We start from the raw sequence: 51,418 nt of genomic DNA on the forward strand, positions 1-51,418 counted from the left end.
CTGGCCTCATACGGGCAATCACCGCGCCTTCTTTGACGCTGTCGCCCGGCTCCACCGCCACGCGCATCAATCTCCCGGCAACCGGCGCGGTGACAACGAAGGGCTCATGGAGACGCGTTCGCGCTTCCTCGTCTATCGTCGTCTGCATTGGACCTCGGCTCGCCTCGCCAACTTCCACCAAGGTCGCGCGTGGCCAGAAAGCGTAAGCCACTGCCGCCACCAGCACGAGACCCCCGCCTCCCATGATCCAGAATCGTGAACGTCGTTTTGCCATGAAAACCTCGCTAATCTCGACTCTTGAGCGCGGCAACCATGTCGAGGTGATCGACATCGCGCTTCACGACCCAGCCCGATAGGAAAGCGGCGATAAGAACTGCGATTATGGCGGAACCATAGCTTGCCGGATCGAACATGACCGGGATGCGGTAGAGATCGGTGCTGAAGCCCGCCGCAACGGCGTGCGAAAGATAATAGCCAAGCCCCGATCCGATCGGCAGAGCCAGAAATGTGATGACCGCAAGTTCACCGAGGAGCACGAACGCGGCCTCGCCGCGTGTGAAACCCATGACGCGCAGGCTTGCCAATTCCTGTTCTCTTTCGGCAAAAGCGATGCGCGCGCTGTTGTAAACAATCCCGAAGGTGATGATGGCTGCGATGGCTGCCATGATGTAGCGCATCGCGCCCGCACCGGTATCGAGTAGTTTTCGCAACGATGCACGCGTATCGTCGGTCAGGCTGACACCGGCGATGGCGGGCGAATTCTTGAGCTCGCGATAGATATGATCGTTGTAGATGCTGTCCGTCCGCAGATAGCTTCCGGAGACGCGGTTCGGTTCTCCCAAGACACGGTTCAACGCATCAAGCTGGAGATAGGCCGGCGCTCCAATGAACGCTTCCGTCACACCGATCACAGGAAGTCGCAAAATGGGTCGCCGTCCCTCTCGCACCTCGACCGTGAGCGTCTCCCCCGGTTCGATGTGCAGAGTCTCGGCGAGCGCTTCTGAAAGAATCAAACCGTCTCGGCGCAGGAAAATGGTGTTCGTACCATCATCGATCGCGCGATTGAGCCTCGGTTCGGCAACACGGCCGCTTATGGCGCCTCGGTGAGCATGGAGGCCGTTGCGCAGTACGACATCCACGTCCCGAAACGGCTCCACCTCCACAACTCCCTTGATGCTTTGAAGTTCATGGACCGCTTTGCGTGACAACGGCTCGGCGAAGGTAACCGTCACATCGCTGCGGTCGACCAGGCTGAAATTGACACGCACTGTGCGGTCGAACCCGCTCATGAGCGTTAGCATCGCGACTGAAAGCGCCATGCCGGCGGCTATACTCAGCACCGCCGTCACCGACTTGCCGGGCTGTCGGATAAGCCGTCGGGCGATCATCCGGCTCGGCTGATCGAGCCATCTTCCGAGAGCCCTTACGACCCCCGCGGAGCGGCTATAATCTGCGGGCACCGGTGGACGCATCGCCGTTGCCGGAGCCAGTACGAATACACCTCGCAACACGAAGATGCCGCCGGCCGAGGCAGCCGCCACGCTGACCAGGATGCCGACAAGAAACGCAGCCGGGTCGACCCGGAACAGCAGAAATGGAAACTTGTAGTAGGTCTGGTAGAAGCCGGCCACATTGACGCCGGCAAGGATGCCAAGCAAACACCCCGCCACAGCGCCACCCACGGCGATGACGAGAATGAATTTCAGATAATGGGCGCTGACGGCTGCACTGCCATATCCGAAGGCTTTAAGCAGACCAATCTGTGAACGTTCAGATTGGATCATCCGCGACACGACAATATTGAGCAGAAATGCCGCGACTCCGAGGAAAATTGGAGGCACGCCACGGCTCGAGGCGCGCAGCGAGGTGATTTCTTCGGACAAGAACCTGTTGGATACCTGATCTTCAAGACCGTAGGCCCCGGTTCCGCCGTAACCGCGGAGAATACGGTCCGCTTGGCCGAGAACAGCCGGCAACTTAGCCCCGCGTCCAAGCGCCAGGATCGCTTCATTGAAGGCTCCGTCGAGATCGTAAAGCGCTTCAAGGGCCGGCTTGTTCATCCACAGGACAGCGAAGCGCGCGTCGTCGGGCGCCAGTTCGCCGGGTGGTGTCGTATAGACGAACTCGGGCGACTGGGCGAGACCGGCAATGGTGTAAATGCGGCGCGCGCCATTTATCGTGGCGGTCAGATCATCGCCGGGCGAGAGACCGCGTGCATCGGCAAACGCCTTTAAAAGAAGAACTTCGTTGTCGCGATCGGAATCGATGCGCCGGCCCTCGGCGAGCCGGTAGCCGTTCAGAATCGGATCGCCAGAACGCGGTAGCGATACCACCTGCGCACGAATGGGCACTTCCTGGGCGGGCAGATCGATGAGCGCCGCACCATTAACCCGACCGACGACAGCGCTGACGCCTGGAATGGCCTTGAGATCATCGAGAACACGATCCGGAGCGCGTTTGACCGGAGCAAAGACGTCGGCCAACCGGTGCCGTTCGTAATAGGTGTCTTTCGTCTCTTGCAGCGAATTGACGAGTCCATCCATCATCACCAGAAGCATCACCCCCAGCGCTATGACGGCGGCAATCGCCGTTGCCTGACCTTTTACCCTCCACAGGTCGCGCAGGAGTTTGCGGTCCAGCGGGCTCAGCATGAACTTCGGCTCCGCTTCACCATTCGATCTCCTCGGCCGAAACCTTGTGTTCGTTGATACGGACATCCCGGATCTGCCCATCGGCAAAATCGATGACACGGTCGGCCATCGCCGCCGTCGCCGCCGCGTGAGTCACGATCAGGATCGTTGCTCCGGTCTCTTCGTTGACGTCCTGGAGGACGCGCAAGACCGCCTGTCCCGTTTGGCTGTCCAACGCCCCCGTGGGTTCGTCACAAAAAACGACTGTGGGACGCTTGGCGATCGCCCGCGCGATCGCCACGCGTTGCTGCTCTCCGCCCGAAAGCTGTGCTGGAAAATGATCGGTCCGTTCCTCGAGGCCGACGAGTGCGAGGGCCTCGCCTGACGACATGGGGTCATCGGCGATTTCGGTGACCAGTTCGACATTCTCACGTGCAGTGAGGCTGGGCATCAAATTGTAGAACTGAAAAACAAACCCGACGTCGTGCCGACGATAATGTGTGAGTTCGACATCGCTCATAGCCGTCAAATCCCTGTCGAAGAAATGAACGGTTCCCTCACTCGGTCGATCCAGTCCGCCAAGAATGTTGAGGAGGGTCGATTTCCCGCTACCGGACGGGCCTAGCAATACGACGAGTTCGGATTCGGGGATGTCGAGATCGACACCACGCAGCGCGTGGACGGCCGTGTGGCCGGCCCCGAAAACTCTGGAGACGGAGTTCACGACGAAGGCTTCGTTCTTCCGTGCAGTAGGTCTCCGCGACATTGACGACCACCTCAATGCCGCCACATGGGTCTGAGCGCCCGTCGCGGCGGATTGCCTGTAAGACGATTGTATGGAATATTCGAGTTATGCCGAATTTGTCAAATATGAATATCACCGAGGTTCAACGGCGTTTCATCGAAGAAATCGCCGAGCTATTCGTGCCCTGGGGTGTTCCGCAAACTGCCGCTCGGCTTTACGGGTACCTGCTCCTTTGCCCGGAAGCGGCCAGCCTCGACTCCATCGCCGTAGACCTCGAGATCAGCAAAAGCAGCGCCAGCGTCGCCGCGCGCCTGCTCGAACGCTATACACTAGTCCGCCGACGCTCCGTTCGCGGCAGCAAGCGCATCCTCTATGAGGTTTCCGATCAGTACGACGAGATTCTGGCAGGCCAGAACCGCATGCTGCTGTCGCTGTCGGATCTGCTGCGCGGCGCGGAAGAAATCGTGCCCGCTGCTGCCACCCGTCAACGCCTGGAAGACATGGCGGACTTCTACGATACTGCGCGTCGCGCGATGGACGAAGCACGCCGGAAATGGAGCAAAAGCAAGAAGATACGTTGAGCGAAGGGCGTGTGTCGAGCGCAACAGGCGTCGATCGCGAACGTTTGAACGTCTCCCTACGCTGAAGACACGCCATCGCAAAACAGGCTCAGCATTGTTTCGAACTCGGCCTCCAGATTGGTCGCGTTGCCGCGCAACCAGCGCATAAGGGCACCGAGATACATATGCGCAAGAAACTCCGCCAGATGCTCTGCCGCAAGATCGTCGCGAAGCTCGCCCCGATCCTGCGCATGTCTGATTACACGTACAAAGATCCAGCCCACACCGTCCAGTGTGTGCATACCCTTTCCTGGCACTGTGCCTCCCAGTTCAAGAAGCCTGTAACGTAGATATGCGGGCAGATACTCCCTATTTGCTTCACACCACGCTTTGGAGATGGCCAACAGAGCTTTCATCCGTTCGATGAATATCTGATGCCTTTCGATTTCATCGAAGAGGTTTTCAGAATCGCGGGCGATTTCCTGATGAACCCAGGACGCCACGAGGGCCTCCTTGATCGGAAAATGATTGTAGAGCGTTCCCTTGGCGACGTCTGCGGTTTCGGCGATCTGCTCCATCGTGACGTTGTCGTAACCATGGCTTGAGAACAATTCCATAGCCGTCTCGGTGAGGTTTTGCCGCATTTTTTGCCGCTTTCGCTCGCGGCGGTTCGTAAGGTTGATGGTCGTCATCTCGGCTTTTATTGAACGTCGTATATTTTTATGCATAGTACTATTTATATCGTCGTTCAATATGAATGGATCGACGGTGAAGCACAAGGCAATCATGCCGTCGCGTCCGATCATTGGCCGGGAGATCCGCATTGGAAAAGATCGTCACCCGCACAGCCGAGCGAAATGGCACCATCATCGACGAACTCGCCGAACGCAGCTGGCTCGTCACGAAGCTTGATACGCTTGTGCAATGGGCACGGACCGGATCGCTGATGTGGAATCAGTTCGGGCTCGCCTGCTGCGGCGTTGAAATGATGCAGTTCGCCATGCCGCGCTACGATGCGGAACGCTTCGGGTTCGCCCCTCGCGCTTCACCGCGGCAGGCCGACGTTATGATCGTCGCCGGCACTGTGACCAACAAGATGGCACCTGCATTGCGCAAGATTTACGATCAAATGCCCGAACCTCGCTACGTCATCTCGATGGGCTCCTGTGCGAATGGCGGCGGCTATTATCATTACAGCTACTCGGTGGTCAGAGGCGCAGACCGCTTGTTGCCGGTGGACGTCTACGTTCCAGGTTGTCCACCAACCGCCGAAGCGCTGCTTTATGGCGTCTTGCTGCTTCAAAAGAAAATTCGAAGGACGGGAACCATCGAAAGGTAATCTCGACAGATGCGGGATCATCCCGCCGAGAGGCTATCGTTCCCTCGCTCGATACAGATGCGCAAAAAATCGGCTGCTTAAGGCAATCGGCTTGAGCGCGGAGCTTCAATGGAAGGGCGTCACATCTGCTTTTGGCAGCGGCGGCGCATTCGGCTTAGCTACAATACTGATGGTGCTCTGGCGGCAGTTCTGATGGCGGGCGGCGTTTCTCTCATGTCGGCGTGACCGGATCGGTTCAACCCGAGCCCCTTTCATGCTCGGACGCGAAACTTTTTCAACGGCGAGACGGACACTGGTCGAACCGCGGACGAACAGTCTCTTCGCAGGTTAACGCATTGGCACTTGGCACTTCGGAAAATCGCCATATACCGGCTTCTCAACTGATAATGGAGTCGCGTTTGGAAACTCGACCGGCGGTGTAGGGAAGCAGGGCGACGATCAGAAACACGCGCAGCACATGATGCGCGGCAACCATCGCCGGGTCGATCATCAGTGCCAGCGCCACCACGCCCAGTTCCGGAGCGCCACCAGGAAGATAAGCCAGAAAAAGCGGGGCAACCTCGCCACCTGCAAGCGGCGCAATCAGATAGGCGCCGGCGAGCGAACCAGCAGCGAACACAATGCCCACCAGAGCGGCGAGCCAGCCATCGCGGGCAATCTGGCGGAACGTGTAGTTGGCGAACCGGGCACCGACACCCGAGCCGATAACGATTTGCGCGATTATCGAAAGCGTGATCGGCACATGAACCGTGACCAAGCCCGTCGCATGCAAGATGGCTGAACTCAACAGCGGCAGCAGCAGCATAACCGACGGAAAGCGAACAAGCTTGGCAACGAACCAACTTGCAACAGCGACAAGCGCGAGCGCTCCGTGCCCGGACAGATCCAACGCCTCCGGTGCTTCGAATGCGGCCCGGTTGGCGTCCGCCAGATCGATACCTGAGATCCATTGGATCAAGAGCGGCGCCGAGATCAAAAGAACCACCAGCCGTGCCGTGTGGCAAAGCACAACCCGGTTCACTTCGGTTTTGTGCTGCTCGGCCAGCATCGTCACCACCGAGAGTCCCCCTGGCATGGCTGCAAACAATGCCGTCTGTCGGTTCATATCGCTCCAGCGCCGAAACGTCGCATAGGCAAAAAGACAAAAGGCAATCGAAAGGAGCGTCATGACGATCAGGCTTACCGCCCAGGTTCCCGATCGGGCTATCACGTCCGGTGTGAAGCCCGTCCCGAGCATCGTTCCAATTGCCACCATCGCATAGCTGCGCCACGCCGGTGGAAGCGACGGACGAAAACGGGAAAACTGCGTGACCAGCGCGGAGGCAGAAAGACTGCCAAGCACCCACGGTAAGGGCAGGTTCAGGAGGAAGAACGCCAGGCCACCCGTAGCGCCGATTCCAATCGTCGTTGCCCCGCGTGTCAGGGGCGCATCCAACAAACTCACGTTCCGGCCCGATCGTCCCTGCGCTGGCGCAACGTCTTGAACAGCGGCGCGCCGACCAAAACCAGAAGCATAAAAACAAAGAGGGCCAGCGCAATCGGCCTTTCGAGCAGGTAGTTGAGCGGTTGGCCATTGGAGATCTGCAATGTGCGCACCAACTCGCCCTCCATCATGCGACCGAGCAAGAGACCGATGACGGTCGCGGCAACCGGATAGTCGTTGCGACGCATCAGCCAGCCGAGCCCGGCGAAACCCGCAACCGTCAGTGGTCCGGCGATGGTGCCGGTGATCCCGTATCCACCCCATGCACACATCGCCAGAACGCTGGGTACGAGATAAGCAAGCGGCACACGCACCACCAGGCCAAGCACGCGCAGCATCAACAACCCGATCACCGCTAGCAGGACGACCTGCCCCAGATTGCCTAGGATGATGGAGTAAACCACATCGGTCTGATTGCGGATGAACGATGGGCCGCCGATGATGTTGTGAAAGGAGAAGGCTGCAAGCAGCACCGCCGTCGCTGCGCCGCCTGGAATGCCGAGCGCCAGAAGGGCGGTCATCGAGCCGCCTTCCGAACTGCTGTTGGCGGATTCGGCCGCAATCACACCCTCGGGCGCGCCCTTGCCGAAAGTTTCGGATGTTTCCGAAGTTCGCTTGGCCTCCCCGTAAGAGACCAGATTGGCAACTGAGGAACCGACGCCCGGAATTGCACCGATCACCGCACCGATTAGACTACCGCGAACGAGCACGCTCGGATAACGAAAGGTCTGACTGACGCCCTTGAGAATCCTGCCGAGTGAGATGTCTCGTTGCGCTTCATCCTGCACGAGGTAAGTGTTACCCCGCAGACGCAGGAGTTCCGAGGCTGCAAAAATGCCGATCATCGCCGGCACCACCGGAATGCCGTCGAGCAGGTGTGGATTGCCGACAGTGGTGCGCATGACGCCTGTCGTCGACATGCCGATTTGGCTGAGCATAAGCCCGAAGAACCCGGCCAAAAGCCCTTTTGCCAAGCTGCTGTCATTGAGCGTGGCGATCAGAGTGAGCCCCCAAAGGACGACGACGACCATCTCCATCGGACCGATTTTCAGAACCAGTGCGGCCAGTGGGTCGATCAAGAGAAGCAGAAGGATGTACCCCACGAACGCGCCGACAACGGATGCGGCAAGTCCCAGACCGAGTGCCTCATTGTGCTTGCCCTGACGAGCCATCGGATAACCGTCGAAGGCAGTGGCGATAGAGGAGGACGAGCCTGGGATATTCATCAGGATCGCCGTGACGCCACCGCCATAGGCGCCGCCGGTGAAAATCGCGGTCAGGAACAGCATCGCCTGCAGAAAATCCATACCGAAGGTGACCGGCAGGAAGACGGCCATGGCCATAGAGATCTGCAGGCCGGGTATCGAGCCGAATACCAGGCCGATCAGCAGGCCGGGAATAACCCACAACCACGGTTCGAAGCTGGTGAAGAGCAGGCTGAATGCTTGTGACAGGGCGAAATGATCGATCATTTCAGAGCACCAGCGTCAGCATAGGATAGGGGAAAAGAGAACCGAAACCCTTGACCAGAAGAACAGTGAAGAGCGCGGCGAAAAGCGGCGGCTGCCATAGGCCCCGGCCGCCGCTCATCACGACTCCGGCCCAGACAAAGACGAAGGTCGCGACATCGAAGCCGATATGCGTCAGAGCAAAGCAGAAAGCGCTGAAGCCGGCGAGCAAAAGAAGGTCGCTCCCTGCTCCGCTTTTGACATCTTCGGAAGCTGATCCACGCAATGCACCGGCAATGACGACAAGCAAAAGAACGCCAAGGACGGCAGCCACCGGTGCGACGACCACAAGATTGTCGAGCGAGGTGGACGCGGACACGGCGCTCCAGAGTATGAAGCCCGATATGGCGAGCACGATGCCGAGCAGCGCAGCGTGGGTGGCCGGGAATCTTGTCGTCATGTCCGTCCCTCGCATCTTCGGGTAGGGAGGAAGCGGAAGGCGGCGCTCCCGCTTCAAGGCTTACTCTTCGGTATCGAAGCGCTTCAAAACATCGAAGTTGGACTTGATAATCTTGGTGGTGCGCTCCGGCCCAAGCCACTCCGTACCAATCTTCTGCTCTTTGAGATTGGCGACGAATTCTTCGTCTTCAAGCACAGCCTGATAGGCTGCAACCATTTTCTGGAAAGCCTCGGGATGTTCCTGCTTGAAGGTCGCATGAGCCGCAAGCCCGCGCATTGAACCGGCCAGAACAGGGACCGTTTCGAGTCCATTCTTTTCGAGGGCTGCGTTGAGTGTGGGCGCGTCCCAATCCGCACTGGGCTCGTCGGCCGCGAGAGCGAGCGGGCGCACATATTCCGCGATGGAGAGTGTGCCATCCGCTGCGAGCACCGTCATGTCCACCTGACCGCCGGCAACGGCCGTTCGCGCCGCGCCTCCCGATTGGTAGGTCACGATGTTGACGGCGCTTTTATCGACGCCGAATGCTTCGAGGGCCAGCTCGAGATTGATTGCACCGGTCGAGCCCGGGACGACGGAAACCTTCAGTTTGCCCGGTTCGGCCTTGGCTGCGTCCATGAACTCGGCGAGCGTCTGGTAGGGCGTATCGACATTGACCGCAAACAGGTCGTGATCGTTCCACTGGCCGTTGATAAAGGCAAAATCGTCGAGCGAATAGTCCGCGTCGAAACGGAGGATCGCGTTCGAGATGTAGGGATGGATCGAGGTGGCGAGGAAGTAGCTGCCGTCCGCCGGCATTTGCGTGAAGTAGGTGTGACCGACATGGCCGCCGCCGCCTTCCTGGTTGATTACCGAGATCGGCGTGTCGAGTTCTTCCTGCAGGCGTTGCGCCAGAGCACGGGCCGTGCGGTCAGCGGAACCGCCGGGCCCAAGCGCCACGACGAACGTGATTTTGCGCGGCGGCCAGTTCTCTTGGGCAATGGCCGCGACAGGCTGCAACATAGCGGCAAGGGAAATGCCGAGCGCAGCAGCCGCAAGTGCGAGTTTCTTCATGGTCAGGATTCCTCCCCTGAAATAGCGGTTGCGTCAAATTGTAGTTCAATTTTTGAACCCAGACTGTTAACGCCCCTTGGCTTTTCATGTCAAGAGGATTGATGTCCTTGACATCAGACTGATTTTAAATGACTTTATCGGAAGGCCTAAACGGCTCTCTTCAGACTCATCACCGGCGGAGGCATTAATTGTCAACAATTGAGGACAAATCGCGAGGCATGGTCTCCGAACGCCTCGCCGACGAACTGCGTGAGGATATCCTTAAGGGTCGCCGGCCTTCAGGGGCGCGGCTGGGCGAGGTGGCGCTGGCCGAACGCTTCGCCGTGAGCCGGGGGCCGGTACGGGCGGCGCTCAACCTCCTGAGCGAAACCGGCATCGTAACGATCGTCCCCAACAGTGGAGCGCGTGTACGGGTGATGGGGCGCGCTGATGCGCGGGCGCTTTATCAGGTGCGGGCCGCCCTTGAGGCCGAGGCCGCAGGGTTGGCGGCTGCCAGGGCGGGGTCGGAGACTGCCGCGCAATTTGGCAAGCTGCTGGACCAGCATGCCGGCGAAATTGCCGCACATCCCGAAGGTGCCTATCTACAGGGTGTGGGGGATCGCGACTTCCATATGGTGGTTGCGCGGATGGCCGGGAACCCAATTATCCTTCGCTACCTCTCGCGAGAGCTTTATCCTCAATTGTCGTTGCTGCGCCTCAAGCACCGCAACGTTACCGGCCGCGGCGCCCGCGCGTTGAACGAACACATGCGGATCGCGACTGCCATCGCCGATGGCGACTCCGAAGTCGCAGGGCTTTTGATGCGCCGCCATATTCGCAACAGTTGGACCGCGCTCGAAGCACAGCTTTCCGAAACGGCAGAGGACCCGGAATGAGCCAGAAACGCATCCCGGCAGCCTTCATCCGTGGAGGCACATCCAAGGCGGTTGTGCTGAAACGTCACGACCTCCCCGAGGACGAAACCGGTTGGCCAGGTCTGTTCGCCGCCATGATGGGCAGTCCCGATCCCAACATGCGGCAGCTCGATGGTATGGGCGGAGGCATCTCCTCACTCAGCAAGGTCTGTGTAATCGGACCGGCAACACGTGAGGATGCGGATATCGACTACACATTCGCTCAGATCAGCGTTGCAAACGATGCGGTCGATTTCAGTGGCAATTGCGGCAATATGAGCTCGGCAATGGGGCCCTTTGCTTATGACGAAAGGCTCGTCGAAGGCCCGCGCGACGGCGAAGCGATGGTTCGCATTCACAACACGAATTCAGGCAAGATCATCGTGGCGCGTTTTCCGGTATCGAATGGATGTGCGGTCGTGACGGGCGAGACCTCGATTCCCGGCGTGCATGGCACCGGTGCGCCCGTCGCGCTTGATTTCCTGAACCCCACCGATACGTTCGGCCGCGGCACTCTTCCGGAAGGAAAAGCCATACATGCGCTGACCCTGAAGGACGGAGGCGCGATACGCGTGACGATGATCGACGCCGCCGTTCCCTCTGTTTTCGTCTCAGCCTACGAGGTTGCCGGGGACACACGCAGTCGTCCTGGTGCGATTGATGAAAACGCCGGGCTGATGGCGCGGCTGGAGGACATTCGTCGGCAGGCTTCGGTGGCGATGGGGTTAACGCCTGATCCTGAAGCCGCAGCGCAGCGCATCGCCACGCCGAAGGTCGCGATGGTCGGGCCAGCCGCCGACTACGAAGATCTTTCCGGAATCATCCATCCGGCCTCCGCGCAGGATCTCCAGATCCGCATGATTTCGGCCGGGCAGGCGCATCGCGCGGTCCCGGTGACCGGTGCGCTGGCTCTTGCCTGCGCCGCCGTAGTCGACGGGTCTGTCGTTGCGGACTGCATCTCACAGGGTGCCGACCCGCTGAACTTGCGTATCGGCACTCCAAGCGGGATCGTCACCGTCGGCGCCACGTGCGATCCCCGCAGCGGCGAAATCGAAGCTGCCCGCATTTTGCGCACCCAAAGGCGCCTGATGGACGGGCACATCTATCTGCCTATGCCCTCCGCCGTGCAACCTCTTGCCCAACCGGTCTAAAGAAAGAGATCCGTTTTATGCTGAACCACGAAATCAACCATGCCTTCAAGCAACGCATACTGACCGGCGCCCCCATTCTCATGCCGGGCGCGGCCAATGCGCTGGCGGCACGGGTCATCGAAGATCAGGGGTTCGAGGCGATTTATCTGTCCGGCGCGGGATTAACCAACACCTATCTCGGTATGCCAGATATGGGTTTCGTCGGCCTCAGCGAGATCGCTCAGCATACCTCGACCATCCGCGATGCGACCGAACTGCCTATTGTGGTGGACGCCGACAACGGTTTCGGCAATGCGCTCAACGTGCGTCATACGATTCGCACGCTTGAGCGTGCGGGCGCGAGCGCAGTGCAACTCGAAGATCAGAAGACGCCCAAGCGATGCGGTCATTTCTCGGGCAAGGAAGTGGTGCCACTGGACGAAGCACGCTCGCGCATCCGTGCAGCGGTCGATGCGCGCCAGGATGAAAACACGCTGATCGTCGCGCGCACGGACGCCCGCGCCACCGACGGTTACACAGAAGCATTGGACCGCGCCGCGGCCTTCGTCGAAGACGGCGCCGACATCACGTTCGTCGAGGCCCCGCAATCCATCGACGAGATGCGCGGCATTCCAGCCACCCTGAAGGGCACCCCACAGCTTGTAAATCTGGTGGTTGGCGGCAAGACGCCGATCCTTGATCTGGAAGAACTGGGCGAGATGGGTTTCTCGCTTGTGCTTTACGCCAATGTGGCGTTGCAGTCGGCCGTATACGGAATGCAGCAGGCACTCGGCCAGCTTAAGGAAACCGGCAGAATGGACGAAGGCGGCCCCGTTGCAAGCTTCCTCGAGCGCCAGCGCATGGTGCGCAAGGATTTATTCGACGAACTCGAGAAACGCTACGCGTATTAAGACGGTTTCCGCGGCTCCGACCTCCACGGGTGGGCCGATTCTCAAAGGCGAAAGTGACGTGCTACACACCGCACATTCAGGCGATCGGCTTCGTGCAAGTGCATTGTTCTCCGATCGGAAGCAAAGGCACGCCGCGCTTGCCGTTGCTCTTATCCCTGCGTTGACAGAAAATCGATAATGGCGGTCACCTGTGAGGGGGACAGGTGGCTGCCTTCCATACCCTCGATCGTTCTTAGGGTGTTCTGACGAAACTCCCTGACAGAATCAGACCGTTCCGGATGGGCTTGCCAGTCATCGAGCAGCGGAGTTAGCGCCTTTGCACCGCCTTTGGGCCACACCACGCCGTGGCCGGTCCGCCCCCTGTTCACAACGTCCGCCAGCCAGTTGGGGACTTGAACCTTGGTCTCGCCGCCTTGCGGCTGCGTAACGGTGACAGGCCTGAACTCCTGCGCATGCCTTGCGCTCAGGATCTGCGGCACCGCCTTCGGGTTGTTGCGGGTCTTGTGCGCAGCGCGCAACTCGCCGCTCAACACACGCATTATGCTGAGCGGTGTTACGGAGACCGTTTCGCGTCTTGCCGCCTTTGGATTGCCGTGTTGGATCGCCCGATAGAACCCCTCTCCCGGATGGTAGTGCGGCTGCGGCTGCAACCTCCGCGGCAGCTTTCCGCTTGCCCTTAAGCGGGTTTTCAGCGGCCAGGAGACCCGATTGAGCCAATGATCCACGGTGGGATGCCTGTTGAAGACCACGTCCAAATTCATCTGCGAGGAGTTCATCACGTTACGCCGCTGGCCTGTCAAATCGGTAATATGAACGCGTTCAGGAGCGACCTTGACCCGCGACAGACGCATACCGCTGCGCACGCTGCCGTCCACGAAGATCAGGCTTTGCTCCGCATCGTGAAGCCCATGAATGCTGGCCAGATCGGGATTGGTCTGCAAAGCCCGCATCAGACCTGCGGGATTGTCGGTGACCAGTTGCACCTGGATGCGGCTCTGCCCCAGCGCCGCCTGAACCTGCTGGACGAAGGGCTCGGAGACCCTGGCTCCCTGGGGTAGACCGCCGATCTCGATTTCCGGCCGATCCTCGAAGCCGGGTCTCAATGCGATGACCGCCACCTCAGGCGGTAGCTCCTGCGGGTTTACCAGAATTGCCGGCATGGCCGCAGGGTCATAGCCGAGCTTTTGCAGGATCATGAGCCGTGCCCAGAGCGGCAGACTGACCTTGGTTTCCGACATAACCTTGTTAAAAGGAATGCCATGGGTAAGTTCGTGCACCAGACCCCGCCGGGCACCAAAAAAATCCCTTTCACCCGGTCGAAGCCGCGTCGCGGTGCCGGTCTGCAGTCCAAGAGACACAGACAGTTCCACGACGGTGCGGTTTGAATCCTCTGCATACGCCCCGATCTCCCGCCAACTGACCGCCTCGATCCGGAAGGGCGACGCTTCTGGATACCCGGCAAGAACGGTATCGATCTCATTCTGAAAGGTGCTGGCCTTGAACTGAAATGCCTCCTGCACGGAGTATCCTGTCAAAGGGCTGAGCGGCGCGTTTCTGAATTCCCACCCCCTGTCGGATTTATTCGGCTTGCTCATTCCGGTCTTTGTTCCCACGGCTCTGCCCATGGAGGAAATCGTCGGGCCGGTAGCGACATCTCCGGGGATGGGAGCCTTGATCCTCCCGGCAACGCCTATGCGATTATCCCCAACGACGTTGCTGATCGTTTGCCGCACGCGCTTACCCTGACTTGGGGCTTCCTGCGGAACACGGTTATCTCCCTTGCCGAAGAATCTGACTTCGCCTGAATGGGGGACAATGAGATAAGTGACCTTGTTCGCTTTATCGTAGTGGATCAGCCCATTTTCGTTCTCCGGAGCCAGGCGTTGAAGCTCTCCATCTTCATTTCGCTTATAGGTGCGGTTTGTCGATTCGTCATAATGCCAGCCGGATGATTCGGAAGCTTCATGGGATACATCTCTCGGTGAGGGTTTCCAGGTGCCGATCCCATCGGTGTTGTTGCCCCTGCCAAACAGGTCAAAGCTCCCCCCCGGCTGCCGCAAGAGCGTGATGTTGGCATCGGCATTATAGTAAAGCGGGGCGTCAGCAGGAGGTTGGAGAACCTCGAAACGCTGTTGCTCGGCGTTATAGACGTATTCCCTATTGGTCCCGGGGTGAAAGACGCGGGCTCCGTCTTCGAACTTCAGGGGCGGCGTTCCGTCATATTGGGATCGGCCGAAGGTCTGGCGATTGGTAGGATTGAAAAATACCAGTTCGTTTTCATGCACCTGCGTAATGCGCACCTCGTGCGTCTCCGGCACAATATCTCGCACCGCAACGCCCCAGCTTTCGCTGACAGGCTGTATTGTGTCGTGGGGGTCGACATCGCGGTTCGCAACCTTTTGGCCGCTCCCGGTCTCCAGCGCACTATAAATGAGTACGATTTCCGCTTCTTCGCGCGTCTGCATATGTTGAGTGTCGAGACCATGCGCAGACTCCACCGTCGGATGAACCAACGAAACCTTGCCACTGTCGGCCACGGGCGCGCTGTCCTCGTCCGTCATGGGAGCGTGCGGTTCGGGCCCACCGCCCGGGTGTGGACCTGTCCCGGCTTGCAACGCGTCGTCCGCCACGTGAGCAATGCTCTCGCCCTCGATGACCGGGTGATCGGCATCGTGGAAAACCATACGGTCCGTGGGCCGGTACACTCCGTCCGAGCCTTGCTCATGCACAACCATCGGCCGACCTTCATCTCCGACGCTGATCGCGGGCCGCCCACTCGTACCACTCGGCGGAATCACACCGTCCGGCACAAGTCCGCCGGGAGTCTCTTGCTGTGGCTTCTGACCGTGCACGCCGGTTTGTCCGGATCCTGGCCGAACCGTTAGCCCCCTGATGCCCATGCCGGCGCCGAATGCGCCAGCACCGAAATTGAGCACGGCATTGGCGAACTGAACCCCATTCATGTCGCCGCCATGGACGACGATGTCGTAACCGGAAACCCCAACAAGCGGCACGGCGGCGGTGAGTGTGGTTGCGTCGATACCGTAGGCAATGCGGTTGGAGGCGGCTCCCGACTGCATGTACCGGGCGATATCGTCGGCATAAGCGTTGGTCGCTCTTGACCCTCCGATGCTCGCCATGAAGGCGGTACCGCGCGGAATGCCTGCCCGGACGAGCCCGCCCAGACGCAGTGCGCTAGAGGCCAGCGGCAAGGTCGTCGTTGCTATGCTCACGACATTCATGATCGACTGTGTGTCGGTCCAGTCGCCACCGCGGTTGAGATGTTCTTTCTGGTTGATGAATGCCCGCGTGCCAAGATAGGTGCCGCCCGCTATGGCGACCGGTGCCGCCACAGGGGCAAGCGGTGTAAACGAGGCGACAGTAGCGACAGCAGTCCCTATGCCCACAATTGGATCGACCGCCGATTCCCAGGCCGAGAGCACGCGGGCCTGATCGGCGTCAATCTCGATCTGGCCGTCCTCGCCTGGCGTCATATCCAGATTGTTGGCGTAAACGATCCGCCCATCGTCGCTGAACTGCTCGTTGTTGTGGCGAAAGTCTTCTATATCGGTGAAGCGCTTGCCCGTTATGTCGACATAGGTTGTTTCACCCTCATCGTTGCGCACGCCGAAGAGCGTGGTTTGGCTGGTGCCGTTCTCGTCGACATAGAAGATCGGGATCGTGGAGACCTCCGGCGCATCGCCGCCGAATTCTCGTATCCCTTCTGCGACGGATTCGAGAATATCGGCGTGATCCTCGTTCTCGGTATCGAGACCGAGCGATTCCTGAATGGTCTGTTCGAGTCCATCACCGTTCTGGGTGTGGAAGGCGCCGTCGAAGCCGTTCTGGTAGAGATTCTGGAATTGGAGCTGGAAGTCGGCATTCAGGACGTTCTCAGTGTCGCTTTCCAGACGCTCGTCCTGTACCGCATTCGGCATGTAATAGTCGGAGGTATCCCCAGCGGTATCACGCTGCCCTGCCGCGATGCCGTTCATCTGGTCGCGAAAGGTCTGCAGGTTTCCGATTTCGGTTTTGATCGCGACGAGGTCGAGAGCGCTCAGTGCCAGTTCCGGTGCAACCCAGCGGCTCTCGGGATTGTATTCGCCGTCATCCGGTGTCACATCGATTTGCACCTGGATCGGTAAACCGCTCTCGATGACCGCATCCAGATTGCCGGCTTCAACTTGTTCCTTAACATCAGGCGAGACCATGACGGTCTGCCCCTGCCATTCCACGCTCACGGGTTCGACACCGTCAGGGAAGGCGCCCTCGGGCAATTCGGCCGTGCCTGTCCCGTGCTCGGCAAGAGCGCTCTCAAACTGACGCTGGACGTCGGAGAGCCCTCCATTCAAGGTCTCCAGCGCGGTTTCCGCGTTCGATGCCAAAAGTTCATTCAGGTCCGCAGCAGCATTCTCGCGCGTTGCGATGAACGTATGGCCATGCGTGAAGATCTCGTACTCTGACGGAACACCCTCCGGATGCTCGTTCCAGGCGGTGTTCAACGATCTACCATCCGGGACGCCTGTTGCGACATGCTCGTTCCAGGCATTGTTCAGCGACTCGTCGATCCACGAACCCGGCAGATTGCGCGACACTTCTGGATTGAGGTCTTGATCGAACACGCTCAGCCTGATCGACTGACCGTGCCGAGAATGGTGCGCCATCGGACGGTCAGTGTTGTACTCCTCGACATAGTGTCCACGATCGTAATACACATCGATCATGGCCTGTCCGTCGGCGGTTACGTAGGCCCGAGCATACATGTCGTCGCCGTTGCTGGAGTTATGATCCAGCCATTCGTCGAACATCTCGCGCATCATCCGTGCCGAATCGGCCTCAAAGGTGCGCAAATCGCTTTCGGCGCGCAGATAATCCGCATTGGCCTGCCCCAATTCGACGCGGCTCTTTGCCAGCTCACGCAGGTTGAGCAGGTTCTGATGATCGGCTGAATCAGCGTCTACGCCGGCCTGCTCGTTGCGCAAGATCGCAAGATCAATTGAGGCCAAATCGCCTTCGGCGATAAGGCTGTTATACGCTCCGAACAACGCTTCCACTTCGGCATGTTCAGCAAGAGAATCAGCATAGTTTTCCTGCTGATAGACATCGGTATGAATGTTGGGGTCTTCTGCTGTGGCATCGGGCGCGCTGGGATCCGGAGCCGCCACCAAAGGTTCAAGCTTGCCATTCGCCTCGATGGCTTCGTCGAGTTTAGAACGCGCCTCCTCGTAGATATTCGTCACCTCGGTGGCATCATCGAGCAAGGTCTGCGCTTCGCTCAACGCTTCCTGGGCTTCCTCCAGAGAGCCATCGGGGCTCTCGAGGTCGATGGTATAGCCGTATGGGTTCAGGACACCCCTCAGCGCATCCTCGGCGGCACTTTGAGCGCCTGTATAGTCGGAGTCGAGCGCATACACGTCGCTCTGAGCGTTGGACAGATCGATGACCGCGGAAAGTTCGCTGATCGTCGCCAGCGTCTCCGAATCCGCCATCAGAGCCTGCGCCACATCGGGGTGGACCCAGCGTACCGTGCCCTGCCAATCTACTGGCACCCAGTCGGCATCCACCCCTTCAGGTCGCGCACCATAAAGGTCAAGCACCTCGCCGTCCTGATCCATCACCGGTTCTACCAGGATCCCAGGGCCGTGTTCGTTAATCGCCTCACGGGTTGCGGCCGACACTTCTCCCAATTCTTCCACGGCCTCGAAATCCAGGCCCTCTCCCTCCTGCTGAATAGCCTCACTGGCGAAAATACCGTCAAGAACGTTGAGCACGACCTCAGCCTCTCGGGCTTCCTCGGGGTCGCTGCTGTCTGGATCGATTGCCGTCAAGAGATCAGCCAGGTCGGCTTCCAGGCTACCGGCTTCGAGATCTATCTCGTAGCCATGCTCTTGATTGGTCACCGTCACGGTGCCGTCCGGATTCTCGGTCACTGTATAGCCGTTGAATGTGACCTCAACGGTGGTCCTGGTGCCTTCTTCAATGATCACCGTTTCTCCCGAATTGATTAGATCGGGGTCACGCGGAGAGGCGAACAGCTCCGGATTGCTCTCGGCAAGATCCTCCAGGGTCACACCATGGGCCTCGGCGATCTCGGTCAGGTTATCACCGGGTCGGACTTCGTAGTCGATTGGCTCACCGTCGTTCAGCGCCTCGACAACAGTCTCGGTACGTCGGCCGTCCGCGTCGACGACGATCGTCGTTTCGGTATCGTTCGTGGGATCGACGATCGTCGTGGTCTGTTCGCCACTCTCGGTGTTCCGCTCGGTGTGCGTGGTTATCCCATTGCCGTCGACCGTATCCGTCGTTTCGACATTCCCCTCAATGGTCGTCACCGAAGTCGAACCTTGGTGATAGTCGTTGTTGTAGGTAACCGTGGTTCCAGCGTGTGGGTCGGTAACGATGATCTGCAGAGTTTCGCCTGGGTTACCGTCCTGGGTGACCTCGAGACCCGCCGCGTTCAGCTCGGCGATCACCTGCTCCGGCGTGAGGTTGCGCGCCTCGGCTATTTCCTCGATGCTTTTGCCCTCGGCAAGCTGATCCTGGATCAAGGGCGCGCCCGAACCATCCGCAGTCTGTGTATGTGCGAGGGTGACTTCATCGCCGGCGACACCCGTCACGGTGGTCACCGGCAACGCAACACTGTTGTTGGGTGTTACCGTCTCCACTCTCACGTCGTTCGGCAGGACTTTTTCCACAGTGACGGTGCCGTCGCCGAGATCGGCGACGTATTTGGTGGTGATGGTGCCTGTCTCCGGGTCGACGCTGGTGGTTTCAATGCGACCAAGATCGTCGCGAACCGGCGACATAGTCGTTTCGCCGTTGGGTTCGGTTACTTCGGTGTAATAGCCGCCTCGATGATAGTCTTGGTTTTCGGTGATTGTGCGTCCGCTTCCGTCGGTAATCACTGTCGTTCGCGTATCGCCGTTAGCATGTCGTGTCGACGATGCCTCGATGTCGCCCGCGTTTAATACGGCCACCACCTCCTCGGGGCTCATACCCCGCTCCTCGGCAATGTTGTCTATGCTCTTGCCCGCTTCGATGTCGTCGAGGATCTCGTTCGCGGCCGTGACTTCCGACGGCACGCCGCCGTCATCGGCCGGATTTTGGATCGGGAGAATGTCCGGCCCGTCCGCAGGTTTCGGCGTTGTGGAAAACGCAGCCGGATCGGTCGTGCCGTTGTGTTGCGGTGCCCTCGTGGCGACAACCGGGTCGGTGGATTGCGCAGCGCTCAAATCCGCGTTGACTTGCGTCAGACGCTCGCGCGCACTCGCCGCCAAATCCCTCTCGCCCATCTTGTTGGCAAGTTTGATCTCGTGACGCAACTTCGCGGCTTCGGCTTGCAGCCTGGTAAAAAGGTCGGTGTTCGCTTTGGGGTCAACCTTGGGAGGCGGCGGATTGTAGCTTATCGGACGGATCATCGGTCCACCTGCGGAACGTGTTCAACTTTGCCATTCAGGCGCCGTTCGAGCACACCAGGCCGCAAGCCCTTCAATCCCGATTCTCGCCTGCTGGCCTCCAAGAAACGTCGAGAACTGCGAACTCCAGTTCATTGATCAGCGACGGGTTTTGACGGTAACACGCGCTACATTACCGGTTGATGACGGCTGTGGTTGATTACGGAAACGGGTGCCGTCTCCATCTAACGGACTCTGATCCAATCTCGCTGCGTAAGGAGAATGATGCCGCGCAGTTTTGGAAAGTGCCGCGAAGACTACGTGGGGAGCTTGCGAGACACTTGCTCCTGAGCGCAGTATCGTCTGCCGCTGAAAGTGAAACGGCGCGTCAGCATAAACGGAACGGAAAATTGGCCAGACTCAATCTCGATCAATTGAAAGCATTTCTGGCGGTCGTCCGTCTCGGCAGCATTTCCCGGGCAGCCCAGGCACTGAACTTGACGCAGCCGGCGATCACAACGCGGATCAGAAACTTGGAAGCCAATCTCCACGCAGATCTGTTCGAACGGCGACCTGCAGGAATCACTTTGACGAAACGCGGCGATTTACTGGTGCGCTACGCCGAGCAGATTGAGCAGCTTTCCGAAATGATTTCGGCTGAAGTTATGGATCCCGAGGGGATCGAAGGTCATTTGCGACTGGGAGTTTCGGAGACCATCGCTCAATGTTGGTTACCTGGACTTGTGACGTCGTTGCACAAAACCTTTCCCGGGATCGAAGTCGAGATCAACGTCGATATCTCGCTCAACCTGCGGCAGGATCTGTTGAATCGCGAAATCGATCTCGCCATCCTGCTTGGCCCCATTTCTGAATTCACGGTCAACAATGTCGATCTGCCAGGTTTCGAATTGGCATGGTATTGCCCGGTTTCCGAACACGGCACACATGGACCAGAACAAGATTTGTTTCGGCTTCCAGTAATCACATATGCGCGTAACACTCGACCGTTCCGGGAATTGAAAGCCACGCTGCTTGAAAGAATCGGCCCGGACGTGTCGCTTTTCCCTTCATCCTCGCTGTCTGCATGCTTTCGCCTGGTCGAAGCCGGATTGGGTGTTGCGGCACTTCCCCGGCGCATGGGGCAAGGCATAGTCGATGCCGGACAGATCACGGAATTTGACCCTGGCTGGGTTCCCAGCCCGTTGAAGTTTACAGCTTCCTATATCGCGGAACCCCGAAGCCATCTTGTCGAAACTGCTGCGCGCCTGGCACTTGAAGTCGCGGAGGAGTTCCACGCATCATAAGAAAATTTTATATTTATGGGTAAAATTGTTTAATTTGTTTTTATGACTCGACGACTCGATACTTCCCCGAAGAGGGAGCGAGCCGTGGAGAACAGCACATTTCAGAGGCTTCGGCGAAGCCAGGTTTCACAGATAAGAGAAACCATTCGTGCCAATGCATATGGGGGACATACCGCCGGACTGGCAGATGGGTTGCTGCAAGCGAACCTCGCTATCCTGCCGGAAGAGTATGCACTCGACTTCATGCGGTTTTGCCAGCGCAATCCGAAACCCTGCCCGCTCGTTGGCGTCTCGGACACCGGCAATCCTGCTATTCCGACCCTGGGTCCAGACATCGACATTCGAACAGATGTTCCCGCCTACAACATCTATCGTCGAGGCAGGCTCGAAGCCGAAGTGTCGGACATCGACACGCTTTGGAATGACGGTCTGGTGACTTTTGCTATCGGTTGTTCCTTCACGTTCGAGCACGCGCTCATTAAAGCGGGAATCTCCCTTTGGCACATTGACAACAACTCTACCGTGCCGATGTTCAGGACGAACATCCCAACGATTGCTGCGGGACCTTTCTCGGGCCCGCTTGTCGTAAGCATGCGAGCTATCCGAGCAGATCAGGTTGATCTAGCCGTTGACCTGTCGAGAAAATTTCCTCTGGCACACGGAGCCCCGATTCACGCTGGGAACCCGGCAGAAATCGGGATTAGGAATATTGACCAACCCGATTGGGGAGAACCTGCACCATTGCCGAATGGATGTGTGCCGGTTTTCTGGGCCTGCGGTGTCACACCTCAGGTGGTTATCGAGAACGCCCGGGTGCAACTTTGTATCACCCACAAACCCGGCCACATGCTCATCACCGACGTGCCGGAAGATGCTGAAATTGCCGTACTGAACCCGACGCAACCAAACGATTGTCCAACAAGGAGAAACCAATGAAAAAGTTAATCCTGATGATGACTGTGGCGATGACCGCGCCTCCTGCCTTTGCCGAAGAACTTTCGGTCGTTGGGAGCTGGTCCAGTCTGCCCCTGCATACGGAATACGAAGCGCCATTCTGGACGGAATCTCTGCCGCAAGCGTCGGATGGCCAGATCAATGTCAATCTGACGACACACAATCAGATGAACCTCGGTGTGGGCGACGTGTATCGTCTGCTCGGCGACGGTGTGTACGATGTGGCGATGACGGTTGCCGACTACGCGGTGGCTGATGCGCCGGAGCTCGAAGGTCTCGACGTGCCGCTCGTGGCATTGACTGCCGACGAGGCTCGCGCGATGGTCGACGCGGCACGCCCGATGGTCGAAGACATCTACAATACGCGCTTCAACAGTCATGTTCTGGCCATAGCGCCGTATCCACCGCAGGTCGTTTTCTGCAATCATGAGATCAGCAGCTTGGACGACCTCAAGGACTTGAAGGTGCGGGCTTCCGGCCGGATGACCGCGAAATTCCTGGAGGCGCTTGGCGCCGAAGGCGTGAATGTGAATTTCGCCGAAGTGCCCGGAGCACTTCAAAAGGGCGTGGTAGACTGTGCCATTACCGGAGCCGGCTCCGGCTACAGCGCGGGATGGTGGGAAGTGTCGAGTCATCTTCTGCCCCTACCGCTTGGCGGCTGGGATTCAGTGGTGACCGCGATCAATCTAGACAAGTGGAACAGCTTGAGCCCCGAGCATCAGTCGCTGATTGAATCGCAGATCGCCTCCGAGTTCGAGGATCCCGCCTGGGCCACCGCTCAAGGCGCGTTGGAGAACGACATTGCCTGCCTGACCGGCAAAGGCGAATGCTCGTCGGGCGATGCCCGCTCCATGACTCTCGTAGAGGTCAGCGACGAAGACTTCGCCCGCGCTCGCGGCATTCTCGAATCCGAAGTTCTGCCCGGTTGGGCCGAACGCGCTGGAGTGGAGTGGGCTGAGCGCTGGAATTCGTCCGTTGGCCAAGCCGTTGGCGTGGCGGTCGCAACCGAATAGTTCCAGAAACGAAAGAGGTACCCGATGGCACAACGTGTTTTGGATTTAATGAGATACCTCAACAAAGGGGTAGCGATGCTGATCGGCTTGATTCTGTTGCTCTGCGTCGCCTTCGTTCTAACCGAAATCGTTATGCGACAGTTGGGTACCTCTCTCGGCGGCACCGACGAGATCAGTGGCTACGTTATGGCCATTGTTACATCGTGGGGCATGGGCTTCGCCCTGCTGGAACTGAGCCATGTGAGAATCGACTTCTTGCGTGGACTTGTGAACGCGAAAGGCCGTTCCCTCTTCGATCTCTTCTCGATGTTCGTGCTTTCGGGCACGATAACCCTCATCGCCATAAGATGCTGGCCGGTGGTCGAACGTTCGCTGGCCAACTCCTCGCACGCCAACACGCCACTGGAAACTCCGCTAGCGCTGGTGCAGGTGCCCTGGTTTCTCGGCTGGGTATGGTTCGCCATAGTCGCCTGGTTAACGCTGATCGCATCGGTATTGCTCATCCTTCAGGGCGAGTTTGAACGGTCCGAAGCCGCCATCGGAACCATTGGCGAAGAAGTGGAGCTTCGCTCATGATCGGCACGGTTTCCATCGGGCTTTTAGCGCTGCTCTCACTGTCCATTCCAGTCGGTATCGTTCTCTTCCTGCTAGGGTTTGGCGTCGACTGGTTCTTCAGCCCCTTCCCGCTCACAAAAGGCCTGGGCAATCTTGTTTGGTCCACGTCCAACAATGCAACGCTCATCGCCATTCCTTTCTTTGTATTGTTGGGTGAAATACTGGTTCGTAGCGGTGTGGCCACGCGCACATATGCTGCTTTGGATCGTTGGGTTTCCTGGCTACCCGGCGGGCTGGTTCACGCCAACGTTGCCACCGCCACGATGTTCTCCGCGATCTCCGGCTCATCCGTGGCCACCGCGGCAACCGTGGCCACGGTTGCCATGCCGCAGGCGAACAAACTGGGTTATGACCCCAAGCTCTTTTCCGGTGCGATCGCCGCAGGCGGTACGCTCGGGATCATGATCCCGCCGTCGATCAACCTAATCGTCTATGGCTTCCTGACCCAATCCTCCATCCCGCAGCTCTTCTTGGCAGGCTTGCTGCCGGGGCTGCTGCTTGCGCTGGGGTTCATGGCGATAACGGTGTTGATTTGCCTTGTCCGCCCCGAAATGGGCGGTACCCGCCGCTTTTTTGCCCCCGTCGAAATGCTGCGCGCCCTGTTTCAGCTGATTCCGATTCTCCTGCTATTTGGGGCAATCATCGGCACCATCTACAAGGGCTGGGCGACACCAACCGAAGCTGCAGCAGTCGGCGTTGCCGGGGCCTTCGCCATCGCTTCTCTCTTCGGTGGCATATCGGCGGAGATGATCCGTGAAAGCATTGTCGGCACGATCAAGATAACCTCCATGATCATGCTGGTCGTCATCGGCGCGTCGTTCCTCAACTTCACACTTGCATCGGCCGGCCTTGGTCGGGAACTGAGCACGTTTCTGGAAAGCCTTGGAATGTCGCCGTTGATGACGATCCTTGTGGTCGTCTCCATCTACATCGTTCTCGGCTTCTTCATCGAGACTCTGTCTTTAATGGTGGTGACCATTCCGATCATAGTACCGCTAATTGTGGCGCAGGGCTATGATGTGGTGTGGTTTGGCATTCTCATGATCGTTTTGATCGAGATGGCGCTTATCTCGCCCCCTGTCGGGCTCAATCTCTACGTAGTGCAAGGCGCCCGCAGGGGCGGCAAGATAAGCGAAGTCATGCTGGGCACCATCCCGTTCGTGCTTATCATGTTGCTTATGGTCGCCGCATTGATCGCGTTTCCCGGGATCGCGCTCTTCCTTCCAACGGCGCTTCAATAAACGACACCGCCTCAATCCAATCTTTGGACAAAACTCTGCTGGCGTTCCTCCCGGCAAACAAAAGAGACATGCCATGTGGCCGTTCTGGGTCGATCGTGGTGGCAACGTCTAAGATGTCGTGGCGCGCACGCCAGACGGCAGCCTGCAGTCGCATAAACTGTTGTCGGAGAATCCCGAGCGCTACAAGGACGCCGCCGTTCAGGGTATCCGCGAACGCCTCGGTTTGGGCGCCGATCCGCCAATCCCGGAGGGCGCTAGCGATGCGTTCAAGATGGGGACGACGGTGGCGACCAATGCGTTGCTTAAGGCAAGGGCAGCCGTGCTGTTCCACTGATCACCCAAGGTCTGCGCGATCTACTGCGCCTCGGCTATCAAAATTGTCCGAAGCTGTTCGATCTCGAAATTCTCCTGCCGAGCTGCTTTACGAAGATGTCATAGAGGTCGAAGAACGACTGGACGCCGAGGGCAACGTCGTGCGCCTGAAAGGCAACAATGAGGCTCCGATGGCGCCTGGCGACATTTCCGTGACGAACACCCCCGGCGGCGGTTTCGGCGCCGCGAATGCCAACTGAGTGGCAAATAATCGGCGCTCGTGCCGAGGTCGAAACATTCTTCGAAACCGCAGTTCATTCAATCGGTGCTCTCAACAAGCAAGCTGCGACGATGAGGAACTGCACGCCGGTTGGCCATCGCTTCGAGTTATGTCCGTTAAGGCGGCGCATTCGATAACGGCGCCCGCCAGTTCGTCACCCGCTCTTCACCGACGCTCGACCGGAACGGGCCTGAAGCGCGGGCGGCTCTGGATGCACAATGCCTGGTCAGGGGCGCGGCCATACCATCCGTAGGGAACACGCGTTGCGCTTCTAATTAGGCGTGACGCCGCTTATCAACTGGCTTTAGAGCGACGTCCTTCCATTCAATCGTTCTTGAAAATGGATCATCAATCCGGACTCACCGGAAACCTCTTCGGTTTAAGCTGAAAACCCATACACCTTGGAAAGGCTGGTTGAGGTCAATACACTTTGAAGGGGCCGATATCGGCCCGATCGTCAATATCTGTCAGCAACATATGCCCAGGCGACTGCATGATGCAGATGTCCAGTTGGGCACGCCGCAGCGCGTCATGGGCGGTTGCACCACAAGCCCAGAAAGCAGGAATCTCATCCGCTTCCAATTCGATTGGCTCGCCCCAGCACGGTCGATCCAGATCCGAAATGCCGATGGCTCCCGGATCGCCGACATGCACCGGTGCCCCATGCGCCTGAGGGAACCGGGCTGTCACAGCACGGACCCTGTCGATATCGGCCTTGCGGATGGCACGCATGGACACCACGCATTGGCCTCCAAAGCGCCCCGCCGGTGCAACGGGGATTATGGTGCGGTACATCGGCAAGGCCTTGTATCCGCCCATCGGCCGCAATCGAATCCCTCGTGTTGCAAGAGCGTGGTCGAAAGTGTGGCTGGACCCGATAGCAAAGGCCGAAAAATCATCCCGCCAGAGCGCGCTTATATTCGTCGGCCGGCCGACGAGCGCACCGTAACGATAGACATCGTAGCGCGGTAAATCCGTGCGCAGATCCAGATCACCCAATTGGGGAACGAGCGGCACACCGCTGCGGCTGACTCCGACCAGCGGTAGCGGCTTGGGGTTTCGTTTGCAAAACTGTAGAAAATCGTCTGCGAACCGACGCGGGATAACGACCAAATTGGCTTGCAACTTCCCGGGCGCCAGCCCTGAAGTTTGCCCTCCGTAAGCGCCTTGCCGGATAATTTTGCGCAGGCTTCCGGCATCTTTGGCGCTCAGCGCTTCGTGGAACGATAACGCTTTAGAACCATGGATAAACACCACAACGCCGCCCCTCTCGGCTTATTTGCGTTGTATCGAACATCTTCCCGGCAACGGTCACTGTCAAATTTTTAGTTTTTTACCATTGCAATAGATTTTTTCTTCACCAGGGCGGCTCGGGTCAAGAATTGCCTGATCATCAAATGCAAGTCGGGCAGGCGATCAACTCGATATAGCGTGATGCATCACGCATGAAACTGATGTTTCCGTCCATGTAGTGAACCAGGAAAGACCCATACAGGACGAGAATGACACTGAAGACCAGCGCTTTTACCACCAGGGAGAGCGCGAAGATATTCAAATGCGGTGATGCGCGCGTAAGAAAGCCTAGGACAATGTCCGACAGCAGAAGTCCTACGATCAGCGGGAACATCAAAAGCACAGCCATACCAAGGATTCGATCAAGCAATTCAATGATGATTTCCGCTGCCTCGGGACCGAACTGCGGAGTGAGCTGATCCATCGGCCAGAATTCATAGCTGCGGTAATGCAGGGTCAGAATCAGCTCGAGCCCTCCAGCGGCAAGGAAGATCATCAGCATCACGATGCCCAGCAAGGTCCCGGTGGGACTGGTTTGCTGGGTCATCATGGGATCCAGAAGCGCCGCCATGGTCGAACCGCGTTGCAGATCCACGATCTCGCCAGCCGCTTCCGCAGCCCAGAAGGGAACGCCGAGGACCAGCCCCAGCACCAACCCAATCAACACCTCTTTGAACATAAAAAGTATGATGAGCGGCGCAGACGCTTCCATTTGTGGCAATGAAGCCGCAATCATTGGAATCACCGGCACCGCGAATGCAAACGCCGCACCGTTGCGCAACACGCCTGTCAGCCGTGTGCGTGTGAACAGTGGCATAATCGTCATAAGGCCGATCATACGCGCCAGCGCGAATGTCGTGGCGACGATATAGTATTCGAGACCTTGTATCGCCTCCAGAAATGGTTCCAGATCCGGCATCTTCTAGCGAGTAACGCGCGGAAACTGCTCGAAGGCGAGCGAGGCCTGGTCGGCGACCTGGTATGCCATGAATGGGCCGAAAAACAGGATCACCAGCAGAACTGCCACCAACTTCACGATCTGCGGAAGACTTTGATCCTGAATCTGGGTAAGCGCCTGCGCCAGACCGACTATTAGACCGACCGCGAGCGCGGTCACGATGACCGGGGCCGACACGAGCAGTATGACCACCAACGAAGCTTGAACTTTCGCGAGGACGAGATCACCGTTCATGATGGCGTTGTCCTAGACATAGCTCAGAATGAGCCCCTGCATCAGTCTTGACCAACCTTCGACCGCGACAAACAAGAAAAGCTTCAGCGGCACAGAAATCAGCACGGGTGGAACCATGATCATTCCAAGCGTCATCAAAATACTGGCGACCACCACGTCGACGACGAGAAACGGCAGATAGATCAAAAACCCGATCTCAAAGGCGCGCGTTAGTTCGGAAGCCACGAAAGCTGGCACCAAGATTGAAAGATCGTCGCCCTTCACATCCTCACGTGCACCTTCCGGCCAGAGCCGATTGGTCGCCTGGAGAAAGAAGGATCGTTCGTCCGGCCGCGTGAAGTTCAGGAGATGTTGCTTTAGAGGTTGGCGAATAAGTCCGGCTGCACGCTCCATATCCTGGCTTGACTGGAAGGTGATGTTGTTCTCTTCCAAACGCCCCGAAATCTCGCTTACCAAGGGCGCCGTGACATAAACGGTTAAGACAAGAGCAATTCCATAGAGCACCAGATTGGGCGGTGTATTCTGAATACCGAGTGCATTTCGGATAAGAAACAGCACCACTGAAATTTTCAGAAATCCGGTCATCGTCACAACCGCCAACGGGAATATCCCGATGGCGCCAATGGCGACCAGTATTCCCAGAAAATTGGGGGCGCTCTCAAGCATCGCCGAAAATCCGAGTGACCTGTACGCCCAGACCCTCGCCGACGCGAACGATCTCCCCGCGGCCAATTCGCTTGCCGTTGACCAGCAAGTCCACCGTCTGGTCGGAAACATCGGTAACCTTGACCACCGCTCCGGGCGTGAGCTGGGAAATATCCTTCAGTGACATTCCCACACGCCCGATTTCGAATGCCACCATCAATGGCAACTCCGCGAGTTCGGAATCCTCGAGTGCGGCTGCGTCCGGTCTTTTCGACTGATCCATGATCCATTCCCATTTCGTGGCCGCGACGGGGTTGGGCCGCGCCATCAAAAGCCAACCTTCCCCTGTTCCCCGAACCGGGGCAGTGAAACGGTTCGCGAAGATCGCTACGGCAACGTCCTCAGCCGAGTTGATTTCGTCCGGTAAAATCACGTCGCCTGGCCGCAGGTCTTTCAATTCCGCCAACGACAGGCCGATAGCACCCCGCCAGATGCTGACACTGACAGGGATATCCACGCGCGATGGCCGTGTCTTCGGCTCCAGCTCGTTCAATGCTCGCCCAAGGCGAATGGCCCAGCCATCCTCAAGGTCGAGAAGACACTCACTTTCCTCATCATCGCGCGAAAACACGAAAGCGTAAGGGAACGCCTCGACCGATGCAGGTGCGCGGTCGATGGATAACAGCGCAATCCGACAGCCGAGATATTGTTCGAGCCGGTCTATTTCGTTTTCCAGGAGACACTCCAGCAGGAGCGCCGCATGATCCGGCGCAAGGCGCTCGATATTGACATCGGGATCGACCATCGCGATCCATTCGTCAATTGCCGCCAAAGGAACAGCAAGCCGGCCGTGCGACCCATCGACGGTAAAGTCGATCGTCCCGAGCAACGCGCCTTCATCCCGAGGTGGCCAGATGACTGAAACCGAAGCTTGGTCTCCGAAAATCGTCAACTTTAAAGGCGCGCGCCAGCGATACAGCTGGTTGAATGCACGCATTCTCGGAAGAGTGATCTCGCGTAGTTTTATGGGCGAAGTGGACTCGTTCTTCTTCTCACGCGTCGCAACACGCCTTTTCGGTCGTTCAGACGTGTCTTGGACGATGCTCATGTCTTCTTGAAGGCTCCATGCTCGGCCGGCTCGTCCTCCCCGGACTCTTCGCGGACAACCTTGCCATAAACGGAATTGGACGAGAGCTTTTCCAAAACGAGATCCAGTTTTGAGACTGCTCGGGCACAAACGCGGTGCTCGACACGAGCGGCGGCCAGCTTCTCTTCGTGTCGTCGGGCGGCCGCAGACGCGCTGCTTTCGATGTCGAGCAATTGGGCGAGTTCGTCCGCGCGTTGGTGAAAAAAACCCTGGAGTTGATGTATTCTGTCCACGTCGACTTGCTGTCCAACCAAGGAGGCCAGCTGCGCCTTTTCTTCTGACGCGGCTTTCTGAAGATGCAGGGTTTTGGCCACCGAAGCATCCCTCAGGGCTTTCTCCGCACCGACCATCGCTGCATGTCGGCGAACAACGGTCTCCCGGGCGCGCTGCGCGCGCAACTGACGCAACTCACGGAGCCGGGCGATGGTCTCAGCTTCACGCATCGGCGATCTCCTGGAGGCGCTCGAACGTCGTCCTCATGGCTTCATGTGTGCTCGAAGGTTGACGCAAAAAATCATGGATGCGATCGATCTTCTGTACCGCTTCATCGGCCAAGGGGTCTGCGCCTTCCTTGTATTCTCCGACGCGGATCAGAAGTTCGACCTCCTGATAACGTGCCAGCAGATTACGCAGTTTTCCCGCAGCAAGCTTATGCTCATGGGACACAACGTCCTCCATCAACCGGCTCCGGCTGCGAAGAATGTCGATGGCGGGAAAGTGGTCGCGGCGGGCCAAATCGTTGGACAGAAAGACGTGCCCATCCAGCAATGCCTGAAGCTCCTCCGCAACAGGATCAAGCGTGCCGTCGCCCTCCGTCAGCACGCTGTAAAGCCCGGTGATCGAACCACGTTCTCCCGGTCCGGAACGCTCCAGTAGCCTCGGCAAAGCCGCAAAAAGCGATGACGGGAATCCACGTCGCGTCGGCGGCTCACCCGAAGCCAATCCGATTTCGCGCTGAGCACGAGCGAAACGGGTTATGTTGTCCATGGCCAGAAGCACATGCTTACCCTGATCGCGAAAATATTCGGCAATCGTGGTGGCCACATACGCAGCTTTGACACGCTCGATAGCCGGCCGATCCGAAGTAGCGGCAACGATGACCGTTCGTGCTTTCCCATCCGCGCTGAGTTGGCGCTCAACGAATTCGCGTACTTCGCGTCCGCGTTCGCCAACCAGCGCCACAACCGCGACATCTGCGTCGGTTCCGCGTACGATATCGGCCGTGAGCATGGATTTCCCCACACCGGGTTCTCCGAATACCCCCAAACGCTGACCGCGCGCGCAGCTCAAGAGACCATCCAGAGCGCGGATACCGAACTGGATCGGCTCTGAGATTAAAATGCGCGAGAGTGGAGGGGGTGGATATGCGTGCACGGGGTAAGTGCCTTCAATTTCGCCGGGTGGCCAGGGACCGTCGTCCAGCGGATCGCCGAGGGCGCTGATCACACGCCCAAGGAGCCCGGCGCCAACCGGAACCTGTAAATCCTTTCCTGTGGGAACCACCTCGGTCAGGCTGGAAAGCCCGGTCACATCGCCCAATGGTACGAGCACCGCCTCCTCATCAGCGAAGCCAACAACTTCCGCCTTGGCCCGCCGACCGGTCTTCGGGTCCACAAGATCGCAGATTTCGCCCAGCCTTACCTCGTCCACGGCGGCATGAATGACGACGCCGATTACCTTCCGCACACGTCCATTTCGCGGTCGCGTCGCATCATCGCGCAGCCGCTCGCGCAACCGCGGCACAATCTCAGAAAGCCGGGCGTCTAAAGCAGGCTTTGTTTCGCTCATGGCCTGCCTTCTCCTTCGGCGCCGACCACCTTCGCCAGTGCCTCGAGCTGGGCTTCAATACTGGCATCGAACACCGAAAGGTCTGTTGCAACAATGCACGCATGCGCCGCTAGGGAGCTGTCGCCATCGACTTCAACTGCACAGCCGAGCGTTTCTTCATCCACCAATGCAGCCAGTTCGCTTTCAACATCAGCCACCGAATTCGGGTGAACCGTGATACGGATAAACTTCGCTCGCCGGATATCTGCAACGGCTTGCTTCGCCGCTTGAATCACGCGCTGCTTGATATCGAGGTCACCCAGAACACGCCTTACGACGTCGAAGGCGAGCCCCACAACCTCGTTTTCGATACCCTCAAGATAGCCGTCGACTTTGGCAACCGTGTCGTAGATCAGGCGGGCTGCCTCCGCTTCTCCTGCGGCTTTTCCATCCTGATAGCCTTGCGCGTACTCACTGGCGTATCCGTGCCGGCCCCGCTCCCGCAACTGACTGGCTTCGCGTTTCGCAGTTTCGAGAAAGCCGAAGCCGCTTTGCCACGCCTGTGCTTCCGCCGGTTTGAGAACGCGTCCGGAGGGCTTCGCAGGCAGCAGGTCATGAAGAAGTCCACCTTCTACTGTTTTGCCCATGTCTTCGCCTCCCACACAGAACAGCTCAAAGCGCCGTTCGACGAACGATCGCCGGTCCCGTTTTGTAAAAGCTCTCTGGCGGCGCCTCCTGAAGGGCTGACGACAACGGCACTTTGAGGCGAAATCGCACACCAATGGCTGGATCGACGGCCTCGCACCAAGCGGCTAGGCATCGCCACCCGTCTGCTTCTATGCGCGCGCGCAACGTCTCCACCGGATCAAGAGGCTGCATCGGACCCGCGAGATCTTTGTTCGCAACCGCCAATGCACTCAGATCGGCGCCAAGTACCTCCCGCAATGCGGCTGCATTCCGCCCCAGAATGGTGCCGGCAAAAACGTTCCCCCAGTAAACCGCGCCGGCGCGCAACGCGATATCGTCGAGGCGTTCCGGGCTTGCCGCAGCAATCTTGCGATCCACCTGATCGACCTCGATTTCGGACGCAGCGGAAAAAGGGGGCAATTCGAAATGGACGTTCAGCACTTCTGACAGGCGTTCTCGCAACCGCTCACATTGCAGGAGACGTTTAGATCCTGCGAGACTGACCGCTTGATCAAAGCATTGCGCGAGATGCTCCCAGTGCGCATAGGCGGCGGGCTCCCGCAGGAAGGAGCCCCACACGTCCGGTTCGTCTAATTGTGCTTCGCGCGACTGTGTCATGTCTTCTTCGCGCGTACGGGAAGTGTGTACACACTGCGGCGCTGCCGCCAATGCTCGAAGCCGAGGCCACCCGCCAGGCAAAGAACCAGGAAACCGAGACCGTAGATCAGAAACTGCGCCCGAGCGACGCTATCCGGATGCATCCACATTCCAAGAAAGGTCGCGAATTTCGCATTATCGATCGCCGAATCCGAAACCCCTTGGGCGGGCACGAGGACCACAGAAACGTTGTCGTAGGCCAATCCGGCGACCCCGTTTGCAACGAGCATTTTAACTTGGGGCACATAGTCGCCCATTTGCGCAGAAGCGCGATGACGGATGAAGACCGAAGCGGACGAAGGCACAAGCTCCCGGCGGAGCGGATCGTTGTCGGGCAGAACCAAATGCACGCGCGCGGACAGGACACCGTCGATATCGGCTATGGTTCGAGAAAGTTCCTGGCTCAGCCCATAGACCATGGCTGCGCGCTCCTCGACCGGAGACGAAACCAAGCCATCCCGCTGGAAGACATCGCCCAAAGATTTATACTCGGTCTTTGGGAGACCAGCGTCTTCCAGAACGGCCATGGCATCGGCAAAGCGCCCTTTCCCAACCGTAACCGTCATGGCGCCATCGTTGTCGGCGCGCCGTTGAGCGGGAATTCCATGCCGCACCAGAGTGGCCACGATCTCATTCGCCTGACGTTGATCAAGGCCGGTGTAAAGTTCGACGGAGCATGCCTGCAACAGCAGCATCGCCAGAACAACGATTACGCTGCGGCTCTGGCCCAGCCATCTGGCAAATGACGCCCGTTGCAGAAAGGCTGTGTTCACGAGACGGGCTACTGCTGCTTGATCAATGTGTTTGCGGACGATGAGGCTGCTGTCATCCCGTTGACCGCCATGGATGCGTTCGCGGCCGCCCACATGACCGAAATCGCTCGGTCGAGTGTCGTTGAAAGTTCGGTATTGGCTTCACGCATACCGGATTCGCCTTGCGGCACGTTTTCAGTTGCCGAATTGTCAGCCTGCACATTCTCCGATCGAGTTGCCACGTCTTCGAATGCGTTTTTGAGCTGTTGCGCTACTCCATCGACCGTTTCCAGCGCGGAACCGAGGAACGCCGACGGATCGTTGAACCCGCCCACGACACCCATCCCCTTTTCAACTTCGACCATATAGTCGAAAAGATTCTGCTCTACGGAAACAGGAGGCTGACCCGGCTGGATCTCTGATGGCAACAATGCCTGCGAAGGGGCTATTCCCGTTGTGGCTTCCATAACCGCTCTCCTAAGCCGCCTTACAGTTCCGGCTATCCTTCGTCGGACTCGCCCTGCTGCACTTCCTTGATCGCTTCATTGGCGGAATTGTTGACCTGAGTACTCTTGATCATGGGCTGTTCGGCCATCGCGTTGCTGATCTGAGCCTCCAACGCATGCTCTTTGGATTTCACTTTCTGATTTGCCTGAAGCTGCAGATCTGTCCCAGAAGCATCTACTCGCATGTTGGTCTCCCTGTTCGTTAATTCCTGGCGGGTTCGACTTCAGCCACACTCCGCCCGCGAAACACACGAACGGTACCGGAACCCTTGTTCTTTCTGGCAACATGAGATGTCGCAGGCCCCGCCATCAGATCCAGAGCGCCCTTTACGGCACTGATATAGGCTGGTGGACCGGAAACGGAGAGAATGTTCTCGTCGCGAAGGCGGATCGGATAGCGTGGATCGCTGATACCGAGACTGCCCAGCCGCGCCCGGACATCGTGCATGTCCTCCACGGCCAGCTTCATCATCTCGGTGTGCACTTCCCCTTCCGCCGCCACATGCAGGATCGATCCGTCATAATACCAGACAAGTCCGTACCGGTCGCAAACCCACTCCAAAAACTCCTGAGCGGTTCCGCGTGGCATGCCATGGTTGAGCGTACCACGCACCTGTTCGCTTAATTCCACCGGTATGCCGACATTGCGCCCGAACTCGCGCAAAGCGTTTTCCACGGACTGCTCAATGGTAATGTACTTGTATGTACCGGAAGGCCACTCCGGTTCCGCGGCCAGGGCCGGCGCACTGATGCAAACGCTCGCGGCAATTATCAAGCCGGAAAGCCATCGAGACGGTCGCATCTTTTTATCGAAGCCGAATGCCATACTCTCGCAATCCGTGTTTGCCGGCAGACCGGCACAAAGAGATACTGTCGTGACACTATAACCAGTCGGCTCAAAAGAAAAGTCCAACTGGACTGTAAATTAGAAAAAATTCCAAATGTTGCGCGACCACGAAAACCGAATATGCTTCCGATCCTTATCGAATGGTCCAATGGGGTTCGTATGCAATTTTGCCTGGGTATAGCGCGTGACCGTTTTCGCAATTTCATTCGTGCCGCCACCGTCGCGTTTTGCCCCCGGCGATGGACCGTTGCACTGATGGGCGTGATGACGCTGACCGTTTCCGTTGCGCTTGCACAGCCAGGTGGCTACGACCCCAGAACCTGGTCTTTTGACGCGACATCGCACACCCTCGTTCAACCCGGACAGTCGGAAGACCGCGGTTCTCCCAACACGCAATCGAACCGCGTGCGGCCGACGCGCGAAGTGGTGCCGTTCAACGAGTCCGTGCCGGTCGGAACCATTGTCGTCAGCACGCGACAGAAACGCCTTTACCTGGTGCTGGGCGATAAAATAGCTCTGCGATATACCGTTGGCGTTGGGCGCGACGGTTTCAGTTGGAGTGGCCAGGACCGCATAACGCAAAAACGCGAATGGCCCGACTGGCGGCCGCCGGATGAAATGCGCCGGCGAGAAGCAGCAAAAGGCAATCTTTTGCCGGCGCATGTGGAAGGCGGACCCAACAATCCTCTCGGTGCCCGCGCACTTTATATTGGAAGCACTCTTTATCGCATCCATGGAACGAACCAGCCCTGGACGGTTGGCCAGGCAACCTCCTCAGGTTGCATTCGATTGACCAATGAGGATGCTATCGACCTTTATGAGAGGGTGGCAATTGGCGCAACGGTCATTGTCCGCAACTGACTCGGTATTCGAAAGAGACGCGCCGCGATTGTAGTCATCGGAGTTTGGATGAAATGGTCACGGCTACAGATTGTGACGTAAGGACCGCCATGATTCCCTTTAACATCAAGCAGCTTGAGACGTTCCTCTGGGTGGCCACCCTCGGCAGTTTCCGCAAGGCGGCCAATCAACTGAATACGACACAACCTGCCGTTTCCGCTCGCATTGCGAGTCTTGAGCGAGCACTGGACGTGCAGCTATTCGAGCGTCTGAGCAACACTGTTCGCCTCACCTCGATGGGGCAACAATTGCTTCCGATGGTACGACGCACCTTGCGCACGGCGGATCGTCTGCAACGAGCGGCCAACACGTTGTCGACGATGAACGGCGTGCTGCGTCTCGGCGTTGCCGAAACGATAGTGCACACGTGGCTGTCCGAATTCCTGAAAGAATTTCATGCCAGTTATCCGATGATCGACGTCGACCTGGTGGTGGATGTCACACTAAATCTGCGCAACGATATTATCGCGCACCGGCTCGACACCGCCATTCTCATGGGCCCTATATCCGAATACAGGATCGAAAACATCGATGTGCCTTCCGTCCCGCTCGTTTGGGTCTGTGCGCCGCACCTCGACTTGCCGCAAACGACAATAACACTCTGCGAGTTGATACGTTATCCGATCATCACCTATGCCCGCACGACGCGACCGTATAATGAGCTCTACCACAAACTCGGTGCTGAAATGGACGATCCGCCGCGAATGTTCCCGGCAAACTCGCTTGCCGCCTCCTTGCGCATGGTCGTCGATGGGATTGGCATTGGCGCGCTTCCCTATGATGTTGTAGCGGAACAACTGAAGAAAGGCGAGTTGCGAAGCGTCAGTTGCGAATGGCGGCCGTCGGACCTTGAATTCACGGCATCCTTTTCGATGGATCCGTACAACCCCATTGCCGAGCACGCCGCCCTTCTGGCCGCCAAGGTTGCAAAGACCTACGCGATTCGGAGGCAAGTGATGTTGCGGGCGAAGACCGCCTGACCAACTCTTTGCGCACCCATCTGCCGCGCCACGAATTTTATGCGGAAGGCAAATATATCCGGTCGCCCTCGAAGATCACGTTTGGATCGAAAATGTGATCGTTCAACATGATGGCATCGGCCGTATCGATTGATCGCTCTCGCGCTATACTGCCGAGCGTCTGTCCCCGTTTCACCTCGATGCGTTCATATTCTCCGTTCTCAAGATCTGGATTGATACGCCCCCGTTGGGTCTGTTCACCTTCTTCATGTGGCTCCACATAGTCCACGCAAACCCAGCCTTCATGCTCGTTGCCCGCCCAATCACGGCCGCGCACGGCAACCCATTCCCGACCGGTTTCGTCGGTTTCCCGTTCGCCCGTTTCTTCTATCAGGGTTCCCGGCTGGAAAGCGGTTATCCGATTTTCTCCAATCTTAGGCTCATCGCGCAGGTTGAGGCCTTCATTTGCCGTTACGACCAATTGCGGCTGTTCGTCCGGCTCCTCCGGAGCCGGCTCGGACGGTGAGGTTGGCTCGGTTGGTCCGTCGGTTTCATTGGGCTGCGGTGGTGTTGAACTCTCCTGTGGCTCTTCCTCGCTCGGCGGAGGGTTTTCCTCAACAGCCGGCTCGGCCTGATCTGCGGAGAACGCATTTTCAATCAGATAATGTGTACCAAAACCCAAAAGCCCGACTCCGACGGCCCCTGTAGCCAGCCGACCTTTTGTCGCGTCGGAGAGACCGGTACTCTTTTGTCGCGTTGCTGCTGTGGTATCTCCCGGACCCAGCCTTGCGGCGCGATGCGCGTCTATATCGGCGCGCACACCTTTATAGGCCAGATATGCCGCCCCCGAACCGAAAAGAACGTTAGGAACCCAAGCATCGGGGCCTGCCGGGACCGAGTACGTGGCCATGAGGAAGGCATTGCCCACATTCATGGTGGTCATTCCTGCATACTTCTCGACTTTGGAAGGCGTATACGCATTTCCGGTTATTGCCTGATGCGCGTTTTGTACCCCGCCCGTGTGATCGGAAATTGTATAAAGTTGATTGTAAGGTGTCCCGTCACCATAGCCGTAGGAGGATGTGTGGTAAGCGCCGTTCAACACGAAAGTGAACGCGTTCAATGCACTCAAACTGCGGCCAAGCTTCGTGTCGCGGCCCGTAAGTTTCGGTGCCAATGCAAGTGGCGTGGTTCCCACGCCCCTCAGAACAAAGCCGGCGCCGTTGCCCACCATCAGAATTTCAGGCGGAACGGTCGCTGCAAGCGTCACATTTGCACCGAGATATGGACCGTAGCGAACCGCCAGATCTTTTATTCTGCCTGACACATTCCCCGTTGTGGGTGCATTAGGCTGGCCACCTGTTTGCAGAAGTTCAGCCCGCTGCGGATCCAGCTTTGCCGATTGCGCAGAACGCATGGCGGCCCGTTGCTCGCTGTTGAATGCACGAAGTTGATCGTTGTTGAAAGAGGCAAAATGGTCAGGCGTCAGCTTTGCAACCTGCTCCGGAGTCATTGCCGCAAGCTGCTCTGGCGTGAAGGCAGCAGCCTGAGCGGCACTTAAGTTAGTAAGCCGTCCAGGTTTGATGGCCGCGATTGAGAATGGTCGGATCGCCTGTAACTGCTCGCCACTCATTGCGCGGAGCTGCTTGGGACGAAGAGCACCGATCTGGTCGAACCGCATCCGGCCGACCTGCGCGGGTGAGAATGCGGCCATCTGATCGGTGGAAAGCTGTGCAAATGCATTTGCCTCGATCGAACGCAGTTCCGTGGTGGTCAGGTTCGCGATGTCATCGGTCGAGAAGCTGCGAACCGTCTTTCCATTGAGAATAAAAGGTGGCCATCCAGCAGGCTCCGCATGGGAATGGAACGGCAGGTCGAGACTCAAGATCTCACCGGTCGAAGCATCGATCTCGACCTGTCCTCGCCAGGCATTCGGCTCGGAAGGATCACTTCGCGTTTGCGTTGCTTCGGTCCCTTCCGGTGCGATCGTCTGCCCATCGCCATCGTTCAAGGGTGGCTGGTCTATCGGCCTTGCCGGCCCGGTCGGCGGATCGCCGTCGCCCCTGCCGATCTCGCGCAGGGTCTCTTCATACTGCCGTGTCAGGGTTTTATCCTGGTCCAGCCGCTTGAACTCGGCAAGCCGGGTCCGGTCGTCCAGGAACGCCCTGGGTATCCAGCCCACCGTCTCTCCGTCGGGACCTATGATCGGAACCGAAAGCGCATGGAGCGTCCCGTCCTGAGGCAGGTTCGGCCGCAGAAGCGCATGCCGGATCTCGGCCAGAGTGCTCGGATTGCCGTCGCCAAAGGAATCCACCAGCACCGTGCGAACATCCTGGCGCCCCATGAAGGTCTGTGCCGCCTTGTTGACATTAAAGGCCGAACGCCATTCGGAAACGGGGTTACCCGCCGCATCCCTCTTCATCACCTCGCCACTCGTGATCACGAGCGGAGCAGGCGTATCCGATGGCGGCGGTACATCACCGGCAACCCGCGGCAGCCCAAGCTGATCGATCACGGCTTCGGCCTGATACTGCATCGGATCGACCACCCGCACATGATCCATGCCGCGATTGGCCAGCGCCGTTTCGACATGGCCTTTGAGCGCCGGGTAATGCGTGCAGGTCAGCCACAGAGACGTCGCATCCGCGTCGACCTTCGCCACATAATGATCGACCGCCGCCTGAACCGTCTGCTGGTCCGCGGGATCGGCACTGTCATGCATCATCCTGTTGACCAGCGTCGCCAGATCCAGATCCGGATTGTCTTTCGAGCTCGCGCCGATCTCCTGTACCTGGATCCGCCCGCCGCTCAGCCGTGTGACCTCGTTGCTGTAGGCATGGCTGTTCACCGTCCCGGTCGTCGACAGGGAAACCGGCCGCTCACCGCCAAGCTCGACCATTTTGCCGGCGGTTACGTCGACAAGATTGACGACCGGCGTATCCACGCCCCGGGCAATAACACTCGTCCCCGGAGTGCAGGCCGTATTGCACGCCATGGCGATAACGCTCGGTGAAGCCGTGCTCTTCAGAACCCCGTCAAGTGTTCTGAGTACATTGTTGGTGTTGGAGGCAATCTGGTCCGGCAGGAGGTTCCCATAGGGCGCATTCGCATGATCCACTCCGATCACGCGCTGCACCGATATACCGGTCTGCTCACGAATGATCCTGGCCAGGTTGTTGGATGCGAACAGGCCACCATTGCTGGAATCCATGACCCCCAACTGGATCGGCTCCACGCTCGTCCTTTGCGACGCATCCGCAAGCAGGCTTCGAAAGCCGCGATGTGCCTCATGATGGAAACCGTCGACGCTGGCTTCCTGAAGCCGGGTCACGCCATCGACCGCGCCCGCATCCGCCGCCGCGGCTATCGCATTATACTGCTCATTCCCCGTATGAAGCCGCACGTCCGAACGGCCTGAGAGCCGCAGCATGGAGGCTGCGACCGCTTCCGCCCCCCAGTTCGACACGCTCGCCGTCACAAGATAATCGACAGGCACCGTCGCCGCCATCGGCTCGCCGTTCAAGGCAGGCGGAATGTGCTGGCTGACATTGCCCATGCCCGCTTCGTTGCCGCCGTCGCCAATGCCCAGCGTCTCAATGCCCGGCCGTTCGTTGGCCGCAAGCACGATCTCGTCGAGCGGCGGGTTGATAATATGCGTCTGACCGTTCTCGTCCGTCTCCTGCTTCACGGAAATGCCGCGCATGTTGCGATACTCGCCATCCGCGCTGCGCGCCGGAAGCTCGATCGCCATCACCGCATCCGGCTGCACATCGTTCAGGATATCGTCCGCCGCCTGCCGGGCCGCGCTCGCCTCATGCGGGGCATCGAACACGCGTATCCGGTCTGTCGGCTGGCCGAGCGCCTCCAACGATGCCCGCAAGACGGGCGCGTTGGCACTGTCCGTCACGTAAGTGACCTGCTTGTCGAGCCCGTTCAGCATGCGCCCGAGGAGCGCCGTTCCCGGAGGGCCGTCTGTCTCCGGCATACCCCGCGCAACGTTGAACCCCGTTACGAGAACGATGTTCTCCTTCCCATGCAGGACACGGGCAGCCGATTCAACGCCTCCGCGAGCCTGGAAGAGATCGACGCCCCGTCCAGGATAGAGTGTCGCCACCTGGTGAACCTCCGAGCCCCCGGGGACATCCCGGCCCCCCAGCCGCTCGAAAGGCGCGATCCCGTCGGACCGATGCGACGCCGCTTCCGGGGTCGAGGACGAGGCGCGATGCGCCTGCGATCCTCCCCGATGCCACGGAACGATACCGGTCTCGCCCGTCTCCGGGTCGCGCACAAGAATATGCGTCTTCCCCGCAACCTCAGGCGCATCGCCGCGCAATTGCGGACCGTTCGGATGCGGAACATAAACGTCGCTCGGATCCGCCGGAAGACGCCCATAAACAGGAGCGCTGATCGTTTGACCCCTATCGTCACTCACCCGGATGAATGTTTTCTTGTCTACCCTGGCATAGGCGGCGGCACCTTGCGCTCCGAGGCCTGCGCCGGCAAAACCGGTCGTAAAGCCGGTGATCGCATCGGCAATCTGCAGCCCCGACATCTGATCGTAGTGCAGGATCAGGTCCTTTGCCGTGACATACATCAGCGGAGCGCCAACCGCCATTGCGCTCGCATCGAGCGCATGGGCGGCCAGATTAAATCCGCCCGCTGTCCGGATATAATCGTCCACCTGCCCGGTAGCGTAGGGAGCCTTGTGCCAGATTTGGCTGAGACGCCCGGCATCCGCGGCGGCATTGGCGGCGCCTGATGTGCGAACCGCCCCCATTCCGGCCAGAAATGCCTGGCCTTTTGTCAGATTAAGACTGCGCGCCATTCCGACCATTCTGAGACCGCTGCCCGCCATTGGCAGGACGGTCGTTGCGACCATCGCCATATTCATCAAGGACTGGCTCTCACCCCATTCACCGCCATGCTGCAGGTGATTGACCTGGTGCATCACAGCCCGTGTGCCCAGATAAGTCCCGCCGGCAACAGCCACTGGTGCAGCGATTGGCGCTGCAGGTGTGAACGAAAGAACGGTTGCGATTCCCGTGCCGATTCCCACCAGCGGATCAACGACCTTGTCCATTGCCGAAACGTTCCGGGCCTGAACAACGTCGAGTTCGATGTGGCCATCCGCGTTCGGGTTCATCCGGAGATCGGAGGGAACGATCAGATCGCCGTCTTCGGAATATTGATTGTTGTTGTCCTGAAAGTCTTTGACACTGTCAAAAGCCTTGCCTGCGACATCGACATAGCGCGTGTCGCCATCATTGTTTTTGACTGCAAAAAGCGCACCCTGCTGCATGCCGACTTCGTCATCGATGTAGAAAACCGGTACCACGCGGACTTCGGCGTCATCACCGCCGATATCCCGGATCTCCTCGCGAACCTTGTCGAGCGCCTCGTTTCCTTCGTCGGTCGAAGCATCGAGTTGCAGGGCCTCAATGATGAGCCCATCCTCCACCGGACGGAAGGTCTCGTCATATCCGCCTTCGTAGAGCGACTGCATTTCCAGTTGAACGCGCTCCAGCATGTCTTCCCTGCGCGTATCGAAATACGTGTGTTCCAGCTCGCTGTTGTGTTCTCGGGACGTACTGTCGTCAAAGAGCTTCAGCGGTTGCGTTTGCTGGAAGGATTGCCAATCGGCAGCCGTATCGGCGGAGGCACGGATCCGGTCGAGCCCGTCGCTCAGCTCGCGGGCCATGTCCAGAGCAATCTGGCTCTGCGCAATCTCTGGAGCGACCCAGCGCCATTCATCCGCCTTACCATCTTGATTGATATCGATTTGGATGGCCACCGGTGCATCGCCGTTCAGCGCCTCGAGCCCCCGTGCCTCATAATCGGCGGCAACGTCGGGGTGCACTTTCACCGGCGTTCCATTTATATCAATCTCAACCGGATCGACCCCATCTGGAAGCGCACCCTCCGGCGGCTCTATGCTGCCCAGGCCGTGCTGTTCGAGAAGCTCGTTGTATTCCTGTTCGAGTTCTTCGATCTGGCCGTTTATATCCTCGATCCGGACATTCAGTTGCTCCTCGAGGGTGCGATTGACGGTTTCACCTGCCTGAAGCTCCGCAGTCCTCAGCGCCGCCGGCTGATTCGGCGCGCAGACAGGGGCTCCGGGATCCGTCTCACCTGTTAGCAGCGCATTCCATTCATCATTCAGCTCGTGATAGCGGTAGCTTTCGTCCCCATCGACAACCCCGAGATCGAACGTCAGCTGCTGCCGCGTTTCACCATCGGAGAATGTGTTGACGACCCAAAGCTGTCCATCTTCTTCAATCACCTCCTGGCTTTGAAAAGTGCCGAGATAATCACCGCCTATGGTCGAATGTTTTTTACCCTCCTCGGCCAGGTGTTCATTCTGTTCGTTATAGGCATCCAGCAATCGATCCTTGATATCGTACGCTTCGAGTTCGATCCCGGCGCGATCGCTTCTGGCCTGATAGTAGTCAGCGTAAGCAGCAGTAATCTCCAGTTGCTTGTCGTATGCGTACAGTTGCTCCTTGAATTCAAGCCAGGAAGCGGCCTTCGCGCCGCTCACCCAATGCCATTCCGCTGAACCGTCACCATCGGCGTCAAACTGTATCCTGACAGGCTGTCCGCCCTCGGAAAGAGCCAATAGGCCTTTATCTTCAAAAGCCTCGGCAACGTCCGGCGCGACTTCGACTGTCTGTTCACCGATTTCGATTTCCACCGGATCCACATCCTCCGGCAATCCCTCGATCGAAAGATCGAAACCGTTCTCGATATCCGTGACAATTGAGGCCGTCAGTGTTCTGTCCCCCAGAAGGGACTGGGCATCGGCTTCATAAACGAGCGATTTGAATTCGGCGAAATCCTCGTCGTACTCTTTTACGACTTCTTCTATGTCGAAACCACTGCCTGGTTCGGTTGCATACTCGCCATTCGGATCCGGACGCGACAAGGGCATTTCACCGCGCTTGTCGATAGCCTCTTCCATGAGGCGCTCGGCTTCCTCATAGGCTTCCAAAGCGTCGCTGGCCTCTTCTACACCGGCTTCGGCATCCGCCAGCCGTTCCCGTGCATCACCGAGGTTCTCAGCCTGCGCTTCTGGCCGACGCCAGGAATAGCGTTCCCCGAGCCCTTCGCGGAAAACCTCGTCGAGCTTGTTGCCCGCCGCGTTCCAGGCGTCTTCCGAATCCGGATCAAGCATCCAGACATCAATCTGCGCGTTCAAGCGCTCGACTTCTTCCTGGTACGAGATCAATTCACCGAGAGCCACTTTTTCAGCCATGATGGCTTCGGCAACTTCGGGATGCACCCAATGCCAGGTGCCCTCGATCTGAACCGGTACATGGTCGACATTGGGATCCTGTGGCGGCTCTCCCTGGAAATCGATGATCACCACATTGCCGTCTTCGTCGACCTCCGTTACGGGAGTCGCTTCAGGCCCCAACCCGTGTTCTTCGATCGCGGCGTCGGTGGCTTCGGCTGCTTCTTCAGCATCACCTTTGATCTCCTCATGGGTATCGCCGGCAAGCATGCCTTCGATGACGGTTTTGACGATCGCATCTTCCTCGGCTTGAGCCGCGTCATCACTGTTTGGATTGATGGAGATCAGGGTGCGCGCCAGCGCTTCCTCCAGACTTCCGGCCTCAATCGCGATCTCCGTGCCGTTGTCGTGATTCTCCAGCGTCATCTCGCCGTCAGGACCCGTTTTCAGCGTATGGCCGTTGAACGTCTCCTCGACGGTGGTTTCGGTGGCACCATCGATAATGATCTTATCGCCCGGATGGATAACGCCGCCTTGCTCTTCGAGCAGTTCCTCGTTCTGCTCTCTCAACTCCTCGACGGTGACATCGTATTTCTCTGCAATGGAGTGCAACGATTCTCCCGCACCCACGTCGTGCTCAACGGGCTCGCCACCATTGACAGGCGTCGTGCTGGTAACGGTCTCCCGCCCCTCAGAATCAGTCACCGTTTCGTGTATCGAGCCATCGTCGTGTTCGACTCGCCTGACATGGTCGCCATCCTTGTTCACATATTCTCGGATGGTGGTGCCATTGCGGTAGTGCCGGAAAAAACTGGCCTCAACGTCGCCGGATTCGGCATCGCGAACTTCAATTTCACGGGATATCGGGAAATCTTGGTCCGGGTCTGAAATTTCGACCTCGTATCCAGCGGCCTCGAGCTGCGCGATAACCTGTTCACGCGTCAAACCACGCTCTTCCGCGATCGTGCCGATGCTTTTGCCGTCGACCACATCGTCTAGAATGTCCGCCGTACCTCCGCTTGTCGCGTCCTGATCTGCGGTGAGTTCCGTCTCCTCTCCGTCCGAGATAACGACCGTCGTCGTCTCGCCCTGTTCCGTGGTGGTCTCTCGCACCACCACCCCGCTTGGCAGTTCCCGTTCCTCGATCACCGTGCCAGAACCCAGATCGTCTTCGTAACGGGTCGTTGTCACGCCGGTTTCGGAATCGTGAGCTTCTTCAACCTTCCAGCCGCGCTCATCACGAACCGACGACAATTCCTCTTCACCGCCTTCCTCCTGGACGCCGGTGTGGTACGTGCCATCACTCTGATTGCGGTATTCCGTTACGGTGCGTTCGCCGTCGGGATCGGTAATTTCTGTCGTATGAACGCCATCTTCCGTACTCTCTGGCCCCGCCGTCTCGACGGAATAGCCGCCGGCTTCAAGTGCCTCGACCACCTGATCGCGAGACATCTCCTGATCCTCGGCAACGGCATCGATGCTGTGACCCGCTTCAATCTCCTCAAGGATCGTGTCAGCTGTTTCCTGGGCGGCCTCGGAGGGCTCGTCTCGAAGGGGACCGTCTTCGAAGGTCACGGGCGTGAATATAGGCCGCATGTCCGGATCGTTGCCGGGCACAGACTGATCGTTATTCGATGGTGTCCAGCTCGCTGGCGTTGCACTGGTCGGTTCTACCCCGTTTGTGCCGTTGGCAGAACTGTCTCCACTCGAAGGGCGCGTCACTTCCCAGGAAGCCGGCGATGACTGCTTCATGGCCTCTGCCTGCTGACGTTGGAGTTCCGCAATAGCCGCTCGGATAGCGGCCATGGCTGCCCAAGGTGCCTTCATCAGTGGCGAAATCCGACCTACCGGCATCAGCGTTCCCTTCCTCAATTCGAGCCCGAAGGACGTCGCCAACCGCTTCCTCCACGGCGGGCAAACAGTCTCAGCGCTTCCAATAGACCTCGAAGGCAGCGAGTTCCTTCTTCGCGCGGCTCAGAGCGCCTTCAACATCGATTCCGCGCTGGTCGGCAATCAAGCCGGCCAGCAATTCAACAGCCGCGATGGCCGGTACCACACTGCAGAATCCCGATTGCGAGCGAGCGGTAACGATGAGGCTTTGGTGCGCCGCCCGCGCGAGTGGCGAAACAGGGCTATCCGTAACGGCCACAAGCGTGACACCGAGATCGACTGCCTTGCGTGCGACCTCTACCGTTACCCGTGCGTAGGGCTCGAGTCCGATGACAAGGATCGCATCGCCTTCACCGGCATGCCGGAGGGGTCCCACTCCGGTTCCTCCCCCAGAGTCCAGCAGCGCTACGTCTTCTCCGAGAAGCGAAAGCGCATGCGCGAAATAATGTGCGGCGGCATGTTCCGCCTCGACACCGAGGCAAAAAAGGCGGCGCGCTCCGGCAAGCGTATCCCCCGCCGCGAGAAGCTGCTTTGCACTGATGTATTCGCCCAGGCTTGCAACCTGCGCGGCAAGTGTATCCGACATGCTGCCGACCCGGGAGAAGACCCCCTGCTCAACGCCCTCGATACCGATTGGCGTTGTAAAATCCGCCTCGGCATGAGGATTGCGCAACTCTCTGGCGTAAAGCGCCCGGATGTCCTCATAGCTTTTCAGACCCAGTGTTCGCGCCAGACGCATCATGGTGCTGTGCGAAACGCCGGCTCGATTTGCTTGCTCGCGCATGGATATCAACGCAACATCGTCCGGATGGTCGAGGACGTAACGGCTCGCCATCTGCAATTGCCGCGGCATCGTTTCGAAACGCTCGATCAAAAGCTCTGCCAATGGTCCCTGTTTCATCGCTGTCTCTTAGCCCCTTGCCCAGTTGAAGATTACGGTCACCTTCACAAAAATGCAACATTTGGAACGATTCTTATAAAAAATTCCAAATGGACTTTCATTCCCGCCGCCGTTATCTTACACTCTCTTTGTGCACACACCCACTTCATCAAGGGTGTCTGCACATCAATGAACCTGATCCATCGAGGGAGTGAACAATGAGCGACTCATCACCCGGCGCCATTTCCAGCGCGTCGAGCAATGATGGAAATCTCGACAAGATGATTCAGCACCAGAAAGAAATGTTCAATCTGAGCATCAAGGCCGAAATGGCCAAGTCGGAGCACGACTACAACATGAGCATCTCGCGCAAGATCGGCGAGGCAGGCCAGAAGGCCTAATGCAACATGAGTCGGGAATGCGTGTCGCGGCCTCGATGCGACACGCGTTTTCCCAAGCTACGAGAATTTCAGCCGAGACGTTCAAGCATATCGCAAGTCGTTGAGAGGTGCGTCTGAATGATGGCGGAGATGACCCCAATTGTTGACCGCGTTCGGGACACGGCCCTTGTCCGGCGGATTTCCCAAAGCATTCCCGGTCTGAAAAAACATGCCGATGCCGTTCCGAGCGGTGAGCCTTACGTCGACTTCGAAGTAACTGCCGGCCTTCACTCGGGTGCCCGGTTGGATTTTGCCGAGTCGACATTCACCGTAGGGTCGAGTGTCGAAGCCGACGTTGTCCTGAGTGATCCTGAGATCGCAGACATCCACGTGCGCCTCCGTATCGAGGGCGACCGCGTATATCTGGAAGCGCTTGGCGGAATGGTTCGGATCGTCGACGGAGACACTATACCTGAAGGCTATGGCCGGCGCTGTCGTCTGCCTCTGGAGATTTCGCTCGGCGGCGCAAATCTGCGCCTGCTCGACACACGCCCACCGCGCCCTGCAAAACTGCCTTTTTCGAACCGCTCGTTCATGATTGCGGTTGGCTTGGCAGCCGCAGTCTTCGCCGTTCCAGTCGCATCCAATACGCTTTCTCCAGGCAATCAGGAAAGTTCGGACAGCGGGACGGCTAGTCTGGCGCTCGCGGATACGTCAATGCGAGATGGCCCTGTGCGTGAGCAGCAAGCGCTTGGTGCGTTTGAAGCGCAGATGAAGCAGATGGGCCTCGACGGTCTGTCCTTGACGGCTGAGAAAGGTCGCCTCGTCGTCTCCGGCAATATTCCCGACCATATGGCCGAGAAATGGAGGTCGATCCAGGCCTGGTTCGACGAAGTTCACGGCGGCCGCCTCCTCTTGAAGTCCAATGTTGTGATTGGTGACGCCAGCGACGTGCCGCGGCTTCCACTGCGAGCGATCTGGTATGGGGAACGTCCTTATATTATTACGGCCGGCGGCGCGCGCTTCCACGAAGGAGCTTTCGTCGACGGCGGCTGGATCATCAAGGAAATCGGGGACGAGCGACTGCTTCTGGCCAAAGGCGGAACAGAAATGGCCATTGAGTATCGATGACAAGACGCATCGAAGCACTTCGAATAGATACGTCCAGTATTCATTCGAACGCCCGTTCCACGCAAAATTCAGAGGCGCAGCGTGGTGACGCCGCACGGCGCGAGCAGATCGACAAAGTCGGGCTCCAGGCGAACCGGACACAGGAATCGCACACGTCGCAAGGAGCCAATTTTCAAGACCTTGCTCCTTCAGCGCCCCCTGATCGGAAACGCTCACCCGACGAGCTCCTTGCCGATTTCGTGGCACCTGAAACACCGAATGTCGAAGTTCTCGAGCGGTCCGTTCCCATCCTGGAGCATTTTGTAACCGAGATGGTGCCGGAGTTGAGAGGGGGTAAAGAGCTCCACGAGATGGCCACCACCTTGTTGGCGGAGGAAATTGAACGTCATCAGTACCTTCTCAGAAGGATGCAGGGGGGAGTGGAACCTGATTGACGCGCGTGACACGGTGCATCTCCTGCATGTTCTCGGTCACCTCTATGGCAGTCACGGACAGGTGAAGCGAGGGGTGGCCTATTTGCTAATTGCAATTCAACTTGCTCCCGGGGATTCCGGCATCCTGCGCACTCTCGCGCACCTTCTTATTCTTGATGGCGAGGCGGACAAGGCACTGGTCACGATCGAGCGGCTGGAGACAATGGAAGACACTGCCCGACATCCCGCCCTCGCATTGCTGAAGAGCCGCGCATTGGCGCTTGCCGGTCGGACGGAGGAGGCACGTAACTCCTTCCGTGAGTTTCTCGCCGAACAGGAGAACGAAACCCGTGCTTGAGCGGATTTTGCCGGTCCTGTCGAAACTTTCCCGGCGCAGCGATCTGGTCGTCGCCGTTCTTATGCTTGTCGCCGTGACGATGATGTTGATCCCGCTGCCGACCTGGCTCGTGGACATCCTCATTACGGCCAATATCGCATTCAGCGTGCTGATCCTGCTCGCCGCGCTCTACGTTGCGCATCCTCTGCAATTCTCGTCGTTGCCGTCAGTCATCCTACTGGCGACGCTCTTTCGCCTCGCGATTACAATCACCACGACACGGCTTATCCTCCTTCACGCCGACGCAGGCGAGATCGTGACAGCCTTTGGTGCTTTCGTCGTCGGTGGCAGTATCGCAGTCGGGCTCGTCATATTCCTCATCATTACGGTTGCTCAGTTCGTGGTCATCGCAAAGGGTGCGGAACGGGTTGCCGAAGTGGCTGCGCGTTTCATGCTGGATGCTTTGCCGGGCAAGCAGATGAGCATCGATGCGGAGCTGCGCAATGGCGATATCGACCAGGCCGAGGCACGACGCCTGCGCAAACAGCTCGAGCATGAAAGCCAGCTCTATGGCGCAATGGATGGCGCCATGAAGTTTGTCAAAGGCGATGTGATCGCCGGCATACTTATCATCCTGGTTAATCTGATCGGCGGCTTTGCGGTTGGAACGTTGCAGCAAGGAATGTCGCTCGGCGAAGCCCTGCAGACCTATTCGCTTCTGACAGTGGGGGATGGTCTTGTCGCGCAAATTCCAGCACTACTGATTTCCGTCGCTTCGGGAACAATGATCACGCGGGTCACAGGGGCAGAAGATCAGAGCGACCTTGGTCGGCAGATCACCGGACAGTTGCTGCGCGACGCCCGGACCCTCACATTCGGGGCTGTCATTCTTGTTGCCTTGAGCCTGGTGCCCGGCTTCCCTTCGCTCGTGTTTCTCACACTCGGGACAATCCTGGGCATTGGCGCTTATGGAATCTATCGGCGGTCGGGCGAAACCAAGCCGATCGATATTACCTCGCCGACTGAGGATCAGACATCGACAGACAGCGAAACCCGATCGCTGCAGTACGAAAAGGCCCCCAGTTTATCGGCACCGACCCGCATTGTTGTGCGGCTCGGCAACGACCTCGGAAACCTGGTGCCAAAAGCGGAGCTTAGCGCACGGTGTGAACAGGTCCGGGCTACTCTCAAGGCCGATCTCGGCATCGAAGTTCCCCCCATGGGTACGTATGTAGACGATGGTATCGAAACCCATCACCTACGGGTGGATCTTGAAGGCGCGCCCATTCTCTCCGCAGAGGTGCCTCACGATCAAGTGCTTGTCACCGCAAACCCTACGGATCTGGAACTTCTGAATGTGCCTTTCATCACCGGGCAATCGGTGGCGGGCCGGCAGAAGCCGGTATGGGTTGAAAACCGTTATCTCGCAGATCTCGCAAAGGCGAATTTGGAGTATCTTCAGCATGCGGAATTTCTTGGCCAGGTCATTGAGCATGCATTGCGCGGCTATGCAGATCATTTCATAGGCATTCAGGAAACACGAAAACTGCTGTCTTCGCAGGAAGACGAATACGCCGATCTTGTCCGTGAGGCGCAGGAAACCGTTCCGCTTCAAAAACTATCGGAAATCCTTCGCCGGCTCGTCGTTGAAGACATCCCGATCAATCATACTCGCATCATACTGGAAGCCCTTATCGAGCAGGGTCAGCACGAGAAAGATGCGGCACTTTTGTGTGAGCATGTACGCATCGCCTTGAAACGACAGATCAGCTTTCGCATGGCCGACCGCGACGGGATCATTGCCGCGTATATCCTGCAACCTTCGGCGGAAGAAGCACTGCGAAACGCAGTTCAGAATACATCTGCCGGTGCATTCATCAACGTTAGCGATGAGGAGGCGCGGTTCATCGCCGGACAGATAGAAGAGACGCTTTCAATGGCGACGGCCGGAACCGCTCCGGTGGTTCTGACGGGCGCGGACGTGCGGCGTCATGTCCGCAGTCTGCTAACGCGCCAGAAAGTGAAACTACCCGTGCTTTCCT

At 58.4% G+C, this 51,418-nt stretch carries 44 protein-coding genes; 20 read left to right on the top strand and 24 right to left on the bottom strand.

All coding sequences use genetic code 11. The features are described 5' to 3' along the window. From QZ638_RS02550 to QZ638_RS02560, 3 genes are all read right to left on the bottom strand, one after another. On the bottom strand, window positions 1-274 hold a 274-nt coding region (locus tag QZ638_RS02550), incomplete at its 3' end, for a biotin/lipoyl-binding protein (RefSeq protein WP_295806467.1). Window positions 275-284: 10 nt separating this feature from the next. After that, entirely contained in the window at window positions 285-2,651 is a 2,367-nt protein-coding gene (locus QZ638_RS02555; protein WP_295806469.1) for an ABC transporter permease, read from the bottom strand. A 16-nt stretch (window positions 2,652-2,667) separates the two neighbouring features. Further along, entirely contained in the window at window positions 2,668-3,396 is a 729-nt protein-coding gene (locus tag QZ638_RS02560) for an ABC transporter ATP-binding protein (RefSeq protein ID WP_295806471.1), read from the bottom strand. On the opposite strand from QZ638_RS02560, the gene QZ638_RS02565 reads away from it, so the two are divergent. Next, window positions 3,396-3,956 (top strand): hypothetical protein, encoded by a 561-nt coding sequence (locus QZ638_RS02565; RefSeq protein ID WP_295806473.1) that lies wholly within the window; start codon window positions 3,396-3,398, stop codon window positions 3,954-3,956. The two genes, QZ638_RS02560 and QZ638_RS02565, sit on opposite strands and share 1 nt — an antisense overlap. A 56-nt stretch (window positions 3,957-4,012) precedes the next feature. Here QZ638_RS02565 and QZ638_RS02570 read toward each other — a convergent pair whose 3' ends face one another. After that, entirely contained in the window at window positions 4,013-4,741 is a 729-nt protein-coding gene (locus tag QZ638_RS02570) for a TetR/AcrR family transcriptional regulator (protein WP_295806476.1), read from the bottom strand. On the opposite strand from QZ638_RS02570, the gene QZ638_RS02575 reads away from it, so the two are divergent. Next, window positions 4,741-5,274, top strand: a complete 534-nt coding sequence (locus QZ638_RS02575; RefSeq protein ID WP_366936194.1) for an NADH-quinone oxidoreductase subunit B — start codon at window positions 4,741-4,743, stop codon at window positions 5,272-5,274. The two genes, QZ638_RS02570 and QZ638_RS02575, sit on opposite strands and share 1 nt — an antisense overlap. A gap of 376 nt (window positions 5,275-5,650) precedes the next feature. Here the strand turns inward: QZ638_RS02575 and QZ638_RS02580 are convergent, their stop codons facing one another. From QZ638_RS02580 to QZ638_RS02595, 4 genes are read right to left on the bottom strand one after another with little or no spacing between them, the layout of a single operon-like run. Further along, entirely contained in the window at window positions 5,651-6,712 is a 1,062-nt protein-coding gene (locus QZ638_RS02580; RefSeq protein ID WP_295806479.1) for an AbrB family transcriptional regulator, read from the bottom strand. Window positions 6,713-6,714: 2 nt separating this feature from the next. After that, a complete protein-coding gene (locus tag QZ638_RS02585; protein WP_295806480.1) occupies window positions 6,715-8,229 on the bottom strand; it encodes a tripartite tricarboxylate transporter permease in 1,515 nt (504 codons plus the stop codon). Window position 8,230: 1 nt separating this feature from the next. Next, window positions 8,231-8,665 carry a hypothetical protein gene (locus QZ638_RS02590; protein ID WP_295806482.1) on the bottom strand — a complete coding sequence of 145 codons (435 nt, stop codon included), beginning with the start codon at window positions 8,663-8,665 and terminating at the stop codon, window positions 8,231-8,233. 60 nt (window positions 8,666-8,725) lie between these two features. Beyond that, window positions 8,726-9,715, bottom strand: coding sequence for a tripartite tricarboxylate transporter substrate binding protein (locus tag QZ638_RS02595; protein WP_295806483.1), 990 nt, complete (start codon window positions 9,713-9,715; stop codon window positions 8,726-8,728). 218 nt (window positions 9,716-9,933) lie between these two features. Here QZ638_RS02595 and QZ638_RS02600 point away from each other — a divergent pair, with 218 nt between their 5' ends. From QZ638_RS02600 to QZ638_RS02610, 3 genes are read left to right on the top strand one after another with little or no spacing between them, the layout of a single operon-like run. Then, the gene (locus QZ638_RS02600; RefSeq protein WP_295806486.1) at window positions 9,934-10,590 is read left to right on the top strand and encodes a GntR family transcriptional regulator; all 657 of its coding nucleotides are present in this window, start codon (window positions 9,934-9,936) and stop codon (window positions 10,588-10,590) included. After that, a complete protein-coding gene (locus QZ638_RS02605) occupies window positions 10,587-11,759 on the top strand; it encodes a PrpF domain-containing protein (RefSeq protein WP_295806491.1) in 1,173 nt (390 codons plus the stop codon). The genes QZ638_RS02600 and QZ638_RS02605 overlap by 4 nt, the downstream gene beginning before the upstream one ends. A gap of 17 nt (window positions 11,760-11,776) precedes the next feature. Continuing rightward, window positions 11,777-12,649 carry an isocitrate lyase/PEP mutase family protein gene (locus tag QZ638_RS02610; RefSeq protein WP_295806493.1) on the top strand — a complete coding sequence of 291 codons (873 nt, stop codon included), beginning with the start codon at window positions 11,777-11,779 and terminating at the stop codon, window positions 12,647-12,649. A gap of 149 nt (window positions 12,650-12,798) precedes the next feature. Here QZ638_RS02610 and QZ638_RS02615 read toward each other — a convergent pair whose 3' ends face one another. Further along, the gene (locus QZ638_RS02615) at window positions 12,799-19,122 is read right to left on the bottom strand and encodes a LysM domain-containing protein (RefSeq protein WP_295806497.1); all 6,324 of its coding nucleotides are present in this window, start codon (window positions 19,120-19,122) and stop codon (window positions 12,799-12,801) included. Between the two features lie 1,331 nt (window positions 19,123-20,453). Between QZ638_RS02615 and QZ638_RS02620 the strand changes: the two genes are divergently transcribed. From QZ638_RS02620 to QZ638_RS02650, 7 genes are all read left to right on the top strand, one after another. Next, the gene (locus QZ638_RS02620) at window positions 20,454-21,347 is read left to right on the top strand and encodes a LysR family transcriptional regulator (RefSeq protein WP_295806499.1); all 894 of its coding nucleotides are present in this window, start codon (window positions 20,454-20,456) and stop codon (window positions 21,345-21,347) included. A gap of 84 nt (window positions 21,348-21,431) precedes the next feature. Then, on the top strand, window positions 21,432-22,283 hold the full coding sequence (locus QZ638_RS02625; protein WP_295806502.1) for a putative hydro-lyase: 852 nt from the start codon (window positions 21,432-21,434) through the stop codon (window positions 22,281-22,283). Then, window positions 22,280-23,314 (top strand): TRAP transporter substrate-binding protein, encoded by a 1,035-nt coding sequence (locus tag QZ638_RS02630; RefSeq protein WP_295806504.1) that lies wholly within the window; start codon window positions 22,280-22,282, stop codon window positions 23,312-23,314. Before QZ638_RS02625 ends, QZ638_RS02630 begins: the two co-directional genes overlap by 4 nt. Window positions 23,315-23,338: 24 nt before the next feature. Then, window positions 23,339-23,890, top strand: coding sequence for a TRAP transporter small permease subunit (locus tag QZ638_RS02635; RefSeq protein ID WP_295806505.1), 552 nt, complete (start codon window positions 23,339-23,341; stop codon window positions 23,888-23,890). After that, window positions 23,887-25,170, top strand: coding sequence for a TRAP transporter large permease (locus QZ638_RS02640; protein ID WP_295806508.1), 1,284 nt, complete (start codon window positions 23,887-23,889; stop codon window positions 25,168-25,170). Before QZ638_RS02635 ends, QZ638_RS02640 begins: the two co-directional genes overlap by 4 nt. Window positions 25,171-25,288: 118 nt before the next feature. After that, window positions 25,289-25,504 carry a hydantoinase/oxoprolinase N-terminal domain-containing protein gene (locus QZ638_RS02645; RefSeq protein ID WP_295806510.1) on the top strand — a complete coding sequence of 72 codons (216 nt, stop codon included), beginning with the start codon at window positions 25,289-25,291 and terminating at the stop codon, window positions 25,502-25,504. A gap of 43 nt (window positions 25,505-25,547) precedes the next feature. Then, window positions 25,548-25,742, top strand: a complete 195-nt coding sequence (locus tag QZ638_RS02650; RefSeq protein WP_295806512.1) for a hypothetical protein — start codon at window positions 25,548-25,550, stop codon at window positions 25,740-25,742. Between the two features lie 440 nt (window positions 25,743-26,182). Here the strand turns inward: QZ638_RS02650 and QZ638_RS02655 are convergent, their stop codons facing one another. The 5 genes from QZ638_RS02655 to sctQ form a co-directional block, all read right to left on the bottom strand. Next, a complete protein-coding gene (locus QZ638_RS02655) occupies window positions 26,183-27,019 on the bottom strand; it encodes a DUF1445 domain-containing protein (protein WP_295806515.1) in 837 nt (278 codons plus the stop codon). A gap of 136 nt (window positions 27,020-27,155) precedes the next feature. After that, a complete protein-coding gene (gene sctT / locus QZ638_RS02660) occupies window positions 27,156-27,974 on the bottom strand; it encodes a type III secretion system export apparatus subunit SctT (protein WP_295806517.1) in 819 nt (272 codons plus the stop codon). Between the two features lie 3 nt (window positions 27,975-27,977). After that, on the bottom strand, window positions 27,978-28,247 hold the full coding sequence (locus tag QZ638_RS02665) for a flagellar biosynthetic protein FliQ (protein ID WP_295806519.1): 270 nt from the start codon (window positions 28,245-28,247) through the stop codon (window positions 27,978-27,980). Window positions 28,248-28,259: 12 nt separating this feature from the next. Beyond that, complete coding sequence (gene sctR / locus QZ638_RS02670) at window positions 28,260-28,913, bottom strand: type III secretion system export apparatus subunit SctR (RefSeq protein WP_295806522.1); 654 nt, start codon at window positions 28,911-28,913, stop codon at window positions 28,260-28,262. Next, a complete protein-coding gene (sctQ, locus tag QZ638_RS02675; RefSeq protein ID WP_295806524.1) occupies window positions 28,906-29,781 on the bottom strand; it encodes a type III secretion system cytoplasmic ring protein SctQ in 876 nt (291 codons plus the stop codon). Before sctQ ends, sctR begins: the two co-directional genes overlap by 8 nt. Before the next feature lie 25 nt (window positions 29,782-29,806). On the opposite strand from sctQ, the gene QZ638_RS02680 reads away from it, so the two are divergent. Beyond that, window positions 29,807-30,010, top strand: coding sequence for a hypothetical protein (locus tag QZ638_RS02680; RefSeq protein WP_295806526.1), 204 nt, complete (start codon window positions 29,807-29,809; stop codon window positions 30,008-30,010). Here the strand turns inward: QZ638_RS02680 and QZ638_RS02685 are convergent. Genes QZ638_RS02685 through QZ638_RS02720 form a run of 8 tightly spaced genes read right to left on the bottom strand, consistent with a single transcriptional unit; the run spans window position 29,997 to window position 35,084 of the window. After that, the gene (locus QZ638_RS02685; protein ID WP_295806530.1) at window positions 29,997-30,482 is read right to left on the bottom strand and encodes a hypothetical protein; all 486 of its coding nucleotides are present in this window, start codon (window positions 30,480-30,482) and stop codon (window positions 29,997-29,999) included. The genes QZ638_RS02680 and QZ638_RS02685 overlap by 14 nt on opposite strands. Continuing rightward, window positions 30,475-31,827, bottom strand: a complete 1,353-nt coding sequence (locus tag QZ638_RS02690) for a FliI/YscN family ATPase (protein ID WP_295806534.1) — start codon at window positions 31,825-31,827, stop codon at window positions 30,475-30,477. The genes QZ638_RS02685 and QZ638_RS02690 overlap by 8 nt, the downstream gene beginning before the upstream one ends. Continuing rightward, the gene (gene sctL, locus QZ638_RS02695; protein ID WP_295806536.1) at window positions 31,824-32,453 is read right to left on the bottom strand and encodes a type III secretion system stator protein SctL; all 630 of its coding nucleotides are present in this window, start codon (window positions 32,451-32,453) and stop codon (window positions 31,824-31,826) included. The genes QZ638_RS02690 and sctL overlap by 4 nt, the downstream gene beginning before the upstream one ends. Before the next feature lie 25 nt (window positions 32,454-32,478). Continuing rightward, window positions 32,479-33,162, bottom strand: coding sequence for a hypothetical protein (locus tag QZ638_RS02700; RefSeq protein ID WP_295806537.1), 684 nt, complete (start codon window positions 33,160-33,162; stop codon window positions 32,479-32,481). Further along, window positions 33,108-33,923: a type III secretion system inner membrane ring lipoprotein SctJ gene (gene sctJ, locus QZ638_RS02705; protein WP_295806540.1), complete on the bottom strand. Its 816-nt coding sequence runs from the start codon at window positions 33,921-33,923 to the stop codon at window positions 33,108-33,110. Before sctJ ends, QZ638_RS02700 begins: the two co-directional genes overlap by 55 nt. Window positions 33,924-33,931: 8 nt before the next feature. Next, complete coding sequence (locus QZ638_RS02710; RefSeq protein ID WP_295806543.1) at window positions 33,932-34,369, bottom strand: hypothetical protein; 438 nt, start codon at window positions 34,367-34,369, stop codon at window positions 33,932-33,934. Window positions 34,370-34,401: 32 nt separating this feature from the next. Further along, the gene (locus QZ638_RS02715) at window positions 34,402-34,593 is read right to left on the bottom strand and encodes a hypothetical protein (protein WP_295806544.1); all 192 of its coding nucleotides are present in this window, start codon (window positions 34,591-34,593) and stop codon (window positions 34,402-34,404) included. A 17-nt stretch (window positions 34,594-34,610) separates the two neighbouring features. Further along, a complete protein-coding gene (locus QZ638_RS02720; protein WP_295806547.1) occupies window positions 34,611-35,084 on the bottom strand; it encodes a type III secretion protein in 474 nt (157 codons plus the stop codon). Between the two features lie 330 nt (window positions 35,085-35,414). On the opposite strand from QZ638_RS02720, the gene QZ638_RS02725 reads away from it, so the two are divergent. Beyond that, the gene (locus tag QZ638_RS02725; protein WP_295806550.1) at window positions 35,415-36,116 is read left to right on the top strand and encodes a L,D-transpeptidase; all 702 of its coding nucleotides are present in this window, start codon (window positions 35,415-35,417) and stop codon (window positions 36,114-36,116) included. 53 nt (window positions 36,117-36,169) lie between these two features. Beyond that, window positions 36,170-37,135, top strand: coding sequence for a LysR family transcriptional regulator (locus QZ638_RS02730; protein ID WP_295806553.1), 966 nt, complete (start codon window positions 36,170-36,172; stop codon window positions 37,133-37,135). 37 nt (window positions 37,136-37,172) lie between these two features. Here QZ638_RS02730 and QZ638_RS02735 read toward each other — a convergent pair whose 3' ends face one another. Together QZ638_RS02735 and QZ638_RS02740 are read right to left on the bottom strand one after the other, a co-directional pair. Further along, entirely contained in the window at window positions 37,173-46,241 is a 9,069-nt protein-coding gene (locus QZ638_RS02735) for a glutamate cyclase domain-containing protein (protein WP_295806555.1), read from the bottom strand. Window positions 46,242-46,269: 28 nt separating this feature from the next. Further along, the gene (locus tag QZ638_RS02740) at window positions 46,270-47,136 is read right to left on the bottom strand and encodes a MurR/RpiR family transcriptional regulator (RefSeq protein WP_295806558.1); all 867 of its coding nucleotides are present in this window, start codon (window positions 47,134-47,136) and stop codon (window positions 46,270-46,272) included. A gap of 197 nt (window positions 47,137-47,333) precedes the next feature. Between QZ638_RS02740 and QZ638_RS02745 the strand changes: the two genes are divergently transcribed. From QZ638_RS02745 to sctV, 5 genes are all read left to right on the top strand, one after another. After that, a complete protein-coding gene (locus QZ638_RS02745) occupies window positions 47,334-47,516 on the top strand; it encodes a hypothetical protein (RefSeq protein ID WP_295806560.1) in 183 nt (60 codons plus the stop codon). A 117-nt stretch (window positions 47,517-47,633) separates the two neighbouring features. Next, a complete protein-coding gene (locus tag QZ638_RS02750) occupies window positions 47,634-48,626 on the top strand; it encodes an FHA domain-containing protein (RefSeq protein ID WP_295806562.1) in 993 nt (330 codons plus the stop codon). Then, a complete protein-coding gene (locus QZ638_RS02755; RefSeq protein WP_295806564.1) occupies window positions 48,623-49,060 on the top strand; it encodes a hypothetical protein in 438 nt (145 codons plus the stop codon). The genes QZ638_RS02750 and QZ638_RS02755 overlap by 4 nt, the downstream gene beginning before the upstream one ends. Window positions 49,061-49,133: 73 nt before the next feature. Next, complete coding sequence (locus QZ638_RS02760) at window positions 49,134-49,397, top strand: hypothetical protein (RefSeq protein WP_295806566.1); 264 nt, start codon at window positions 49,134-49,136, stop codon at window positions 49,395-49,397. Then, a partial coding sequence (gene sctV / locus QZ638_RS02765) for a type III secretion system export apparatus subunit SctV (protein ID WP_295806569.1) occupies window positions 49,390-51,418 on the top strand: 2,029 nt, incomplete at its 3' end. The genes QZ638_RS02760 and sctV, both read left to right, overlap by 8 nt.

It is taken from the genome of uncultured Nitratireductor sp., assembly GCF_913053745.1.
Lineage (GTDB): Bacteria > Pseudomonadota > Alphaproteobacteria > Rhizobiales > Rhizobiaceae > Nitratireductor.

Bases quoted from the DNA above. Each gene is read 5' to 3' on its own strand.
- QZ638_RS02555 (WP_295806469.1), bottom strand. From the start codon at position 2,651: ATGCTGAGCCCGCTGGACCGCAAACTCCTGCGCGACCTGTGGAGGGTA.
- QZ638_RS02560 (WP_295806471.1), bottom strand. From the start codon at position 3,396: ATGTCGCGGAGACCTACTGCACGGAAGAACGAAGCCTTCGTCGTGAAC.
- QZ638_RS02570 (WP_295806476.1), bottom strand. From the start codon at position 4,741: ATGATCGGACGCGACGGCATGATTGCCTTGTGCTTCACCGTCGATCCA.
- QZ638_RS02585 (WP_295806480.1), bottom strand. From the start codon at position 8,229: ATGATCGATCATTTCGCCCTGTCACAAGCATTCAGCCTGCTCTTCACC.
- QZ638_RS02590 (WP_295806482.1), bottom strand. From the start codon at position 8,665: ATGACGACAAGATTCCCGGCCACCCACGCTGCGCTGCTCGGCATCGTG.
- QZ638_RS02595 (WP_295806483.1), bottom strand. From the start codon at position 9,715: ATGAAGAAACTCGCACTTGCGGCTGCTGCGCTCGGCATTTCCCTTGCC.
- QZ638_RS02600 (WP_295806486.1), top strand. From the start codon at position 9,934: ATGGTCTCCGAACGCCTCGCCGACGAACTGCGTGAGGATATCCTTAAG.
- QZ638_RS02605 (WP_295806491.1), top strand. From the start codon at position 10,587: ATGAGCCAGAAACGCATCCCGGCAGCCTTCATCCGTGGAGGCACATCC.
- QZ638_RS02610 (WP_295806493.1), top strand. From the start codon at position 11,777: ATGCTGAACCACGAAATCAACCATGCCTTCAAGCAACGCATACTGACC.
- QZ638_RS02630 (WP_295806504.1), top strand. From the start codon at position 22,280: ATGAAAAAGTTAATCCTGATGATGACTGTGGCGATGACCGCGCCTCCT.
- QZ638_RS02635 (WP_295806505.1), top strand. From the start codon at position 23,339: ATGGCACAACGTGTTTTGGATTTAATGAGATACCTCAACAAAGGGGTA.
- QZ638_RS02640 (WP_295806508.1), top strand. From the start codon at position 23,887: ATGATCGGCACGGTTTCCATCGGGCTTTTAGCGCTGCTCTCACTGTCC.
- sctT (WP_295806517.1), bottom strand. From the start codon at position 27,974: ATGCCGGATCTGGAACCATTTCTGGAGGCGATACAAGGTCTCGAATAC.
- QZ638_RS02665 (WP_295806519.1), bottom strand. From the start codon at position 28,247: ATGAACGGTGATCTCGTCCTCGCGAAAGTTCAAGCTTCGTTGGTGGTC.
- sctR (WP_295806522.1), bottom strand. From the start codon at position 28,913: ATGCTTGAGAGCGCCCCCAATTTTCTGGGAATACTGGTCGCCATTGGC.
- QZ638_RS02680 (WP_295806526.1), top strand. From the start codon at position 29,807: ATGACTGAAACCGAAGCTTGGTCTCCGAAAATCGTCAACTTTAAAGGC.
- QZ638_RS02685 (WP_295806530.1), bottom strand. From the start codon at position 30,482: ATGCGTGAAGCTGAGACCATCGCCCGGCTCCGTGAGTTGCGTCAGTTG.
- QZ638_RS02690 (WP_295806534.1), bottom strand. From the start codon at position 31,827: ATGAGCGAAACAAAGCCTGCTTTAGACGCCCGGCTTTCTGAGATTGTG.
- sctL (WP_295806536.1), bottom strand. From the start codon at position 32,453: ATGGGCAAAACAGTAGAAGGTGGACTTCTTCATGACCTGCTGCCTGCG.
- QZ638_RS02710 (WP_295806543.1), bottom strand. From the start codon at position 34,369: ATGGAAGCCACAACGGGAATAGCCCCTTCGCAGGCATTGTTGCCATCA.
- QZ638_RS02715 (WP_295806544.1), bottom strand. From the start codon at position 34,593: ATGCGAGTAGATGCTTCTGGGACAGATCTGCAGCTTCAGGCAAATCAG.
- QZ638_RS02725 (WP_295806550.1), top strand. From the start codon at position 35,415: ATGCAATTTTGCCTGGGTATAGCGCGTGACCGTTTTCGCAATTTCATT.
- QZ638_RS02730 (WP_295806553.1), top strand. From the start codon at position 36,170: ATGGTCACGGCTACAGATTGTGACGTAAGGACCGCCATGATTCCCTTT.
- QZ638_RS02740 (WP_295806558.1), bottom strand. From the start codon at position 47,136: ATGAAACAGGGACCATTGGCAGAGCTTTTGATCGAGCGTTTCGAAACG.
- QZ638_RS02745 (WP_295806560.1), top strand. From the start codon at position 47,334: ATGAGCGACTCATCACCCGGCGCCATTTCCAGCGCGTCGAGCAATGAT.
- QZ638_RS02750 (WP_295806562.1), top strand. From the start codon at position 47,634: ATGATGGCGGAGATGACCCCAATTGTTGACCGCGTTCGGGACACGGCC.
- QZ638_RS02755 (WP_295806564.1), top strand. From the start codon at position 48,623: ATGACAAGACGCATCGAAGCACTTCGAATAGATACGTCCAGTATTCAT.